Source organism: Streptomyces glaucus, from assembly GCF_039533365.1.
In the GTDB taxonomy this organism is placed as follows: Bacteria; Actinomycetota; Actinomycetes; order Streptomycetales; family Streptomycetaceae; genus Streptomyces; species Streptomyces glaucus.
Map to the genome: position 1 here is coordinate 1 of NZ_BAAATK010000004.1, position 57,671 is coordinate 57,671.

The 57,671-nt window shown below is 73.8% G+C and carries 39 protein-coding genes and 2 pseudogenes (1 of these 41 running past the window's edge); 22 read left to right on the forward strand and 19 right to left on the reverse strand.

Going from position 1 to position 57,671, the window contains the following annotated elements:
- Window positions 1-344 precede the first annotated feature (344 nt).
- A complete protein-coding gene (locus ABD363_RS04060; protein WP_344599965.1) occupies window positions 345-3,356 on the forward strand; it encodes a 3-keto-alpha-glucoside-1,2-lyase-like domain-containing protein in 3,012 nt (1,003 codons plus the stop codon).
- A gap of 97 nt (window positions 3,357-3,453) precedes the next feature.
- Here the strand turns inward: ABD363_RS04060 and ABD363_RS04065 are convergent, their stop codons facing one another.
- The 6 genes from ABD363_RS04065 to ABD363_RS04090 all read right to left on the reverse strand — a co-directional run bounded on the left by ABD363_RS04065 (window position 3,454) and on the right by ABD363_RS04090 (window position 10,814).
- Entirely contained in the window at window positions 3,454-4,710 is a 1,257-nt protein-coding gene (locus tag ABD363_RS04065; RefSeq protein ID WP_344599966.1) for a glycoside hydrolase family 16 protein, read from the reverse strand.
- Window positions 4,711-5,131: 421 nt separating this feature from the next.
- Entirely contained in the window at window positions 5,132-6,037 is a 906-nt protein-coding gene (locus tag ABD363_RS04070; protein WP_344599967.1) for a LysR family transcriptional regulator, read from the reverse strand.
- 4 nt (window positions 6,038-6,041) lie between these two features.
- Window positions 6,042-7,787 (reverse strand): FUSC family protein, encoded by a 1,746-nt coding sequence (locus tag ABD363_RS04075; protein WP_344599968.1) that lies wholly within the window; start codon window positions 7,785-7,787, stop codon window positions 6,042-6,044.
- A gap of 264 nt (window positions 7,788-8,051) precedes the next feature.
- On the reverse strand, window positions 8,052-8,894 hold the full coding sequence (locus ABD363_RS04080) for a Cof-type HAD-IIB family hydrolase (protein ID WP_344599969.1): 843 nt from the start codon (window positions 8,892-8,894) through the stop codon (window positions 8,052-8,054).
- A 196-nt stretch (window positions 8,895-9,090) separates the two neighbouring features.
- Complete coding sequence (locus ABD363_RS04085) at window positions 9,091-9,606, reverse strand: winged helix-turn-helix transcriptional regulator (protein ID WP_344599970.1); 516 nt, start codon at window positions 9,604-9,606, stop codon at window positions 9,091-9,093.
- A gap of 377 nt (window positions 9,607-9,983) precedes the next feature.
- Complete coding sequence (locus ABD363_RS04090) at window positions 9,984-10,814, reverse strand: SAM-dependent methyltransferase (protein WP_344599971.1); 831 nt, start codon at window positions 10,812-10,814, stop codon at window positions 9,984-9,986.
- A gap of 515 nt (window positions 10,815-11,329) precedes the next feature.
- On the opposite strand from ABD363_RS04090, the gene ABD363_RS04095 reads away from it, so the two are divergent.
- The 6 genes from ABD363_RS04095 (at window position 11,330) to ABD363_RS04125 (ending at window position 17,961) form a co-directional block, all read left to right on the forward strand.
- On the forward strand, window positions 11,330-11,917 hold the full coding sequence (locus tag ABD363_RS04095) for an RNA polymerase sigma factor (protein ID WP_344599972.1): 588 nt from the start codon (window positions 11,330-11,332) through the stop codon (window positions 11,915-11,917).
- Complete coding sequence (locus tag ABD363_RS04100) at window positions 11,917-12,615, forward strand: glycoprotein (RefSeq protein WP_344599973.1); 699 nt, start codon at window positions 11,917-11,919, stop codon at window positions 12,613-12,615. The genes ABD363_RS04095 and ABD363_RS04100 overlap by 1 nt, the downstream gene beginning before the upstream one ends.
- 237 nt (window positions 12,616-12,852) lie before the next feature.
- Window positions 12,853-13,446, forward strand: coding sequence for an SMI1/KNR4 family protein (locus ABD363_RS04105; RefSeq protein WP_344599974.1), 594 nt, complete (start codon window positions 12,853-12,855; stop codon window positions 13,444-13,446).
- Window positions 13,447-13,738: 292 nt separating this feature from the next.
- Window positions 13,739-15,976 (forward strand): telomere-associated protein Tap, encoded by a 2,238-nt coding sequence (gene tap, locus ABD363_RS04110; protein WP_344599975.1) that lies wholly within the window; start codon window positions 13,739-13,741, stop codon window positions 15,974-15,976.
- A 6-nt stretch (window positions 15,977-15,982) separates the two neighbouring features.
- Complete coding sequence (tpg, locus tag ABD363_RS04115; RefSeq protein WP_344599976.1) at window positions 15,983-16,540, forward strand: telomere-protecting terminal protein Tpg; 558 nt, start codon at window positions 15,983-15,985, stop codon at window positions 16,538-16,540.
- Between the two features lie 575 nt (window positions 16,541-17,115).
- Window positions 17,116-17,961: an endo alpha-1,4 polygalactosaminidase gene (locus tag ABD363_RS04125; RefSeq protein ID WP_344599977.1), complete on the forward strand. Its 846-nt coding sequence runs from the start codon at window positions 17,116-17,118 to the stop codon at window positions 17,959-17,961.
- 220 nt (window positions 17,962-18,181) lie between these two features.
- Here the strand turns inward: ABD363_RS04125 and ABD363_RS04130 are convergent, their stop codons facing one another.
- Both ABD363_RS04130 and ABD363_RS04135 read right to left on the reverse strand, forming a co-directional pair.
- The gene (locus ABD363_RS04130) at window positions 18,182-19,225 is read right to left on the reverse strand and encodes a DMT family transporter (RefSeq protein ID WP_425577935.1); all 1,044 of its coding nucleotides are present in this window, start codon (window positions 19,223-19,225) and stop codon (window positions 18,182-18,184) included.
- Window positions 19,222-19,827, reverse strand: a complete 606-nt coding sequence (locus tag ABD363_RS04135; protein ID WP_344599978.1) for a TetR/AcrR family transcriptional regulator — start codon at window positions 19,825-19,827, stop codon at window positions 19,222-19,224. The genes ABD363_RS04130 and ABD363_RS04135 overlap by 4 nt, the downstream gene beginning before the upstream one ends.
- A gap of 1,149 nt (window positions 19,828-20,976) precedes the next feature.
- Here ABD363_RS04135 and ABD363_RS04140 point away from each other — a divergent pair.
- From ABD363_RS04140 to ABD363_RS04150, 3 genes are read left to right on the forward strand one after another with little or no spacing between them, the layout of a single operon-like run.
- Window positions 20,977-28,350, forward strand: a complete 7,374-nt coding sequence (locus tag ABD363_RS04140) for an amino acid adenylation domain-containing protein (RefSeq protein WP_344599979.1) — start codon at window positions 20,977-20,979, stop codon at window positions 28,348-28,350.
- Between the two features lies 1 nt (window position 28,351).
- Window positions 28,352-29,536, forward strand: a complete 1,185-nt coding sequence (locus tag ABD363_RS04145) for an FAD-dependent monooxygenase (RefSeq protein WP_344599980.1) — start codon at window positions 28,352-28,354, stop codon at window positions 29,534-29,536.
- The gene (locus tag ABD363_RS04150) at window positions 29,533-29,952 is read left to right on the forward strand and encodes a nuclear transport factor 2 family protein (RefSeq protein WP_344599981.1); all 420 of its coding nucleotides are present in this window, start codon (window positions 29,533-29,535) and stop codon (window positions 29,950-29,952) included. The genes ABD363_RS04145 and ABD363_RS04150 overlap by 4 nt, the downstream gene beginning before the upstream one ends.
- 113 nt (window positions 29,953-30,065) lie before the next feature.
- On the opposite strand, the gene secD is transcribed toward ABD363_RS04150, so the two are convergent.
- The 4 genes from secD to ABD363_RS04170 all read right to left on the reverse strand — a co-directional run bounded on the left by secD (window position 30,066) and on the right by ABD363_RS04170 (window position 34,819).
- On the reverse strand, window positions 30,066-32,414 hold the full coding sequence (secD, locus tag ABD363_RS04155) for a protein translocase subunit SecD (protein WP_344599982.1): 2,349 nt from the start codon (window positions 32,412-32,414) through the stop codon (window positions 30,066-30,068).
- Window positions 32,415-32,478: 64 nt separating this feature from the next.
- Window positions 32,479-33,018, reverse strand: coding sequence for a hypothetical protein (locus ABD363_RS04160; protein ID WP_344599983.1), 540 nt, complete (start codon window positions 33,016-33,018; stop codon window positions 32,479-32,481).
- A gap of 179 nt (window positions 33,019-33,197) precedes the next feature.
- Complete coding sequence (locus ABD363_RS04165) at window positions 33,198-33,869, reverse strand: response regulator (protein WP_344599984.1); 672 nt, start codon at window positions 33,867-33,869, stop codon at window positions 33,198-33,200.
- Window positions 33,866-34,819: a HAMP domain-containing sensor histidine kinase gene (locus tag ABD363_RS04170; RefSeq protein WP_344600148.1), complete on the reverse strand. Its 954-nt coding sequence runs from the start codon at window positions 34,817-34,819 to the stop codon at window positions 33,866-33,868. The genes ABD363_RS04165 and ABD363_RS04170 overlap by 4 nt, the downstream gene beginning before the upstream one ends.
- Window positions 34,820-35,099: 280 nt before the next feature.
- Between ABD363_RS04170 and ABD363_RS04175 the strand changes: the two genes are divergently transcribed.
- The 3 genes from ABD363_RS04175 to ABD363_RS04185 all read left to right on the forward strand — a co-directional run bounded on the left by ABD363_RS04175 (window position 35,100) and on the right by ABD363_RS04185 (window position 37,565).
- Window positions 35,100-35,426, forward strand: a complete 327-nt coding sequence (locus tag ABD363_RS04175; RefSeq protein WP_344599985.1) for a TraR/DksA family transcriptional regulator — start codon at window positions 35,100-35,102, stop codon at window positions 35,424-35,426.
- 45 nt (window positions 35,427-35,471) lie between these two features.
- Window positions 35,472-35,849 (forward strand): TraR/DksA family transcriptional regulator, encoded by a 378-nt coding sequence (locus ABD363_RS04180; protein ID WP_425577936.1) that lies wholly within the window; start codon window positions 35,472-35,474, stop codon window positions 35,847-35,849.
- 720 nt (window positions 35,850-36,569) lie between these two features.
- Entirely contained in the window at window positions 36,570-37,565 is a 996-nt protein-coding gene (locus ABD363_RS04185; protein WP_344599987.1) for a hypothetical protein, read from the forward strand.
- Between the two features lie 12 nt (window positions 37,566-37,577).
- On the opposite strand, the gene istB is transcribed toward ABD363_RS04185, so the two are convergent.
- A complete protein-coding gene (gene istB, locus ABD363_RS04190; protein ID WP_344599988.1) occupies window positions 37,578-38,378 on the reverse strand; it encodes an IS21-like element helper ATPase IstB in 801 nt (266 codons plus the stop codon).
- Window positions 38,375-40,018 (reverse strand): annotated as a pseudogene (gene istA / locus ABD363_RS04195) (IS21 family transposase). Before istA ends, istB begins: the two are co-directional and overlap by 4 nt.
- A 379-nt stretch (window positions 40,019-40,397) precedes the next feature.
- On the opposite strand from istA, the gene ABD363_RS04200 reads away from it, so the two are divergent.
- The gene (locus ABD363_RS04200; RefSeq protein WP_344599989.1) at window positions 40,398-41,057 is read left to right on the forward strand and encodes a DUF4232 domain-containing protein; all 660 of its coding nucleotides are present in this window, start codon (window positions 40,398-40,400) and stop codon (window positions 41,055-41,057) included.
- 97 nt (window positions 41,058-41,154) lie between these two features.
- Here the strand turns inward: ABD363_RS04200 and ABD363_RS04205 are convergent, their stop codons facing one another.
- The 3 genes from ABD363_RS04205 to ABD363_RS04215 all read right to left on the reverse strand — a co-directional run bounded on the left by ABD363_RS04205 (window position 41,155) and on the right by ABD363_RS04215 (window position 43,685).
- Window positions 41,155-41,595, reverse strand: coding sequence for a VOC family protein (locus ABD363_RS04205; protein WP_344599990.1), 441 nt, complete (start codon window positions 41,593-41,595; stop codon window positions 41,155-41,157).
- A gap of 606 nt (window positions 41,596-42,201) precedes the next feature.
- Window positions 42,202-42,615, reverse strand: coding sequence for an SRPBCC family protein (locus ABD363_RS04210; protein WP_344600149.1), 414 nt, complete (start codon window positions 42,613-42,615; stop codon window positions 42,202-42,204).
- A 59-nt stretch (window positions 42,616-42,674) separates the two neighbouring features.
- Complete coding sequence (locus tag ABD363_RS04215; protein ID WP_344599991.1) at window positions 42,675-43,685, reverse strand: aldo/keto reductase; 1,011 nt, start codon at window positions 43,683-43,685, stop codon at window positions 42,675-42,677.
- Between the two features lie 148 nt (window positions 43,686-43,833).
- On the opposite strand from ABD363_RS04215, the gene ABD363_RS04220 reads away from it, so the two are divergent.
- The gene (locus tag ABD363_RS04220) at window positions 43,834-44,787 is read left to right on the forward strand and encodes a LysR substrate-binding domain-containing protein (RefSeq protein ID WP_344599992.1); all 954 of its coding nucleotides are present in this window, start codon (window positions 43,834-43,836) and stop codon (window positions 44,785-44,787) included.
- Window positions 44,788-45,008: 221 nt separating this feature from the next.
- Here the strand turns inward: ABD363_RS04220 and ABD363_RS04225 are convergent, their stop codons facing one another.
- On the reverse strand, window positions 45,009-47,402 hold the full coding sequence (locus tag ABD363_RS04225; protein WP_344599993.1) for an Orn/Lys/Arg family decarboxylase: 2,394 nt from the start codon (window positions 47,400-47,402) through the stop codon (window positions 45,009-45,011).
- 382 nt (window positions 47,403-47,784) lie between these two features.
- On the opposite strand from ABD363_RS04225, the gene ABD363_RS04230 reads away from it, so the two are divergent.
- The gene (locus ABD363_RS04230) at window positions 47,785-48,312 is read left to right on the forward strand and encodes a DUF6584 family protein (RefSeq protein WP_344599994.1); all 528 of its coding nucleotides are present in this window, start codon (window positions 47,785-47,787) and stop codon (window positions 48,310-48,312) included.
- 282 nt (window positions 48,313-48,594) lie between these two features.
- Here ABD363_RS04230 and ABD363_RS04235 read toward each other — a convergent pair whose 3' ends face one another.
- Window positions 48,595-49,848 (reverse strand): GNAT family N-acetyltransferase, encoded by a 1,254-nt coding sequence (locus ABD363_RS04235; RefSeq protein WP_344599995.1) that lies wholly within the window; start codon window positions 49,846-49,848, stop codon window positions 48,595-48,597.
- 612 nt (window positions 49,849-50,460) lie between these two features.
- Here ABD363_RS04235 and ABD363_RS04240 point away from each other — a divergent pair.
- From ABD363_RS04240 to ABD363_RS04265, 6 genes and pseudogenes are all read left to right on the forward strand, one after another.
- Entirely contained in the window at window positions 50,461-52,548 is a 2,088-nt protein-coding gene (locus tag ABD363_RS04240; RefSeq protein ID WP_344599996.1) for a sensor histidine kinase, read from the forward strand.
- Entirely contained in the window at window positions 52,496-53,206 is a 711-nt protein-coding gene (locus ABD363_RS04245) for a response regulator (protein WP_344599997.1), read from the forward strand. The genes ABD363_RS04240 and ABD363_RS04245 overlap by 53 nt, the downstream gene beginning before the upstream one ends.
- Window positions 53,207-53,428: 222 nt before the next feature.
- Window positions 53,429-53,977: a hypothetical protein gene (locus tag ABD363_RS04250; protein ID WP_344599998.1), complete on the forward strand. Its 549-nt coding sequence runs from the start codon at window positions 53,429-53,431 to the stop codon at window positions 53,975-53,977.
- Between the two features lie 638 nt (window positions 53,978-54,615).
- Window positions 54,616-55,869 carry an MFS transporter gene (locus tag ABD363_RS04255; RefSeq protein WP_344600150.1) on the forward strand — a complete coding sequence of 418 codons (1,254 nt, stop codon included), beginning with the start codon at window positions 54,616-54,618 and terminating at the stop codon, window positions 55,867-55,869.
- A 340-nt stretch (window positions 55,870-56,209) separates the two neighbouring features.
- Window positions 56,210-56,470 (forward strand): annotated as a pseudogene (locus ABD363_RS04260) (aldo/keto reductase); the annotation flags it as partial.
- Between the two features lie 207 nt (window positions 56,471-56,677).
- On the forward strand, window positions 56,678-57,671 hold the 5' portion of the coding sequence (locus ABD363_RS04265; RefSeq protein ID WP_344600151.1) for an aldo/keto reductase family protein. It continues 5 nt past the right edge of the window; only the first 994 of its 999 coding nucleotides appear in the window; its start codon is at window positions 56,678-56,680; the stop codon falls past the right edge of the window.

A 57,671-nucleotide genomic window follows, 5' to 3' on the forward strand; every position in this document is an offset into this window, starting at 1 on the left:
CCGCGCGGCCGCCGCCGCGGCCGGGCCGGTGGCTACGCGCCCGGCGCCCGGCGCGCCACGCCGGACGACGGTCCAGGGCAGCCGCGCCCGGCATACCCGCGGCCTCCCACGGCCGCAGCGGGCGGGCCGGGCGACTCCCCGCCGGCGGGCGGCCCTCCGGCCGCCCGCCCCCTCAGCCCGGCACGTCCGTGCGGAAGTTCTCCCTCCAGGACTTTGAACTCATCGATGACAAAGTATGGACGCGCTGAGCAGAAGTCTCCTAGCGTGTCGGCCGCAACCGTTGGCGTTTCGCGTATTCGGCACCGGAGTTGATCCGGCCCTCCGGTCGACCCACAGGAGGAAGCATGAACCGACGGCTGTCCCACCGCTTCCGAAGATGTCTGACAGGGCTGCTCGTCGGCGCCTTCGCCGCGGGTGGACTCTGGGGATCCCCGCCGGCCTCGGCACAGCCGGGCTCCGCGCCGCGGGCCGACGTACCGCCACAGGAGCCCGGAGTCACCCTGCGGGTCTTCGACGTCCAGGTCCCGCTCAGCCAGATCTGCACCCTCAAGCCAGGACAGACCCCCAACGTCGACAGGCTGATGCCGACCGTCGACTGGACGTCGGCCGACGACTTCGGCGGATTCAGCGACAATTTCGTCACCCAGGTCACCGGCAACGTCCACGTGCCGGCCGACGGTTCGTACACCTTCCGGCTGACCAGCGACGACGGTTCGCGGCTGCTGATCGACGACCAGCCGGTCATCGACCACGACGGCCTGCACGGCGCGGAACCCAAGGACGGCACCGTCCAGCTCACCGAAGGCATGCACGCGCTGCGCATCGACCATTTCGAGCGCGGCGGCGGCCAGCAGCTCACCCTGGCCTGGCAGCCGCCGGGCGCCACCGGCTTCGAGACCGTGCCGCGCACGGCGCTGAGCACCGACGCCGGCGTGGTCCGGGTGACCGCCCCGGGCCGCAAGGAGTGCGAGGGGATCACGGATTCGCCGGGCGACGGCCTCCCCCTCACCGCGGTGCGTCCCGACCACACCCTCACCGACCTCCGCCCCGAAGGCTTCGAACCGCAGGTCACCGGCATGGACTGGCTGCCGGACGGCCGTCTGGTGGTGACCACCTGGGGCGGCACCGACCACACGGCCGGCGAGGTCTACGCCATCGAGCACGTCACGGGCGCCACGGGCCCGGACAAGGTGAAGGCCACGAGGATCGCCGAGGGCCTCAAGGAGCCGATGGGCCTCAAGGTCGTCGACGGCACCATCTTCGTCTCCCAGAAGCACGAACTGACGGAACTGGGCGACCGCGACGGCGACGGCGTCATGGACCGGTTCAAGACGATCGCCACCTGGCCGTACGGCGGCAACTTCCACGAGTTCGCCTTCGGACTCCTGTACCGCAAGGGCTACTTCTACCTGAACCTGTCCGTCGCCATCGACTACGGCGGCGCCACCACGAACCCGCAGCCCGCACCCGGCCGCGGCACCACCGTCAAGGTGAACCGGAAGACCGGCGAGGTCAGTTACCTCGCCGGAGGACTCCGCACCCCCAACGGCATCGGCTGGGGGCCCGGCGGCGACCTCTTCGCCACCGACAACCAGGGCGGCTGGCTCCCCGCGTCGAAACTGGTCCACATCGAGCAGGATCGTTTCTTCAACCACTACACGAACCCCGCGGGCCCCTTCGACTCCGAGCCGGTCACCCGGCCGGTGCTCTGGCTCCCGCAGAACGAGATCGCCAACTCCCCCAGCACCCCGCTCTACTTGACCAAGGGCAGGTTCGCGGGCCAGATGCTGTTCGGCGACGTCACGTACGGCGGTATCCAGCGCGCCTACCTGGAGAAGGTCAAGGGCCAGTACCAGGGCGCCGTCTTCCGCTTCACCCAGGGGCTCGAAGCCGGCGTGAACCGGATCAGCATGGGCCCCGACGGCGCGATCTACGTGGGCGGCCTGGGAGCGGACGGCAACTGGGGCCAGGAGGGCAAGCTCAAGTACGGCCTCCAGAAACTGTCGCCCAACGGGGGCAACACCTTCGACATCCAGGCCATGCGGGTGAAGAAGGGAGGCTTCGAGCTGGAGTACACCCAGCCCCTGTCGCAGGAGACCGCGGAGAATCTGGCCGGCCGCTACCAGGCGCGGCAGTGGCGCTACACCCCGACGAGCGACTACGGCGGCCCGAAGATCGCCGAGGAGACCCTGAAGGTGAGCTCGGCGAAGCTGTCGGCCGACCGCAAGAAGGTGACCCTCGCGCTCGAGGGCCTCGAGCCGGGCCGCGTCGTGCACGTCCGCTCCCCCCGCCCGTTCAGCTCCGCGTCGGGCGAGAGCCTGTGGAGCACGGAGGCCTGGTACACGCTCAACGCCCTGCCGGGCAGGCAGCCTTCACCGCCGTCGCTGTACGAGGCCGAGGAGGCGACCCTCACCGGGGCGGCCGGCATCAACACGGACCACAGGGGCTACTCCGGCAGCGGCTTCGTCGACCGGTACGGCACCGAGGGGGTCACGACCACCTTCGACGTCGAGGTCCCCAGGAAGGGAAGGTACGACGTGGGCCTGCGCTACTCCAACGGCCCGAACCCCTTCCAGGGCACCAAGTCCCTCTCCCTGTACGTCAACGGGACCAAGGTGAAACAGACGGAGCTCCGCAGCACCGGCGACTGGGACACCTGGTCGACGCAGCGGGAGACCCTGCCCCTGCGGGCCGGGCACAACACCGTCGCCTACCGGTACGACAAGGGCGACACCGGCCACGTCAACCTCGACCTGATCACCGTCGACCCGCACGGCGCCCCGGTCGCGCTGTTCGACGGCGACGGTCTCGACCGGTGGCAGCACACCGACGGGCGCCCAGTGCAGTGGCCCGTCGCCGACGGCGCGATGGAGGTCTGCTGCGGGGACATCCGCACCAAGGACAGCTTCGACGACTTCGCCCTGCACGTCGAGTTCCGGCTTCCCGAGCTTCCCCCGGACGTGACGGGCCAGGACCGCGCCAACAGCGGTGTGTATCTCCAGGACCGCTACGAGATCCAGATCCTGGACTCCTTCGGCGACACCACGCTCGACGACAACGAGGCGGGGGCGATCTACCTGAAGAAGGCCCCCGACGTGAACGCCGCCACCGCACCGGAGACATGGCAGTCGTACGACATCGTCTTCCGCGCGGCGCGCTACGACGCCGAGGGCAGGAAGACGGCCGATGCGCGGGTCACCGTGGTGTGGAACGGCAAGAAGATCCACGACGACGTCGCGATCGACGGCCCCACGGGAGGCGGCGCCCCCGAGGGGCCCGCTGCCGGACCCGTCCGGCTGCAGGACCACGGGAACACGGTCCGCTACCGCAACATCCGTGTCGAACCCCTGAAGTAGGGACGGGCGGCCGGGCCGGCGCGACCGTGCCCGGCCGCCCGACGAGCCGGCGCCCGGGCGGGCGGGACCGCGGGGGCCCCGTCGCCCGGAAGGGGCGTCACCTGCTCCACACCCTGACGTAGTCGATCTGGAGGTCGGCCGGGGCGAGCGTCGGGCCGCCGTAGGACCCCTGGGTGTTCTGCATGATCAGGTAGTGCGGGGAACCGACGACGCCCGACGTCTGCGTGTGCACCGGCCGGCCGTCGTAGAACCAGGTGATGCGGCCGGGTTCCCACTGGTGCCCGAAGGTGTGCCAGCCGGTGAGGCCGTCCTTCGGGCAGTGGCCCCGGTCCGTGCCGCTGCTGTGCCAGTACGAGCAGACCGACCCGGACAGGCCCTCCATGGTGTCGGTCTCGCCGTCCTCGGGCCAGTCACGGCCGTTGTCCCACAGCGCCGGCCAGTTCGCGACCTCGCCGTCCTTCACCGGCACCTTGGCGCGGTACTCGACCGCCCCGTAGCTGAAGGAGAACGTGTCCATCGTGTTGACGTGGGCCCCGGTGTACGGCTGCGACCGGCCCTGGCAGGAGGACGGCTCACCGGTCAGCCGCAGGTGCAGCGCGCCGTCGGACACGCTGACGTTCCGCGCGTCGTAGCAGGCGCTCTCCGCGCTGTTCACGGGGCCGGTGACACCGCTGCCGAACCAGCCGGCGGTCCACTTCGCGGTGTCCAGCGCGGTTCCCTCGAATTCGTCGGCGAAGACGGTCCTCCACCCTCCGGAGGGGTCCCACGACGGGCCGTCGGCGCCTTCCTGCGTGCTCGTCGGCGCCGGCTCGGAGGGCGCCGTCGGCGTCGGGCCGGAGGACGTCGTCGCCGTGGGAGCCGGCCCGCGCGTCGCCGTCGGCTCAGCGGTCGGGGCGGGAGCCGGCCGCGGGGCGCCGCCCGCCGCGACCGTCAGCGTGGTCGACGGCAGGGGATGCCACGTGCCGCCGGTGTCCCGCCACGAGCCGAACATCGTGTACGTGCCCGCGGCGAAGCTCCGGGCGCCGGAGGTGAAGGTGTACCCCGACGGGCAGATCCGCACGTCGGACGCCGCGCCCGGGAAGTCGAGGTTGCGGCCGGAGCCGTCGCGCACGGCGACCGTGAGCCGGGACGCCGTGACGCACCGTCCCTTCCCCGCGGCGACCTCCAGCCGCGCCGTCGCGCTGCGCCCCTCGGCGAGGTACGCCGGCTCGAGGCCGAGCTGCGTCACCTCGGACGCGGAGTCGTCGTCGGTCGCCGCGGAGGCCAGCGAGAGGGCCGTCGTCGTCACGGCCGCCGTGGCGACGAGGACGCCGAGGCGTACGGCGCGCGGCTTGGGCCTGGCATGTTTCGGCATGGTGTTCTTCCTTGGTCCGGAAGCTGTTCGACGAGGGCGCCCACGGCCCGCCGGCAGCGTGCGCGCGGGGCGTGTACCGATCCGTACGAACCATCGCGACACCGGCCCGGCGCAGGCCGGACTGCGCGCACGGGCAGGCGCGGCACGGAGCGTGACCCGGGATCGCAGCGGTCTCCCCCTTTCCGCGTGGCCGTGCGCCGGCCCGCTTCCGGCCCGGCGGGTGAGGCGATCGACGGCTGCGGCAACGCTAACCGGCTTCGGGCCGCGCGGCGGCCGCCTCGGCAGGAAAATCCGGCCTTCTCCGGCCGGCCCGGAGCCGTCCCCCGCGCAGCCGGCGCGGCGGTGCCCGCGAAGGCGCTCGCCCCGGACGCCCGGACACGCCCGCGGCGGTCCCGCGGGCGGCGGCGGTGAGGGTCCTGGCTCACCACCTGCCGTCGGCCGCCCCGGCCGTCACCCGGAGCGCATGGTCGATGAAGCGCCGCGAGGCCGGTGGCAGGGTGCGTCCGGACAGCCACGCGATGCCGATGTCCCGGGCACCGTGCACGTCGGTGATCTCCAGGTACCGGATGGGGAAGTCCGGGGTCGCCGCCGCGTCCGGCGACGACGGGATCAGGGACACGCCCAGACCGGCGGCGACCAGACCGCGCAGGGTGTGCACCTCCTCGCCCTCGAAGCCGACGAGCGGGGTGAAACCCGCCCGACGGCACAGCGTCTCGGTGACGCTGCGCAGTCCGTAGCCGGGTTTGAGCAGGATGAAGGGCTCCTCGGCGACCTCGGCCAGCCGGACCCGGCGGCGTTCGGCCAGGCGGTGCCCGGTGGGCACGGCGAGCCAGAGGGGTTCGACCAGCAGCCGCCGCCAGGTGATCAGCGGATGGCCGGGGTCGCCACTGGTGATCACCAGATCCGCGGTGGCGTCCAGGAGGTGCTGGACCAGGCCGTTCTCCACGTGCTGGTGCAGTTCGAAGCGGACCCGCGGGAACTCTTCGCGGAACCCGGTGACGAGCCGGGGAACCAGCCAGGTGCCCAGGGTGTGCAGAAAGGCCAGCGACACCGTCCCCGTGTCCGGGTCGACGGCCTCGGCCACCGCCCGCCGCCCCTGGTCGTAGCTGTCCAGGGCGGCGTCGACGTACTCCTTGAACACCCGCCCGGCCGGCGTGAGGCGCAGCACGCGGCCGACGCGCTGGAGGAGTTCCGCGCCCACCTCCTCCTCCAGCCTGCGCAGCGCTCGCGACAGGGCCGGCTGGGTGATGTGGGCCTCGGCCGCGGCCTCGGTCACCGTCATGCCCCGGGCCACCGCCTGGAAGGAACGCAGCACCTGCAGGTCCATCGGCTCACCCGCCCACCGGGCCGGCCGCCGCACGCCGGGGAACCGGGCGCGGGAAGGGCACCGGGCCGGCGCCGAGGGTGCGCGCGCTGACGGCGTCGCACATCCGCTCCGCCGAGGCGATGGCGTCCTCCCGGTCCGCCAGCTCCCGGTCGGGCCGGCCCGGCTCGCCGCGGGCGTGGGCGACGGCCCGCCGGGCCTCGGCCAGCCGGTGGTAGGCGGCCCGGCGCAGCGCGTGCCGCTGTACCGCTGCGGCCCCGGGAGCCAGGTCGCGGTACCGCCGGGCGGCGGCCAGGGCGGCCTCGGTCTGCGCCGCGGCCCGCTCCGCCGCGGAGCGGGGCCACAGCGCGAAGTGCGCGACCAGCACGATCGCGGCGGCCAGCGCGGTGTCGAGGATGCGCGCCCCGTACAGCGCGCGGTGGTCACCGAGCATGTAGACGAGGACGAGCACGATCGCCGTCAGACCCGTCGTGGCGAGCGCGTAGTGGTGGCGCACCCCGACGGCCATCAGCGCGCCGAAGGCCGCCACCGCGCCGATCAGGACGTAGGCGTCCGTCGTCAGCAGGGTCACCGCGCCGATGGCGGCCACCCCGACGACCGTACCGGCGCAGCGGTGCAGGGCCCGGCGGAAGACGGGCCCGAAGTCGGGCTTGTAGACGAAGGCCACCGTCATGGGGAGCCAGTACCCGCGCGGACCGTGCAGCAGTTCCGCGCAGAGCTGGGCGACCAGCACACAGACCGCCAGCAGCACGGTGTAGCGCACCTGGGCCGCCCGCCCGTGCCACGGGTACGCCGGGAGGCGGACCGGCGCCTCGTCGGGGCGCGCCCGGCCGGCCTCGGCGGACAGCCCGGCGAGCGCGCGCAGACCCGGCGAGTCCAGATCGGTGCGGAACACGGCCCGGCCGGGCGCGTGGTCCACCGGGTCCGGGCCGGCGGACCCGGCCGCCCCGCCCGGCCGCGGCAGCAGGCGCGCGGCCATCAGCAGCGGCACCTCCGTCACGTGCCGGGGGAGCGGACGGCCCTCCCACACCAGTGCCGACGTCACCTCGCCCAGCCGCACCGCCGTGTGGAAGGCGCCGCGCAGCGCGTCCAGTTCCCCCCGCACCCGGGCGCGGGGCGCGAGGTGGCGGCCCATCACCTGGTGGGCGTGGTCGAGGGCCGCGGTCAGCCGCCGCCGCGCGTCCTCCGCCGCCGGCGTGCCGGCCGCCGACAGGGCCTGGGAGGCCGCCCGGTACACGGCGAGGACGGCGGACCGTTCGATGGCGTGCCGGCGCCACAGCCACGGCGCCCCGGACAGCACGATGACGAGGCCCACCCCGGCGAGCAGCGCGAGCGGGGCATGCCACCACGGCCCCGGCAGCGGGATGCCGCCGCCGATGGTGGCGCCGAGCAGGAGGTGCATGCCGGACACGGAGGCCAGCCGGCCGCGCAGGCTGATCGCGCCGGCGAGCAGGGCGACGGCGACCAGGCAGACGGTCACCGCCGCCGGGTGCCCGCTGCGCAGCGCGAGCTCACCGGCGAGCAGGCCGAGGGCGGCCCACAGCCCCATGCAGCCCAGGCGCCGCACCCGCAGCCGGTAGGGGTCGGGGCCGTCCTGGCTCACCCCCCACAGGGCGCCGATTCCCGCGATCACGGCGGGGACCGGCGTCGCGGTCCACACGCCGACGAGGAGCGGCACGGCCAGTGCGACGGCACCCCGCGCGGCGGCCGCGAGGGGCACCGGGGCCGGTGGGAAGCCGCGCAGTGCCTTCATGAAGTGATCGTCTCCTCGGGAGGGGTCGGGGACCCTTTCAAGGATCGATCGGAAGCACGTATGAGTCCAATGCCGGACAAGAGGGAGAACCATGCCCACAGTGCATGGAACGCCGACATCCGCGCGGCGGCCGGCGCGGCCCGGCGTCGCACCCGGGGACGGACGACGGAGCGGGGCCTTCCCGGCGGCCCCGGCCCGGACGGCGGCGAGGACTCCGCGGCGCCCGCCGGGCGCGTCGCGCCGCGGACGGCCGGGACGGCGGGGTCAGAGGCCGAGGAGGGTCCTGATGGTGCGGACGACGCCGTCGTCGCTGTGCGCGGGGGCGAGATGACGTGCGCGGCGGATGACGTCCGGATGGGCGTTGGCCATGGCGTACGACCAGTCGGCGGCGTCGAGCATGCCGAGGTCGTTGAGGTAGTCCCCGAACACCATGGTCTGGGCCGGCCCGATGCCCAGGTGCCGCTGGAGCCGGCGGACGGCGGCCCCCTTGTCGGCGGTGGGACTCATGAGGTCGATCCAGTGCTCGCTGGAGACGACCACCTGGTGGGTGTCGGCGAAGGGCGCCAGGGCCGGCGCCGCGCCGCGCTCGACCGGGCCGAAGTCGAAGACGGCGACCTTGACGATCTCGTCGTCGACCGCGGTGGCGTCGTCGACGAGGCGGTGCGCGCGGTAGTACCTGCCCACTTCGGCGAGGAAGGCGGGATCGGCGCGCTCGGTGTACGCCGAACGCTTGCCGCAGACGACGACGCCCGCGTCCACGCCCTCGTCCACCAGCTGCCGGACGGACTTGACGACGCGGGCGGACACCGCGGGGTCGAGCGGGTCCGAGGAGAGCTCGACGCCGTCACGGACGACGAAGGCGCCGTTCTCGGCGATGTGGACCATGCCGTCGTCCACGCCGGCGAACAGGTGGGCCAGCGTGGCGTACTGGCGGCCGCTGGCCGGACTGAAGACGACGCCCCGGCGGCGCAGCTCGTCCAGCAGCGGCCACAGACCCCGCGGAACGCGTCCGTCGGCGTCCAGCAGCGTGCCGTCCAGGTCGGTGACGATGAGCCGGATGTCGGGGCGTGCGGGGGCCGCGGGACGCGGGGCGTTCGTCGTGCTCATGGCAGTCCTGTCGAGTCGGGGGAGGGGACCGAAAGCGGTCGATGGTGCGTCGCGGAGCGCGCGGACCGGACGAGGGGGGAGCGGAGCTCACCGGCCGCGCGGGCGCGCGCCCCGGCCGGCTCGGGCAGGGGCGGGGCGGCCGCGCCGACGGGGACGGGACGCGGCGTGCGCCGGAAGTGCTCCTCGATGGCGTCGATCATGCGGGGGCGGGAGCCCCACGCCCCGCCGACGACGACGGTCCGCGGGTCCGCCGGGGAGCCGACGGCCGACAGCACGGCGCCGGCAGACGCATCGGCGCGTCGGTCCGGTCTCCCGGCCGCGCGGCCCTCGCGGCGAGCGTCCCGGCGGCCGCCTCCCGTCCCGCGTCGGCTTCCCGGGCCGCGCGGACCTGCCCGCCGGTGCTGCCGAGGACGTCGACGGCGGCGGCGGTGACGCCGTACGGGGCGATGCCCGCCACCGGGGCGGTTCCCCGCCGCGGGGCGAGCGGGTAGGCGGAGCCGGCCCGGCCGCGCCCGGTGGTGCGCTCGCCGGTGTAGACCACCGGTCCGGCCCGCTCCGGACGCTGGACGCGGTCGGAGACGGTGGGCTCGGAGGCGCCGGCCACGGTGGCGATCTCCGCCCGGGTGAGGCGGCCATGGGCCATGAGGGCGCGCAGCACGTTCTCGTCCGTCAGGTCCCGCAGCAGCTCCGGTGACGGCTTCGGCGGGCTCATGGACACCATTCTAATAAGGGCTCCCTCCCAAAATTTTCCGGGGCGCCCACCGCCGCACCGAGGGGGAGGGACGGTCGCACGGGGCCGAGCCCGGGACCTGCCTCGCCCCGGGACGCGCGTCCCGCCGGGCGCGGACGGGCCGCCCCGGTGGCCGGCGGACCGGCAGCCGGCGTCCACGGCACGAGGCACCGGAGCCCGGCACGGGAGGCCGCCCGGGACGGCTCCGCCGCCGTGGTCGCACCGGCCGCACCGGGACCGTCCCGCCGCGGCCGGCAGCCACGGGACAGCCCTCGTCCCGCCCGGCCGGGACCGGGCAGTGGTGCCGGCCCGCCCTCGAGGCGTGGGGACCGAGTCCTCGAGACGACGTGGGAGCCCCGTCAGGGCTTGCGGGCGACGCCGGCGTAGCAGGCGGCTTCGGCGTCGGTGAAGGTCAGGTGCGCCTCCTCCGGGTCGGGACGCCACCGCAGGATGGGCCGAAGACCCGGGTCGAGGAGTTCCCAGCCGGTGAAGAACCGGGCGATCTCCTCGCGGGTGCGGGCCTGCACGGGAGTTCCGGCCGCCCGGTAGATGGCGGTGACGCGGGCGATGGCCTCGGGGTCGAAGTCGGGTGTGGCGTGGCTGACGACCAGGGCGCTGCCGGAGGGCAGCGCGGCCTTGAGCGACTCGACGATGCCGTGCGCGTCGTGGTGCTCGTCGGTGACGAAGTGCAGCAGGGCGTTGAGACTGAGCGCGATGGGCCGGTGGAAGTCCAGGGTGCCGCGCAGGACGTGGTGGGCCAGCAGACCGGCGGGGTCGGTGACGTCGGCGTGCATGTAGGCGGTGGCCCCCTCGGGGCGGCTGCGCAGGAGGGCCCGGGCGTGGGTCAGGACGATCGGGTCGTTGTCGGTGTAGACGACGCGGGCCCGCGGGACGACGCTCTGGGCGACCTCGTGGAGGTTGGGGGAGGTCGGGATGCCGGTGCCGATGTCCAGGAACTGCTCGATGCCCAGCTGGGCGAGACAGCGGGTGGAACGGCGCATGAAGGCGCGGTTGCTGCGGGCGGCGATCAGGGTGGAGGGGAAAGCGGCGATGGCCCGGGCGGCGGCCTCCCGGTCCGCGGGGAAGTTGGTGACCCCGCCGAGGAAGTAGTCGTACATACGGGCCGAGTGCGGCCGGTCCAGCTCCAGGTCGATCACATCGTGCTGCTCCCGCGCGGTGCTGTCGTCCACGCTCGCCCCCCATGTCCGAGTCGGATGGTCTCCGGCCGCGGTACGCCAGACTGCGCCACCCCGCCGCCACCCCGAGCTTTCCCTTTCCCCCGCCGTGCGGGCAACCGGGGGACCGGCCAAGCCCGCGCACCGCCGCACCGTACGGGCGACGGGGGCACCATCCGTTCGGGAAACCCCGCGCCGTACGGATGGGTGACCACGTCGTCGCATTCCGTTCGGAAAATTCGGGGAAATCCCGCACGGGACGGCCCTAGCTCCGGTTGGCTGATGAGGGGGAGAACAGTCCTCCCGCGCCGACGCCGCCTCATCGTGGAGCGGCGCGGTGCCCAGCCGACAAGGACGCCCGTGGACAACGATCTGGTCACCCCGGTGGTCCGGGGAACCGCTGCCCGGATCTCCGCACCCGGCTCACGCCGGGCCGACCGACCGCTGCTCGCCGCCGCGGTGCGCGCCGGAGCGCACCACCTTCACCGGCGGAGCACCTCTGCCGCGTCCACCCGTGAGGGTGAGGCGTTATGAACGCCCCCCTGGACGGCTCCCGCGGCCACCACACCGAACCGCCGCCCCCTCCCGGACGGCTGGCGTTGACCTTCGACGCCTTCCACGCCCACCACCGCAAGCTCTGGATGCGTTTCGCCCACACCCAGGTCGGCAGCCGCTCCGCCGCCGAAACGGTGGTGGACGCCGCCTGCGTCCGGCTGCGGAACGCATGGCCCCATGTGCTGGCCCAGGAGTCGGTCCCGCGGTACGCCTGGACGGTCCTGCGGGAAGAGGTGCATCGCTGGCTCGCCGACCGCGGCCTGCGACCGCAGGTCGGCGACGCCGCCTACCTGACCGCGGTCCGGAAACTGCTGCTGCACGAGATGCGTGACGAACTGCGCGTCATCACGCGGGAGATCGGCCTGTACACCGCCATCTCCGCCCTCCCGGAGCGGCAGTACGACGTCGTCATGCTGCGCTTCCTGCTCGGCATGGAGGAGGCGGCGGTGGCCGAGTACCTCGGGATCGACGCCGCCGCCGTCCGCTCCCACATCCGGCACGCCCGGCGCTCCCTCGCCAGACGACTGCACATCCCCCACCAGGAGAAGGAGACGGAGAACTAGTGGCCCGCACCGACCGCGAACGCGCCGCCGACATCGACACCGTTCTCGAAGCCGCCGAAGCCCTCACCGACACCTACCAGGACTACGACGTCGACGCCGCCCTCGAACGCGTCACCGCTCTCGCCGAGGCGGGCACCGGACGGGCCGCCCCCGCCCCCTGTCCCTACCCCACTGTCCACGAGCAGGCCGCCCACGACCTCGACCTGGCCGCCAGTCTCATCGTGGACGCTCCTCAGGCCCGGCCCAGCCTCACCCGTCTGCTCGACTCCGATCCCATCGAACCCGAAGGCGCTCTCGTCTTCGCCGCCCTGCTGCACCTGGCCGGACACCGCGATCCCGCCCAGTTCTGGTTCGAGTTCGCCGCCGGCGCCGGCAACCGCACCGCCGCCTTCTGCCTCTTCCTCCTCCACCAGCAGCGCTCCGAACACCGCACCGCCGCCTACTGGCGCACCCAGATGTGCGCCCCCGCGCAGGCCCGGGCCCGGTCGGCGACCGCCGCACCCCAGCACCCCCCCCTGCTGCCCGACGGCGTGCGCCGCGATCTGATCAGCCGGTGCTGGGAAGGCCGCCGGCCGTCCCTGCCGCCCCGGCTCGAAGCCGTCATCCACAGCCTCCCCGTCGAACTCCACGACGATTTCGGTGAGATCCCCCGCCCCGACCACACCCTCACCCAGCTCCCCGCGCGCGCGGCCACCTGATCGGCGCCGGCCCTACGGCCCGCCCACCGGGCCCAGGGCCGCGGGAAACCGGGAGAGCGGCCCACGGCCTCACCGCCGCCCTGCCCGACCGGCGCCGGCGCCGGGGACCGGTGCTCCGGCGTCGCGGACGTGCCCACCCCGACGAGCGGATGTTCCGGGCGGAGCCGATGCGGATGGCCCGCTCGCCCCGGCGGCCCCGTCCGCCCGGGCCGACCGGCCTCCAGTAGCGTCCGCTCCGTGACCGCTTTCAACGATCTGGTGCGCCTGTGCCCGCCGCCCGCCGGCCCGCCGCCCGCGGTGGACTGGGCGACGGCCGAGCGCGCCCTCGGCTCCGCTCTGCCCGCCGATTACAAACAGCTCGTCGAGACGTACGGCGACGGAATCTTCGACGAGACGATCTGGCTGCTCGTCCCCGGCTCCGCGTACGACGACTGCGACCTGCACGCGCGGGCCGCGGAACGGGAGGAGATCCTGGCCGGGTTGTGGGACGCGGGCGAGGAGAAGCCCGCCGGCCTCCTGGAGCCGGGGACGCGCGTCCTGCCCTGGGCGTTCGAGGAGGGCACGGGGGCGTTCCTGTACTGGCTGGTGCGGCCGGGGCAGCATCCCGACGAGTGGACGGTGCTCTACAACGAGGGGCGCGGACCGCTGTGGGAGCACCACGACATGGGATGCCTCGCCTTCCTGCTGGCGGTGTTGACGGGAACGGCGCGGACGGAGTACTTCGGCCACCTCTATGAAGTGCTGAAGCCGGCGGAGCACCGCTTCGCGACGGCCGGCGACACGCTCGGAGCGTTTCGGCGGCGACCACGCCGACCGTTCCCGACGACCTGATGCGCCCGCCGCCCGCCGCCGGTCACGGACCGGGAGGCGGCAGAGGCCGCGCTCGGCCTCCGGCCGCCCGGCGGCCGCGCCCGCCGGGCCGCCGCCCCGCGCCTCCTGCGGACCCGCCGTTCCCGGGCGGGCCCTCCCGGCCCGCCCGGTTCGGCGGAGCTCCCGCTCGCCGGGATCCGGTCCGCCCCTCAGGATTCCTCGGCGCGTGAACGGTTTTCATACGCGAAAAGCACGTGATTCGTACGCGATCCGCACGGTTCGTGGGGTAGGGTCCTCGGCAGGAGGTGCTTTCGTGTCCGAGTTGTTCGACGCGGTGGACGCGCTGGTGGCGTCCCGCGCCACCCTGCCGCCGCCGGCCGAGCGCAGGCGGCTGCGCAAGGCGCACGGCTTGACGGTCGAGGAAGTGGCCGCGGCGCTGAAGGTGCGCCGGGCGACGGTGAGCGGCTGGGAAGCGGGCAGGACGGAGCCGCGGCCGCCCGAGCGCGACGCCTACGCACGGCTGTTGAACAAGCTCGCGGAGCTCTACCCCGCCCCTGCGGGCGAGACCGCGCCCGTCCGGGAGCCGGCCGCGCCCGAGGCGCCCACCGGCACGCCCGCCCCGGCGCCGGAACCGCGGCTTCTGCCCGCGGGCCCGGCCTCCGGAACCGCGGCCGCGGCCCCTTCCGGGAACCCCGCCCGCCCCGCCGGCACTGCCGTGCCGGCCGCCGCGTCGCCTCCGGCGCGCACCGCCGCGCCGGCGTCGGCCCCGCGCCGTCCGGATCCGAGGAGGGCCGCCCCGGCTCCCGCCCCCACGAGGACCGATCCACGCTTCGTCAACGGCCCGCTGGCGGTCGTCGACGTGGACGCCGACGGGCGGGTGGTGGCGTACTGCGTCAACGGCCTGATTCTGGACGTGCCCGCGAAATCCCTTCCGGCCCTGGTCGAGTGGACGCTGAAGGAGGCCGGGCTGGGGCAGCCGAGACTGTCGGGGCCGGGCAAGGACGCCGATCCGCTGCTGGTGCTCACCGCGGCCGCGTTGGAGCACTACGGCCTGCCCGCCGCCCTCGGCGAGCAGGAGCGGTCGGCGGGGCGGCTGCCGGAGAGCCACCGGATCGTCAAGCAGCTGGCCCGGGCGGAGTGGAAGCTGACCAAGCGCGGGTTCGGGCCGTGGGCGCGGATCTACCGCCCCGCGCAGGGCGCGGAGCGCAACTGCGTACAGCTGTGCATCCCGTCCTGGCACGCGCTGGACACCCGCCACTGGGGCGACGCGGCCCAGCTGCCGCCGGCCGACCTCGCCCGGCTGCTGGGCACCTACGCGGAGCGGGTGATGACGCCGCGCGGATCGACCGCGGTGACCGGCCTGGAGCTGATGACCGCGCTGCACCCGCCGACCCGCGCCTCCGAACCGGACGCCGACGGTGTCCGGCACAGCGTGCACAACCCCGGCAGCCTGGGCAAGGACCCGGTCGACCCGGCGCCCTGCGAGGTGCCCGACGGGCATCCGCTCCTGAAGGACCTGCCGCGCTTCCACCGCCGCACCCCGGCCGAGATGCTGATGGAGGAGGCCTACGACTGGGCGCGGCCGCTCACCGACGACGAGTGCACCAAGCGGTTCCTGGTCGGCATCGACGTCAACATGGCCTTCGCCGCCGGCGCCAACGGCCTGGTCGTCGGCCTCGGCGGGCCGACCCGCGTCGAGCGGCCGGTGTTCGACGCGAAACTGCCCGGTTCCTGGCTGGTCGACCTCTCCCACGTCGACCTGTCGCGGGTGAAGGCCGGCAAGGAGTGGGTGCGGCTGGACGCCGACCTGCTGCCCAGCCCGTTCACGCCGTCCGGCGACCGCCCCGAGGGCCCGGCCTGGTACGCCACCCCGACCGTCGCCTACGCCGTCGAGCTCGGCTACGACGTACGCCCGATCGAGGCCTGGGTCCGCTACGAGAACGGCCGCTACCTGGACGCCTGGTACACCCGGCTGCGCGACGCCTACGTCGCCACCATGGCCGACCTCGGCGTGAGCGCCGACCTGGACCCGGCCGGCTTCCTCGCGGCCATGAAGGGCTACCAGGAACGCGACCCCGAGCTGGCGATCGTGGTGTCCGCGATCAAAGCGACCGTCAAGGGCGGCATCGGCAAGCTGCGCGAGCGGCCGCGCGGCGAGGGCTGGAAACCCGGTCGGCCCTGGCGGGCCCTGGACCGCCCCACCTGGCGGCCCGACATCCGCGCCGCGGTCATCTCCCGCACCCGCATCAACATGCACCGCAAGATCGTCAAGCACGCGGCGTTCACCGGTCAGTACCCGGTCGCGATCCTCTCCGACTGTGCCGTGTACGCCGCCGACGGCCCCTCCCCGCTGGATTTCCTGCCCTACCGGGAGGGCAAGCCGCTGCCGGGCGGCTGGCGGCTCGGCGTCTCGCCGGGGATGGTCAAGCACGAGGGCACCCAGACCGTGCTGTGGGGTGAGGGCGTGCGCGAGAGGTTCGACGCGCCGGAGCTCAACCTCGCCCGCTACATCAGGACCGGCGAGGTCACCACCAAGGACGACGGGGAGTAACAGCCGATGAGCGTGTTCGGGGAAGGGCTGGACCAGGCGGTGCAGAAGGCGTTCACGCGCCCGATCCCCAAGAGCGCGGGCGCGCAGATGCGGTACCTGGTCAAGCAGCTCAAGGGCACCCGGGCCGTCGCGCAGATGCTGCGGATCTCCCAGCGCACCGTGGAGCGGTATGTGAGGAACCAGATCAAGAAGCCCCGCCCGGACCTCGCCTCCCGCCTGGAAGCCGAAGTCACCAGGCGGTGGCAGCCGCAGGTCCGCGCCCGCGCCAAGCGGCGGGCGGCGACCACCGACGGCATCATCATCGACACCCGCGCCCGCATCGGCTACACCGCCCCCGTCGGCACCACCGACGACGCCCGCCTGCGGCACCTCACCGTCGCCCTGCCGCCGCAGTACGCCGCCCGCCTCTTCCACGCCCGGGACCAGGGCGCGCCCGACCGGCAACTGCAGCAGATCGCCGCCGAAGCCCTCAAGGACGTGTACTTCCAGGACGGCGGCCGCCGCGCCGGCAGCCTGGAGGAGATCCACTTCACCGACATCGAGCACGTGGAGTTCGATCTGTAGCGGCCCGGGACGACGTGCGCGACCACGTCACCGGACGGCTCGACCCGGGCAGGGTCCTGATCGCCGACGACTCCGGGTGCGTCAAGCGGAGCGCCCCCTCGGCCGTGGGCCCGGGCAGGCGGGACCGCGTCCGGCAAGGGCGGGAGCCGGGTGACGTCGCGCCGGCCGCCCCCGGTGAGCGGGACGGGGAGCGGGATTCCGTGGCGGTCGGCGACCGGGCGCCGTTGCCGCCTCGGGCATCGCAGCCCCGTCGCCGACGAGCGGGCACTCCGCACGGCACCGGCCATGCCGGCCGAAGCCGCACCGTCCGTGTCCGGGATCGGGTGCCAGGGCCCGCGCGCCGTCGGGAACTTTGCGACGGGTACGGCCCGGCCCCGGTGGCCGCCGGGATCCAGCCATCCGGCTGGACGCGTGACTTCTTGATCGTCTAGCTTTCCGAGTGGCTGTCGGCGAGCCTCCGGCCCCCGGACATGCCCAGCCGGTGGAGCTGCTCCACCGCCGCAAGCCCGCACCGAGTCGCCGTTCCGCCGCTACGTCCGGGGCGGAAGCGTTCCCTTCCACGGAGTCCGTCAGCCATGCGCACCAGCCGGTCCCTCGCCCGCCGCTTCCCGGCACTGCTCGCGGTGTCGGCCGCTCTTCCGTCCCTCCTGGTCACGGCGTGCACGGCCGGCGCCCCCGGCGACGGCCAAGGCGCGGGCAAGCCCGCCCTGCCGCCCGTGCACGCCGGATTCGACTACCAGCTCGGCGGCGCCTACGCACCACCGGACGGGGTGGACATCGTCACCCGCGACCACACGGCGTCCCCTGCGCCCGGCGTCTACAACGTCTGCTACGTCAACGCCTTCCAGGCCCAGCCCGAGAAGGAGGAGGACTGGGACCCCGATCTTCTGCTGCGCGACGGCGCCGACGAAGTGGTCATGGACGAGGACTGGGGCGAGGCGGTGCTCGACATCAGCACCGCCGCCAAGCGTGAACGGATCGCCGAGAAGGTGAACGGCTGGATCGACGAGTGCGCGTCCAAGGGGTTCCAGGCCGTCGAACCCGACAACTACGACAGCTACACGCGGGCCCCCGGCAACCTGCTGAGCGCGGACGACGCGAAGGCCTTCCTCACGCTGCTCGCCTCGCACGCGCATGAGAAAGGCCTGGTCATCGGCCAGAAGAACACCGCCGAACTGGCCTCGGCGCGCAAGGAGGTGGGCCTCGACTTCGCCGTGGTGGAGGAGTGCGGGATGTACGAGGAATGCGATGACTACGTCGACGCGTTCGGCCCCCACGTCATGGTCGTCGAGTACAGCGAGCGGGGGCTGCGAACGGCCTGCGACGGCTGGGGCGACGCCATCAGCGTCGTCCGCCGTGACGTGGACCTCGTGGCGAAGGGAGACCCGGGCTACGTACGGAAGACCTGCGAGGACGGATGAGGGGTGCCGAGCGCGGGAGCCCGGGAGTCTCGATCCCCGCCCGCGGCCGGCACCGCGTCCCCGTGGTGCGGGGCGCGGGCGGCGAAGCCGCGAACGCCGTCGCGTACCGCGCCGGCCTCCCGCACGGCCCTCGGCCCGGGGGCCGAGCCGGCCGAAGCCGGCCCTCACCCGGAACGACCTCGCCGGTCCCGGCGCCCTCCGAGGCATGACGCCTTCGGGCTCACTTTCGGCGGCCGACTCCGAGCAACTCGTCAGCAGCCTCGACGGACCCGGGCGTGCCGTTCGCCGGCCGGGCTCCGTCGTCACCGGCTGCTCGAACCGTGGCCGGGTGCCCCGGGGGCTGCCGTCGACGGCGGACCGCAGGTGCGGGGGCGGTGAGGACGACGAGACACGCGATGACGAACACGATGCCGATCCAGCCGCTGACGGAGAGGCGCTCGTCGACGACTTGGACCGCGAGGACAGCCGCTACCGCCGGCTCCAGGAGCGACAGCATGGTCGCCATGCTCGCGCGCACATGAGCCAGTGCCCAGCCGAACAGCAGGTAGCCGGTGAACATCGGCACCAGGGCCATGTAGATGCCGACGGCCGCATTCGACCAGGAGTCGACGAGCGGGGCCCCGGTGAGGGCCAGAACCGGCAGGAGCAGAAGACCGCCGAGCCCGAAGACGGCGCCCATCGCCGCCCGGGAGGGAACCTCGTGGGTGATGAGCCGGTGCGCGGCCCAGGCGTAGACGGCGTACGTGGCCGCCGCCACCAGGCCGAGGCCCACGCCGAGCAGCGTGGTGACCGTGGCTGCCGCTTCGGCGCTCCCGCCGGTGCCGGCGGCTTCGGCGGCGCACAGCAGCGTGGTGCCCAGCAGGCCCAGGAAAGCTGCGGTCATCCAGCGCCGGGTGAGCCGACGGCCGTCCACCGCGCGTTCGATCAGGGCGGAGACCAGCGGCGCGGTGCCGATCGACACCACCGTGCCGACGGCCACTCCTGCCAGGTGCATGGAACTGTAGAACGCCAGGGGATAGACCGCCACGGACACGGCGCCGAGCGCGACCGTGCCGCGCCGGTCGCGGAGCAGCGGTGCGGCACGGCGGAGTTGCGGCGCGGCGAACAACGCCTGCAGCAATCCGCCTACGCCCATGGCCACGGCGCCGATGGCGAGCGGACCGACATCGGGGGCGAACGTGGCCGCGGTGCCCGTCGTGCCCCACAGGACGGAGGCGGCCAGCACGCACAGCGCTCCCATGCCGACGCCGGCGGGCCGCCTCACAGTCGGTCCAGGAGGGTCTCGGCGATGGACCGGGCGTGCCGGAGGCGGCTGTCGTCACCTTCGAGGCCGGCCCGGGCCATCGCGCCTTCCAGCAGGAAGGCCAGGTGCTCGGCCAGGACCCGGGCCTCCTCCGGGCGTCCCGGCAGGAGCTGCTCGAGGTGACCGGCGATCAGGCGCTCGACCTCCTCCTTGTGGGCGCGTACCACGGCCCTGCCCTCGTGCCCGGCGGGCAGTTCCGCCGCGGCGTTGAGCAGGCCGCACCCGCGGAAGCCGTACGCGTAGGCGAACGCCGCATGATCCGCATAGGCGTCGAAGACCGCCAGCACGCCCGCGCGCGGGCCCCGGGCCTGCCGGAGACGCGCCCGGTACAGGCCGAGCCACGTCTCGTGCCGTGCGTCGAGGTAGGCCCTGACCAGGTCGGCTTTGGAAGAGAAGTTGTTGTACAGGCTCATCTTCGCCACGCCGGCCGCAGCGGTGATGGTGTCGATACCGGTCGCCGTCACGCCCTCGGCGTAGAAGCAGCGCTCCGCCGCCTCCAGCAGTCGTTCCCTCGCCGAGCGCCGTCGCGGCCTCTCCGGCGTCTTCGCGGTGGCCTCGCTCATCGTCACCTCTATTGGGTAGACCGGTCTGTCTAGCGTGATGCAGGGTAGCAGAACGGTCATGTCCAGCCGCGAGCGGCCCGGTGGCTCGGGCCGGAGCCGGACCCCTGCTGCCCGGCGGCGGAAGGGCGGCGGGCCGACGGCTGCGCCGGCGGGGAACCGCTGACATGCGAGCCGGGCGTCCTGATCCGGCGGCCCGGGGGTACGGCGCGGGACTGGAGCGGTGGGGCCGCCGTCGAGGACGCCGCCGGCGCCCCGCCGGTGGCGACCCGGTCCGGAGCCGGTGACGAGGTCGTCCGCGCGAGACCGTGCCGTACCGGCTCGGCAGCGCCCGTCTCCCCGCTCTCCCTCGCGTCGTCCTCGGCACCGTCCGCGTCGGAGCCGTGGGGAGGGCCACCCCGATCGGCGGCCCGCGCGGCCGGACGCTGATGAAAGGGTGCTCACCCCGGATCCTCACCGGTCGGCCGTGTCCGGCCCGGCGGCGTGTCCGCCGCACCCGGCAGTCCGGCGCTCCCCGTCCCCCCGGCGTGCTCTGGGGGATTCCCTAGTGACTCGGCGCTCGCGTCCAGGCATGGTGTGGATCGTCGTCGTCAGCCGCACGAAGGTGCGCGCGCACCCCGCGCGCACCTTCCCGAGGCCACGCCTGCGGCGTTCCTCGACGCGGCTCTCGACTGTTGTGCCGGCCCGGAAGGTCCGTGCCCGATCCCGGCCGGGCCCCCGCCCTGTCCGTCGAGCCCCCTCCTGGACGAGAGCACTTCATGGACAGCACATCCCCCGCATCCGGGTTACCCGGCGCCCGGGAGACCCCGCCGGCGCCGGCCCGGTGCGACCGGCCCCGCGCCGAACGGGCCGCGTCGCCTGCCGGCGCCCGGCGCCCGGTCGTACCGTGCGGCTTCGGGGAGGCGCGGGGCGGGGGCGTCCCGGCTCTCGGCCGGTACGGCCGGCGGGCCGGGGGCACGGACCTGGAACCGCGCCGACGGGACCGGCCCGAAGCCGCTGCGGGCCGCGGCCGCCCGCAGCGACGCCCTGTACCGCCACCGGAACGCACCACCGCCCACGGCCGGAGTGCCGCGGCCGCGGATTCCCGCGCCCACGCGCACCGGCGTCGTGCGGGCGCTCCACGCCGTTCGACCGGAAGGAAACAGACGAACCATGCACGTACGCGACCGCGCCCGGGCGGATGCGACGGGCACCGGCCCGGAAACCGACGCCGTGCGCCATCCGCTGACGCCGTATCAGAAGGACATCTGGGCCGCCGAGGCACAGGCGCCGGGCAGCGCGCAGTTCGTCACGGTCATGTGCCAGAGACTGAACGGCCCGGTGGACTCCGGCCTCCTGCGCGAGTGCTTCGAGCACGTGCTGGCCCGCCACGACACGTTCCGCCTGCGCTTCGGGGAGCGGGACGGCGTTCCCTTCCAATGGCTCGCCGACGGCCTCGGGACGGAACGAGGCGACGACGCGGTGGAGCTGGTCGATCTCACCCACGAGCCCGATCCGCGGGCCGCCCGCCGGGCTCGGATCGAGGACGCCAAGACCGTCCCGTTCGAGGTGTCCGGGCGGTCCCTGTTCCGGGCGGCGGTCCTCGTCGAGCGCGAGGACGTCCACCACCTCCTGCTCAAGAGCCACCACCTGCTCATCGACGGCTGGGCCGTCGACCGCCTGCGCAACCAGGTGCTGGAGGAGTACGCCGCCCGGTCACGGGGCGCGGAGCGTGCGCCGGCCGGTCCCGAACCGTCCCCCCTGACGGTGGCGGAGGAACGCGCTCCCTACTTCGCCTCCGCCGAGTACCGGGAAGACCTGTCCTTCCACCGGAACGCGCTCGCCGGCACGGAGCCGACCTTCTTCCCACGCCGCTCGCCCGGCGCCGGGGAGCACCGCGGCGCACCGCGGGCGGCCGGCAGGCACTCGTTCACCCTCCCCGCCCGCCTCGTGCAGCGGATGCGACAGGACGGCGGCTCGCCCTCCGCGTACCTGCTGGCCGCCCTCGGCGTCTACCTGGCGCGAGTGCACCGGACCGACCACGTCGTGGTCGGGGTGCCGTTGCTGAACCGCGTCACCGAGGCGGAGACGGCCGTCGTCACCACGTACGCCAACACCCTCCCCCTGCGCATCGACGTGCCCGGGGACCGGACGCTCGCCGACATCGCCCGCGACGTGCGGCGGTCGCTCAACGCCTTGCGCGAGCACCAGCGCGTGCCGGCCGGAGACGTCGTCAGGGACTTCGCGGCCGGCGGCTCCCGCGACCGGCGCCTGTACGACGTCACGTTCTCCTATCTGCGGCTGGAAAAGCGGGTGCCGCTCGAAGGGATCGACGCCGAACCGCCCCTGCACTTCGCGCCGCCGCACGACCGGGAGGCGCTCGCCGTTCACGTCACCGTCTTCCCCGGCCAGGAGGACCTGACCGTCGATCTGTGCTACTCGGCCGACGTGTTCGACGAGGACCTGCCCGCCGAAGCGGTGGCCGGGCACCTCACCGAACTCGTCACCCAGGGCCTGGGCGCGCCGCGACAGCCGGCCCGCGCGCTGACGATGCTCGGGCGGAGCGAGCAGGAGACGCTGCGGCGCCTGGGCCGGGGACCGCGCGTGCCGTACGCGGCGGACAGGACGCTGCACAGCCTTTTCGAGGAGCAGGCCCGGCGCACCCCGGACCGGCCCGCGGTCCGGGCCGCCGACGGCACCGTCCTCACCTACGCCCGGCTCGACGCCCGCGCCAATCAGGTCGCCCGTGCGCTCAGGCGGCGCGGCATCGGCCCGCAGGACCGGGTGGCCCTGCTGATGGAGCGGGGCCCGCAGCTGCTCACCGGCCTGCTGGGCGTGTTGAAGGCCGGCGGCGCGTACGTGCCGGTCGATCCCGCCTACCCGGAGCGGCGCATCGCCCATGTGCTCGCCGACAGCGGCGCCAAGGCCGTGCTGAGCGAGGCGGCCCGGCACGTCCCGGCGGAGGTCCCCGTCCTGCCGGTTCAGGACCTCCTGGAGGGCCCGTCCGGACCGGTGGAGCCCGTCGGGACGTCGCGCGGTCTCGCGTACGTGATCTACACCTCCGGTTCCACGGGGCAGCCCAAGGGCGTGATGGTCGAGCACCACTCGGTGGTCAACCGCCTCGCCTGGATGCAGCGGGCCCACCCCATCGGAGCCGGCGACGTCGTCCTGCAGAAGACCCCCGCCACGTTCGACGTGTCGGTGTGGGAACTGCTGTGGTGGGGCCTGGTGGGCGCCTCGGCCGCTCTGCTGGAGCCGGGGGGCGAGAAGGATCCCTTGTCGATCCTGCGGTGCGTCGCCGAGCGCGGGGTGACCGTCCTGCACTTCGTGCCGTCCATGCTGGGGCCCTTCCTCGACACCCTGGAGGAGCGTCCGGAACTGCGTGCCCGCACGCGGACGCTTCGCTACGTCTTCTGCAGCGGCGAGGCGCTGCCGCCCGCCCGCGTCGAGCAGTTCCACCGGGTCTTCGAAGCCGGCGCGGCGGCCGGCGGACCACCCGTGCTCGTCAACCTCTACGGGCCGACGGAGGCCACCGTCGACGTCTCGGCCCACCGGTGCCCGGCCCCGGCGGGGCCCGTCACCAGGGTTCCGATCGGACGGCCCATCGACAACATCGACCTGTACGTCATGGACACGGCCGGTCAGCCGCAGCCCGTCGGAGTGCCGGGGGAGCTGTGGATCGGCGGCGTGGGAGTGGCCCGCGGATACCTGAACCGGCCGGAACTGACCCGGGAGAAGTTCCTCGCCGATCCGTCCGTTCCCGGCGGCCGGCTGTACCGCACCGGCGATCTCGTGCGGTGGCTCTCCGACGGAAACCTCGAGTACCTGGGCCGGCTGGACGGGCAGGTGAAGATCCGGGGCAACCGCGTCGAGCTGGGCGAGGTCGAGGACGCGCTGCGGCGGCTGCCCGGCGTCCGGGACGCCGTCGCCGCCAAGCGCGACCGCCGGGACGGGGAGAGCCACCTCGTGGGGTACTACGTGCCGGACGAGGAGGGCGCCGGCGACCCGCAGACCATGCGCGAGCGCCTGACCGCGCTGCTTCCCGGGTTCATGATCCCGGCACGGCTCGTGGCGGTGGACCGGATACCGCTCGGCGCGACCGGCAAGGCCGACCGGAAGGCGCTCCCCGATCCCGAGGAGACCGGCGGCCCGGCGGCCCGTGACCGGACGCCGCCCCGGACACCGACCGAGGAGGCGCTCGCCGGGATCTGGGCCGAGGTGCTCGGCACCGGTCCCGTCTTCCGGCACGACGACTACTACGCGCTCGGCGGCGACTCGCTCCAGATGCTGCGCATCCGCTCACTGGCGGAGCAGCGCGGCATCCGCATCGACCTGGGTGACCTGGTCCGGCACCCGACCCTGGCGGCGCTCGCGGCCCGCGCCACGCCCTGCGCGGCGGCCACCGGGACCGCCGAAGCGGATCCGGCGCCGTTCGCCCTGGTGTCCGCGGTGGACCGGGCGCGGCTGGGCGACGCCGTCGACGCCTTCCCCCTGACCCGGCTGCAGCTCGGCCTGATCTACCACAGCCGCCGCCACGAGCGGTCCGCCGTCTACCACGACGTGTTCCGCTACCGGCTGGCCATGGAGTGGGACGAGGGCCGCTTCCGCCGGGCCTTCGACCGGCTCGTCGCCCGTCATCCCGCACTGCGCTCCTCCTTCGGCCTCGGCGGCTTCACGGAGCCGCTGCAGATCGTCCGCCCGGGGATCGCCGGGGGACTGGAGACGGTCGACCTGCGGGGGACGGCCGAGGACGAGGCGGAGGCGCTGATCGGCGCCCATGTCGAGGAGCGCCGGTTCCACCGGTACCGGTTCGAGGAAGCGCCCCTGTACCTGTTCCGCGCCCATGTCCGCGAGCACGCCGTCGACCTGGTGCTCAGCTTCCACCACGCCCTGCTGGACGGCGGCAGTGTCGCCGTGCTCCTGCGCGAACTCCTTCAGGACTACCTGCACTTCACGGACCGGAGCCTTCCGGCCGTGCCGGACGGCCCGCTGCCCGGCGCGGCCCAGTACGTGCGGCAGGAGCGCGAGGCCCTGGCCGACCCGGCCGCACGGGAGCACTGGAACCGCGTGCTGTCCGGCACCCGGGCGCTGCGGCTCGACGGCTTCGCGTCGGCCGAGCCCCCGCGCGAGAACCGCGCATCCGTGCACCACGGCCGCGTGCCCGACGAACTGGCCGACGCGGTACGCGACTTCGCGCGACGGCACGCCGTCCCCGTCAAGTCGGTGCTCTTCGCCGCGCACTGCCAGACGCTGCGGACGTACACGTCCCTCGACGGCGACCTCACCGTCGGCCTGATCACCCACGGGCGGCCGGAGAGGACGGGCGCGGACCGCATGACCGGCCTGTTCCTGAACACGATCCCCGTACGGCTGCCCGGCCCGGGCGGCGGCCCCGCCGACCGGATCGGCGCCGTCCGTGACCTGTTCCACCAGGAACGGTCCGGCCGGCCCCACCAGCGCTACCCGCTGAGCGCGATGCAGGAGGAACGCGGCGGCACACCCGTGCTGCACACCGCCTTCAACTACGTCCACTTCCACGTCCTGTCCGAGGTGCTGCGCTCGCCCGCCGTCCGGCTCGAGTCCTTCCTGACCTGGGAGGAGACCGACTTCCAGCTTCTGGTCAACGTCTTCGTCGACCCCGTCGACGGCACCATGCGCCTGCGGATCGACGGTGACGGCCGCACCATCACCCCCCGCCAGACGGAACTGCTGGCCGACACCTTCCTGAAGGTCCTCCGGCGCACCGTCACGCATCCCGGGGAGCGGCCGGACACCGCCTTCCTCCCGCCCGCGCTGCCCCGCGCCGCGACGGACGCGGCCTGGACGGACGACGTCGTGACGCTCTTCGACCGGCAGGCCGCCGGGACGCCGGACGCCGTCGCCGTCCTGACCGGCGGCGGCACACCCCGGAAGTGGACGTACCGGCAGCTGGCCCGGGCGTCGGAGCACGTGGCGGCGCGGCTGCTGGAGCAGGGCGTCGGGCCCGGCGACCGGGTCGGGATCGCCATGGACCGCGAACCCGAGACGATCGCCGCCGTGCTCGGCACGGCCATGTCCGGCGCGGCCTGCGTCCCGCTGGACACCGGCTATCCCGCGGCGCGGATCGCCGCCATGGTGGACCAGGCCCGGCCCGCCAAGGTCATCGCGCACCGGGCGCACGCACACCTGGTCCCCGACCCGGACCTGATCATCGAGGCCGAGCCGCTCTTCGACGCCGTCCGCCGCCGGACGGACAGCGGCAGCGCGCCGAGGTGTCCCGCCGCCGACCTCGAAAGCACCGCGTACGTCCTGTTCACCTCCGGCTCGACGGGACGGCCCAAGGGCGTCGCCATGCCCCACCGGTCCCTGGCGAACCTGGTCGGCTGGCAGACGAGGCAGCCCAGCGGGGCCGCCGGCGGCACCACGGCGCTGTATGCGCCGCTCAGCTTCGACGTCTCCTTCCAGGAGATCTACTCCACGCTCTGCTCCGGCGGCACCCTGCGGCTGGTCTCCGCGGCCGAACGCCGGGACATGACCGCCCTGCTGCGGCTGCTCGACGAGGACGGGGTGGAGCGGATCTTCCTGCCGTACGTGGCCCTCCAGCGGCTCGCCGAGGCGTACGTCACCCGCGGCACGGCCCCGCGACGCCTGCGCGTGGTGATCTCCTCCGGGGAGCAACTGCGGGTGACCGACGAGATCCGCCGCTTCGTGGCGGCGCTGCCCGGGGCGATCCTGCAGAATCAGTACGGTCCCACCGAGTCGCACGTGGTGACCAGCCACACCCTGACCGGCGACCCCGCCGCGTTTCCGTCGATCGCCCCGATCGGCACCCCGATCGACGGCGTCGAGGTCCATGTGCTCGACCCGCACGGACGCCCGGTCCCGGCCGGTGTGCGGGGGGAACTGCACCTGTCGGGAGCGGCCCTCGCGGACGGCTACCTCGACGCCCCCGGACCGACCGCCGAACGCTTCGTCGCCCTCGACCTGCCCACCGGCACCGGCGGCGTCCGGCGGCGCACCGCCTACCGCACCGGCGACGTGGGACTGGTCCTCCCCGACGGGACCCTGGTGTACGGGGGGCGCCGCGACGAACAGGTGAAGGTCGGCGGCCACCGCGTCGAACCCGCCGAGGTGGAACTCGCCATCGGCCGGATCGCGGCGGACGACCCGGACACCGGCATCACCGAGGCGGCCGTGGTGGCCAGGGAACGCGCGCACGGGGAGACGGTCCTCGTCGCGTTCCTGGTGGGGGACCCCGCACGGACGCGGGTGAGCAGGCTCCGGGAGCGGCTGCACGAGGCACTCCCGTCGTACATGGTGCCGGCGCACTTCGAGTGGCTCGACCGCCTGCCGCTGACGCCCAGCGGCAAACGCGACGACCGGGCCCTGCGCGACCTGCCCCTGACCCACCGCCCGGCGGGGCCGCGGTCCGCTCCGCGCGATGCCCTGGAGCGCCGGCTCGCCGACATGGCGGCCGAACTGCTCGGCCTCGACGGCATCGGGACGACCGAGTCGTTCTTCGACCTGGGCGCCACCTCCCTCACCGCGATGCGCCTCGTCGCCCGGATCGAGCAGCGGTACGGGGTGAGCGTCCCGATGTCGGCCTTCATCTCCGCGCCCACCGTGGCGGACCTCGCCGGGCTGCTGCGGTCCAGGGGGGCCGTCGCACGGTTCGACCCCCTCGTGCCGATCCGTACCACCGGCACCGGACGGCCCCTGTTCCTCGTTCACCCGATGGGCGGCAACGTCCTGTGCTACCTGCCCCTGGCCCGGCACCTGCCCGAGGACCAGCCCCTGTACGCGCTCCAGGCCGCCGGGGGCGACGCGGGCACCGTGCCCCTGGAGTCCGTGCCGGAGCTGGCCGCCTCCTACCTGCGGGCCCTGCGCCGTGCGCAGCCGGACGGACCGTACGCCCTGGGCGGCTGGTCCTTCGGCGGCTTCGTGGCCTTCGAGATGGCCCGGCAGCTGCGGGCGGCCGGCGAGCGGGCGGACCGGGTGCTGCTGCTGGACACGGTCGCGCTCGGTCCGGACGCCCGGCGCGACGCGTACACCGACGAGGCGCTCGTCGGCTGGTTCTTCCGGGAACTGCTCCTGACGGGCCGCGGCAGCGACGCCGGCGAGGTGCAGCTCCCGCGCGAACCGGCCACCCTCGACGAGAAATTCGCCTTCGTCGCCAGGACCGCCGCCGACCTGGGCGTCCTGCCCCCGGACGGCGGCATCGCACTGGTGCGCCGGCTGTTCCACATGTACGCCGCGCACTGGCGGGCCACGATCGCCTACCAGCCGAAGGACACCGACGTCGACATCACACTGCTGCGGGCGACCGAGCCCCTTCCGCGGGTGCTGGTGCCGATGCACAGCGCGGGAAACACCCTGCACCAGGATCCGGCCAACGGCTGGCGGTCGATGACGAGCGGCACCGTCGACGTGGTCCCGGTACCGGGCGACCACCTCACCCTGATGGAGGAGCCGCACGTGCGCGACGTCGCCCGGACCGTGGCCCGCCTGGTGCGGACCGACCGCCCGCACCCCGGACCGTCCCGTCCCCGTGCACAGGAAGGACTGTGACATGCCACAGCCGGCATCCTCGCCCAGAGTCGTCGTCGTCGGAGCGGGAATCGGCGGCCTCGCGGCGGCCGTCGCCCTGCAGCGCGTCGGCATCCGGGCCGAGGTGTACGAACGCGCCGAGGCCCTGCGCCCGGCCGGCTCCGGCCTGTCCGTGATGGCGAACGCCGTACTGGCGCTGCGGGCCCTGGACATCGACCTCGGCCTGGAGAAGCGGGGCCGGACGATCGAGCGCAGCGACCTGCTGGACGCACGCGGCCGCCTCCTGCGCTCGATGCCCTTCCGGGAAGCCGGCGAGCGGCTCGGAGCCTCCAGCGTCCTCGTGTGCCGCGGCGACCTCCAGGCCGCCCTCCTGGACGCGCTGGGAGAAGGCAGGGTGACCCTGGGCGCCGCCGCCACGGGGTACGAGGTGACCGGCACCGGCGTCCGCGTCCGCTTCGAGGACGGGCGGGAAGCCGTCGGCGACGTCCTCGTCGGAGCCGACGGCATCAACTCGGTGATCCGCGCGCAGCGGACCGGAGCCGCCGAGCCCCGGGGGGCCGGCTACATCTGCTGGCTCGCCGTGACGCCGTTCGAGCATCCGCGCTTCACCGAGGGCTTCAACGCCCACTACTGGGGGCGCGGACGCCGCTTCGGCCTGCACGACGTGGGCCACGGGCGGGCGTACTGGTGGGGGACGCGGAACATGCCCGCGGAGTCGGCCCGCACCTGGAACGGGGACAAGGAACAGATCCTCGGGGCCTTCGCCGGCTGGGCGGACGAAGTGCAGGAGGCGATCCGGGTGACGCCCGCCGACGCCGTCCTGGGCGTACCCGCCCAGGACCGCCCCTTCCTCGACCAGTGGGGTGACGGACCGGTGACCCTGCTGGGCGACGCCGCGCACCCCATGCTGCCCAGCCTCGCGCAGGGCGGCAGCAGCGCCATCGAGGACGCGGTCGTCCTGGCGCAGTGCCTGCGCGCCCACCCGGAACCGGTCGCCGCCCTGAGGGCCTACGAGGAGCGGCGGCGGGAGCGCACCCGCGAAATGGTCGAGGTCTCCCGCCGGTTCAGCGATCTGGAGCAGCTCGACAACCCCGCGCTGTGCGTCCTGCGCGACCTGTACCTGCGGCTCGCTCCGCGATCGGCCCTCTTCCGGCCGTTCGAACGCGCCCTCACCCCGCACCTGCTTCAGGAAGGAGCTCGGTCATGACCCGCCCGCCCCCCTCCGAGGCCGAGAAAGTGGTCCTGCGCTACCTCGAGGCGCTGAACGACCGCGACGCCGACACGCTCACGGCCATGATCGCCCCCGATGCCGTCTTCACCGTCCCCGGCGACCACCCCCTGGCCGGCACCTGGCGCGGGCTGCCCGAGATCGTCGAGAAGTTCATGCTGCCGATGGGCGCCTTGTTCGCCCCCGACGCCGGCTACGTCACGGAAGTCACGGGGACCGTGGCGGAAGGGGACCGGGTCGTGGTTCTGTGCACCTCCCGTTCGAGGACCCGGCGCGGGGAGCCCTACGAAATGGACGCCAGCGTCCTGTTCACGGTCCGGGAGGGGAAGGTCTGCGGCATGCGCGAGTTCTTCGACACGCAGTACTTCACCCGCATGCTGTTCCCGGACACCTGACGGGGTCGCGGGCCGCCGGCCCGGCGGAGGGCGGCCCGGCGTCCGCAGCCGCCCGTCGCGACGGCCCGAGGGCCGCCGTCGCCGGCCGTCGCCGGACGCGATCCGTCGCCCGGTCACGGGCGGGATCCCGGGCGGGCGCCGCCCGTGGGCCTCCCGGCCGGGGCCGGGCCCGCGCCTTCCTCCGCCGGCTCGTGCCGTGACCCGCGACGATCCCGCGAAGCCGCGGCAGGCGGGGCGGCCGGCTTCGTGCCGCGCGGGGCGGCGCCGCGGCCGTCGAGCTCGATGGCCAGCGGGGCGGCGGTGAAGACCGACGAGTACGTGCCCACCGCGAGCCCGATCAGCAGGGCGAGGGCGAAGTCGGTGAGGGAGCTCCCGCCCAGTACGGCCAGCGCGGTGAGGACGAACGCCGCCCCGATGCCGGTGTTGACGGTGCGCGGGAACGTCTGGAGGATCGCCCGGTTGGCGACCTGGGCCGGCGGAGCCCCGCGGTGCCGGGACCGCAGCTCGCGGATGCGGTCGAAGACCACGACCGAGTCGTTCACGGAGTAGCCGATCACGGTGAGCAGCGCCGCCAGGAACACCCCGTCGACCGGCTTGCCCAGCCAGGCGAAGATCCCGATCAGGATCACCACGTCGTGCGCCAGGGCGCCCACCGCCGCCGTGCCGAACGTCCAGCGGAACCGGACGGCGAGATACAGCAGTTGCGCCCCCAGGGCCAGGCCGAGCGCGATCAGGGCGTTGCGGCGCAGCTCGTCGCCGAGGCTCGGGCCGATCAGCTCGTCGCGGACCTTCTCCGCCCCGCCGCCGAGCCCGCCGACGACTTCGGCGACCTCGGCCGCCTCGGCGTTGCCCAGCTTCTCGGTGCGCACCGTCAGCCCGTCGTCCCCGGAGGACTGGACGACGGCCTGGGGGAAGCCCGCGTCGGCCAGGGCGGCGCGCGCCCGGTCGGGATCGACGGGCCGGGCCGTGGAGTACTCGATCAGCCGGCCCCCGGTGAACTCCACGCCGAAGTCCAGGCCGCGCACCGCGACGCCCGAGGCCGTGAGGACGAGCACGCCCGCGGAGACCGCGAGCCAGCGGCGCGGGCGGCGCATCAACTGAGGGTCGCGCCGGGTGAGGAGGTCACGGACCCGGCCGGTGGAGGCGATGCCGGTGGAGCGGGGCCGGCGGTGCACCCAGCGGCGGGCCACGGCGTACTCGGCGAGCACGCGGGTGATGAGCAGCGTGCTGATCATGGAGGCGAGGACGCCGATGCCCAGGGTCACGCCGAAGCCGCGCACCGGCCCGGAGGCGAACAGGAAGAGCAGCACCGCCGCGATCAGCGTGGTGATGTTGGAGTCGGCGATGGCGCTGAACGCGCCCTTGAATCCGGCGGTCAGAGCGGAGCGGCCGCTGGGCCGCCTGCGGGCGGCGTACTCCTCGCGGGCGCGCTCGAAGACCAGGACGTTGGCGTCCACCGCCATGCCGATCGTCAGCACGAAACCGGCCAGGCCCGGCAGGGTGAGCGTGGCGCCGAGGGCGGCCAGGGCGGCGTAGGAGATCAAGCCGTAGCAGGCCAGGGCGAGGACGGCCAGGATGCCCATGAGCCGGTAGACGACGACGATGAACACCGCGGTCAGGGCCGTGCCGACGACGGCCGCCCAGGTGCTCGCGGCGACGGCCTCGGCGCCCAGGGTCGGGCCGACGGTCCGCTGCTCCACCGTCTCGACCGGCACGGGCAGGGCGCCGCCGTGGATCAGCAGGGCGAGTTCGCGGGCCTCGTCGCTGCTGAAGGACCCGGTGATCTGGGTGGAGCCGCCGGTGATGCCGGCGCCGCAGGAGACGGACGGATCGACCTGCGGGGAGGAGATGATCTTGTCGTCCAGCACGATCGCCACCCGGCGCTGCGGGTCGCCCGCCGGGTGGCAGGCGGCCTCGCCGGTCAGCCGGGCCCAGCCCTCGTCGTCCTCGAAGTCGACGGTGACGTGCCAGCCGGCGCCGCTCTGCGGGTCGAAGCGCGCCTCGGCGCCCTCGACGTCCCGGCCGGTGAGGGACGCGGCGCCCAGGCGGAGCCGCTCACCGGACTCGTCGGGGAGCAGGCGCTCGTCCTTGCCCTTCGGCCGGCCGGAGCCGGGGCCGAGGACCGGGTGGACGGAGAGCTGCGCGGTGCGGCCGAGGACGTCGGCGGCCTTGCGCGGGTCCTGGACGCCGGGCAGCTCGACGATGATCCGGTTGTCCCCGGAGGGGACGATGGTGGGTTCGGAGACGCCGAGCGCGTCGATACGGCCGCGCAGGACCTCCAGGGTGCGGCCGGTGGCCTCCTTGTCGGCCTCGGCGGTGGGGGTGGAACGGGTCTCCAGCACGATCTGGGTGCCGCCGCGCAGGTCCAGTCCCAGACGGACGGGGACGGTGGCGGCGATGTACAGCGACAGGGCGATCACGGCGAGCGCGAACAGCGCCCTGACGCGGGCGGGACGTTTCACGAATGCCTCCGGCGGGCACGCCGCGGCCGGCAGGCGCGCGGCGGGGAAGAGGTGGGGACGGGGCTCAGGTGCCGGAGGCCGAGGGAGGAGCCCGTCCGAGATCGGACGGCGTGTGCGCCGCGTCGGGCTGCGCATGCCCGGCCACGGGGGCGGGCCGCGTCGGCCGGGGCGGAACGCGCGGGGCGCACGCGGAGGCGAGAAGCAGGTGATCGCCGGGCGCCGGGCGCTCACCACCGTCCCGCTGCGGCCGGACGAGGAGGGTGCGCGCGCCGACGCGGGCGTCGTCGGTACGGGGGTGGGTGCCGGCGGAGTGGAAGACGGGGGGCGGGTCCGTGCCGGGAACGGGCGCGAGGGCGTACGGGCCCGGGAGAGAGGAGGACGGGGGGACGGGTGCGGCCCGGGACGGGATCGTGGCGGCGGCCGGGATCCGGGCCGCCGGGACGGTCCGGCCCGAACCCGCGGTGAGGGCCGAGGCGGGACCCGGCCACGGCGGTGAGGACGTCGCGGAGCCGGACGCCCGGCCGGCCGGGCCGACGCCCCCGTCGCCGGTGGAGCCGAGGCCGAGGACCAGCAGGACGGCGGCCAGGGCGGCGACGGCCGCCACGGCGCGCAGCGCGAGCGGAGCGGCAAGGCCCGGCCGTTCACGGCCGGGGACCCGGCGGAACCGGCACCGAGGACGTGCGGCCCGCCCCGGCGGGCGGGAACCGGCCTCGTTCCGAGCCTCGCGCGTGCGCGGGCGAGTCGTGTGCGGGGGGCGGGCCCCGTGGCCGTGCCGGCCGGTCGTCAAGGCTCCACCAGACCCGCGCGGATGGCGTACCGGGTCAGGTCCAGGCGATCGCGCAGACCGAGTTTGTGCAGGAGGTTCTCGCGGTGGCGCTGCACCGTCTTGACGCTGATGACCAGCAGCTCGGCGATCTCCTTCGAGGAGTGCCCCTCGGCGACCAGCTTCAGCACCTCCTCCTCGCGTGGCGTCAGCAGCTGCTCGGGCGCCTCCTCGCCGTGCCGCACCCGCTCCAGATAGGTGCGGATCAGCGCGGTCACCGCCCCCGGGTACAGGAACGGCTCGTCCCGCATCGCGGCCCGGCACGCCGCGACCAGATCGCGGTCGGCGACGGACTTCAGGACGTAGCCGCTCGCCCCGGCCTTGAGCGCCTGGAACAGGTACTGCTCGTTGTCGTGCATCGTCAGCATCAGGATGCGCGGAGCCGGCCGCAGCCCGGCCAGTTCGCGCGCGGCCTGGAGACCGGTCATGCGCGGCATGGCGATGTCCAGCACCGCCAGGTCGACCTCGTGGGTGCGCGCCAGGGCGATCGCCTCCGCGCCGTCGCCGGCCTCGGCGACCACCTCCAGATCCGGCTCCCTGTCGAGGATCAGCCGCACCCCGCGCCGTACCAGCGCGTGGTCGTCGGCGAGCAGGATCCGGATCGTGGCCGGGTGGGGGGCGTCGTGGTTCATGGCTGCTTCCTGAGGGCGGGCACGGTCAGCCGGATGCGGGTACCGGCGGACGTCGCGGGCGAGATGTCCAGGGCGGCCCCGATGAGCAGGGCGCGTTCGCGCATGCCGCGGATCCCGGCGCCCTCACGGGCGGCCCCGATGCCGCGGCCGTCGTCGCTCACCTCGAGGACGACGGAGCCGTCGCCGCGCCGCAGGCTCACCTCGACGCACCGCGCCTCGGCGTGCCGGGCGGCGTTGGTCAGCCCCTCCTGCGCCACCCGGTAGATCACGAGTTCGGCCTCGTGGTCCAGCGGGGGCAGGTCGGCGTCGAAGCGGCGCACCACCCGCAGCCCGGTGTGCGTGGCGAACTCCGTGGCGAGCGAGGTGACCGCGCTGACCAGGCCGAGATCGTCCAGCACGCCCGGACGCAGGCGGCGCACCAGCCGGCGGACCTCGTCCAGGCTCTCCCGGGTGATCTCCTGCGCCTGCTGGAGCTCACCGCGCAGCAGACCGGACGCCTCGTCCGAGGCCCGCTTCAGCGCCAGCAGGATCGCGGTCATGCTCTGCCCGACCTCGTCGTGCAGCTCCTGCGCGATGCGGCGGCGCTCCGCCTCCTGCGCGAGCAGGGCGCGGGCACTGCTCACGGCACGCTCCTTCTCCAGCCGCTCCAGCATGGCGTTGAACGTACTGACCAGCTCGGCGACTTCACCGCCCCCGCGCACCGGGAGCCGCTGCCCCGGGCGCAGCAGGTCGACGGTGGTCATCAGCCGGGTCACCCGGTCCAGCGGGGCGAGGCCGATCCGCAGCAGAGCCGCGTTGGCGACCAGCATCACGCCCAGGCCGACCACCAGGATGATCGCCTCGGTCAGCAGCACGGGGACGGACACGGTCACCGGAGCCCACAGCAGCAGCGCGGTGGCCGTACCCAGCACCACCGCGTTGAGCCCGAAGATCCGCCAGTACAGGGACACGGAGGTCACGCCTTCCTCTCACTCGTCTGCCTCTACTGTCGGTCACCGCAGCGTCCGGTGCGGCCGGCGGCCCCCTGGTCCCGGCGGACAGCGGCCAGCATGCACGGCGTCCGGCCCCCGCGTCGATGGGCCCTGACCCCCATTTCCGGCGGTCCGCCGACCCATGCCGTACGGACTGGGCCGGCGGACCCGGCGCAGATGGGTACCGCGCCCGATGGGCCCCGGGCGGGGGAGCGGCGAGAGTGGGAGCACCACCCGTCCAGCACCCCAGGAGGATCCGGTGTCGCCCGACGCCCCCCGCACCGCCCCGCGCCCCGCCCACCCGGCCGCCGACGAGGTCCGCCGGCGCCTCGAACACGCCCGCACGACCCGGCTGGCACAGCTCAAGGCGCTCGACGAGACCGGGAGCAGTTCCGGCGACCACCTCCTGTCCCACCAGAAGGACGCCATCAAGCGCATCCTCGCGGAGATCGACGCGGCCTTCGCGCGCGTCCACGACGGCACCTACGGCATCTGCCTGGGCTGCTCCAAGCCCGTCCCGCCGGAGCGGCTGGAGATCCTCCCGCACACCCGGCACTGCGTCGCCTGCCAGCACCGCGCGGCCTGAGCCCGCCCCGTCCCGTACTCCTCCCGCTCTGCCCAAGGGGTGAAGGTGGTGACCCACCGGACCGTCACCGGTGAGCCCGGCGCGGCCCTCCGGCCCGAGGACCTCATCGCGCTGCGCGAGAACCTGCACGAACAGCGGCTGTTCCGCGAAGAGCAACTGCGGCAGATCGCCGCCGACTCCCCGTACCGTCCCGGCGATCCGCACGAGCCGCAGGCCGCCGCCCGGATCGAGGTCGGGGTGAAACTCGCCGCGTCCGCCCGCATGGTGCTCGCCGACGTCGAGGCGGCGCTCGCCCGCATGGACGAGGGTTCCTACGGCAGCTGCCATCTGTGCCGGCGTCCCGTCGAACGCGAGCGCCTGCTGGTCGTCCCGCAGGCCCGCTACTGCGGCCGCTGCCAGCAGGTCAGGGAGGCTGGCCGATGACCGCGACGGCGCCCGTGCCGCGCGGGTGCACGGCACCCCCTGGCCGCTGTGCCGGCGGTCCTGCCGCAGCCGCGGGGAACAGGAACGACGCCACCGAAGCCGGCGAGGCGGCCGGGGGCGCCGAGAGGGCGCGTACCGCCGCCGGCCGCGGCCGGGACGCCGGCACGGGGGATCACGCCCGGGCCGGGCATGGCCGGTGATCGCTCCGGGGTCCCGGTGTGCGCGGAACCGGGCCTCGACCGCCTTGTCGGGCACCGTGCTCACTCCGGCCCGGCGGACGGGGCGTCCGTCGCGGTCCGACGGCGGTGCCGCCGTCCTGCCCCGGCACCTCGCCGGTGACGCCCCGGCCGTGGGGGCCGGGAAGCGCATGTCACCGGCCGAGGTCAAGACCCGCCGGGTCAGGAGTCCGTCCCGACGGACGGCGGCCGCGAACAGCCGCGGAACGGTGCGGGAACCGCGGTCCCGGCCGGGCCGGCGGCGTGCCCGGCGCGGGGTGGCGCACCGCGCCCGGACCTCGTCTGGCTTCGTTCACATGAAGTAGCAGCGTTTGATCAGCAGTTTGGGCAGCAGTTGGCGATCTTGAGTGCTGCAGATGCTCACGAGAAATGACGTCGCCGTGGTGGGATGCCACCGGAGTGCGGCAGAAGCGGTCCGTCTCTTGATCACCGGTCGTTAGACTCCCGGCGTTCGGATGCTGTCGATGGACTGGAAGGTCGCGCCATGGACGACGACCGTTGGGACGACTGGCCGGAACGGTGGGTCGGCACGGACTGCGACGTGCGGGTGGCCGTCAGCGCGATCCCGCGGGAGGTCAAGGACGGGTTCAGGTACGACGAGGTCCCCTGGCAGCGGTTCCGGCACTTCTACGGCCCGGGCGAGGAGATTCCCGGCCTGCTCGCCACGCTCGCGTCCGGGGACGCCGAAGCTGCCGACGAGGCCTTGCGGCAGCTCTGGACGAGTCTTCACCACCAGGGCGGCACGATCGCAGTGGGGGCACTGGTGGTGCCGTTCCTGCTCCGGATCGCGGCGACCGCGCGCCCCGAACTCCGTGCCCAAACCCTTCGCCTGGTCGCCGAGATCGGCCGGTGTCAGCACATGGGGGACGGATCGCGGGAAGGCCTGCTCCAGGTCGCCGAGGAGCCGTTGATGATCGAGGGCAGCACGATGTGCCCGGTGGACTGGACGATCCAGGCCGCCCGTCAGGCCGTCACGGACGACCTGCACCTTCTGCTCCCGCTTCTCTCCGACCCCGACCCCGAGGTCCGCTCCGTGACCGCCTACGTTCTGGCGGCGGCGACCGGCGAGCTTTCACACGTCTCCTCTGCTCTGCAGTCCAGGCTGGCGAAGGAAGACGAGGCGGTAGTCCGGGTGAGCTTGATCCTGGCGATCGCCCAACTCGCCCGCGAACACCAGGATGAACACGCTCCCAAGTGGGCCCGGGGCCTGTGGTCGGATCCCGGACGACCGCCCGAGGTCCGCATCGGCGCCGGCCTGGCCTGGCTCTGCCTGGTCACCGACCCCGCCCCCGACGAGCTCCGCGCCCTCCTCACCGACCCCGGCACCCGTCAATACGACGACCTGCTCCGGCCGGTGCCATGGCTCACCTGGATCGACCCCACCGGCGTCGGGCTGCGCAGCTGCATCGACGAAATGCTCACGGCGAACGTCCCCGAAACAGTGCTCGACGATCCTTGGGGTGGAGGACCATCAAGCTGAACCATGCAGCGGTCAGCCGGCTTTGGCGGGCGCTTCGCTCCGCGCCCGGGTCGAGGCGAGCCGGTAGGAGTCGGTGCCGGTCTCGATGATGGTGCCGTTGAAGGTCAGGCGGTCGACGATGGCCGCGCAGAGGCGGGGGTCGGTGAAGGTCTTGGTCCAGCCGCCGAAGGACTCGTTGGAGGCGATGGCGACGCTGTTCTTCTCCTCGCGTTCGGTGAGGACCTGGAAGAGGAGTTCGGCGCCGTGGCGGTCGAGTTCCATGTAGCCGAGCTCGTCGATGCAGAGCAGGTCGACCCGGCCGTAGCGGGCGATGGTCTTGTTCAGCTGCTTCTCGTCGGCGGCTTCCACCAGCTCGTTCACCAGCTTGGTGGCGAGCGTGTAGCGGACGCGGTAGCCCTGCATGGCGGCCTCGGTGCCCAGGGCGATGAGCATGTGGGACTTGCCGGTGCCGGAGTCGCCGATCAGGCAGAGCGGCTGGCTCTTCTTGATCCACTCGCAGCTGGCGAGGGTGTTGACCACAGCCGGGTCGATGTTGGGATTGGCGTCGAAGTCGAAGGTCCGCAGCGACTTGTCCCGGGGGAACCCGGCGGCCTTGATCCGGCGCTCCGAGCGGCGTCGGGCCCGGTCGTCGCATTCCGTCATCAGCAGCTCGGCGAGGAAGCCCCGGTAGGTCATTTGGTCCTTCGCGGCCCGGTCGGCGATCTCGGCGAACTCGTTGCGGATCGACGGCAGCCGCAGCAGCCGGCAGGCGGTGTCGATGGCCGTGGTCGCGGCCTGCTCGGTCAGGTTCCGCTGGCGGGGCAGGGTGGTCATGGAGCTTCTCCCTCTCGCAGGTCACCGCCGCCGGCGCGGCGGTGTCGGAGCAACTGGTCGTAGTGGGTCACCGAGGGCAGCGGCCTGGTGTCCGGCGGAAGATGGTTCAGCTTCCACTCGTGCAGGAAGGTCACGCTCGCCCCTCCCGGCCCGGCAGTCGGCCGCGGCGTCTGGACCTCGGCGGCAGCGGGTTCGTCCTCGGCCTGAGCGGCTTTGCGGGCCTCCAGCGCGTCTGCGTCCGCGGTCAGAGCCCCGGCCCGAAGGGCGGTGGCCAGGCCGGCGACGATGTGCTCATGCGCGAGGTGGCGACCCAGCAGCAGCACCTCGATCAGAGCCCGAGTGCCCTCGGTGTCGCCGTGGGCCCGGACCGCCGCGGCCCACCAGGCGTCGTGGACCGGGGTGAACTTTCCAGCGGAGCGGGCCTGGTCGAGCGCGGTAGCGCCGGGAAAGGCGCCCGGCTTGCGGATCAGGGCCTCCAGGTAGTGGTCCAGCTCCAGCCGACAACTGCCTTTGGCAATCAACCGCTCATGCCGGGCCACCTCCACGTTCCTGTCGTAGACCACCAGGTGAGAGGCGTGCAGCAGCACCCGGACCCGCTTGCCGATCAGGCGGACTGGCACCGAGTAGCGGTTGGTGCGGACCGCGATCTGGCCGTAGCGGTCGACCCGCGGAGTGAACACCCGCCCTGTCTCGAACGGATCCTCCGGCAGCGGCAGCAGCCGCGGGCGCTCGTCCTCGAAGTACTCGTCAATCGTCCGGGTCCTAGACCCGACCCGGCGCCGCCCGTCGTGCCGGTCCCACTGCTCGACCAGCTCGTTCAGCTCCGTCAGCGACTCGACCTCCGGAACCGGCACGAAGTGGTTGCGGCGGAAGTAGCCGATCTGGCCCTCGACGCCGCCCTTCTCGTGGGCGCCCTCGATGCCGGGCCGGCAGTAGAAGCTCTCGATCCCGAAGTGCGACTTGAAGGCGATCCATCGGTCAGCCTCCACCCGGGCCCGGCTCAGCCCCAGCACCCGGGCGACGGCCGCCTTCAGGTTGTCGTAGCGGACCTTGCTCCGCGGAACCCCGCCCAGCGTCCGCAGCGCGTGGACGTGGCCCTCGAAGAACGCCTCCTGCCCGCAGGAGGCGAAGACGCGGTGGACGGCCTTACCCGAGTAGGACAGGCGGAAGGAGAACAGATAGCAGGTCACCACCTCGCCGGCGAGCTTCACCGTCACGTCGCCGAAGTCGACCTCGGCCTCCATAGCGGGCTGGTGCGTCTGCGGGACGAACGCCTCGATTGGAGCCTTGCCCGACTCCACGAGGATCTGCGGCTTGCGGTCGGCGACGTAGCGGCGGACCTGCTGGTAGGAGACCTCGGCGCCGTGCTCTTCGACCAGGCGGTGAAAGATCCGAGTGACCGTGTGCCGCTGTTTGCGCGGCGCGTCCAGGTCGGCCCGCAGGATCCCGTCGACCGTCGCCTTGTACGGGTCCAGCGCGGTCGCCCGGGGCGGGAGCTTCTTTCTCGGCTCCGGCCAGACCGAGTCCACGGCCTTCCTGATCGTCCGCTACGACACGTTGTACTTGCGCGAGATCTCCCGCATCGTCATGCCGCCTCGGTGGTCGTGCCGGATCGCGGCGTACAGCTCGACCTTCGACATCTGCGGCATGACCAGGGCCCTTCACCAGGAGCACCCCGATGCTGGCCTGGCAAGTACCCCGGTGACGTCGAAACTCGTGAACATCACCCTTCCGTGGTTCCGGGTGTCTCCCAAACTCGTGAACAACTGACGTCACGACTCGTGATTAAAGCCACCTCGTCTCTCCTGCCGGACCACGTCAGGGAGCACCGGAGGGGCGGTGCGGTGCGGACGGGGTGCGCCCGGCGACGATGCGCGCCGTGCCCGTCTCCGCCTGTAACAGGGACGTACCAGCGGGCAGTCGGGTGAAACGGCGAACCGGGCCGGGCGCCTCCTGGTACTCGGAGAAGCTCGCCCGCACCGACGGGCCGGCGCCCCGACCGATACCGAGGATGACACCATGCGCGTCAACAGGATCACCATCGCATCCCTGGCCGCTGTCGCGGGCCTCTCGCTCACCGCCTGCCAGAGCGACGACGTCACGAGCCGGAGCGACTCGTCCGCCGCGCCCGCGTCGTCCTCCCCGAACGGCGGTCCGGCATCGGGGGATCCGGCTCGGACCGCCGCGAAGAACCCCGCAGGGAAGAGCTCGGGCGAGGAGCAGGGCACGACCGCCGGAACCGGCTCCGGCAAGAACGGCGAGACCGACAGGTGCCGCACCGACCAACTGGAGGTCACGGCGATGGACAGCACCATCGAGGGCGACCCGGACGGCACCGTCGCGGTGGAGTTCACGAACGGCGGCCGGGACTGCACGATCTCGGGTTACGCGGGTGTCGACCTGAAGACCGGCGCGGGGACGCTGTCCGCGCAGCGCACCGGTGAGCAGACGGGCCCGACCGTCCTCGAGGCCGGTGAGTCGGTGGCCTTCGGCATCACCTACCCGGTCAACGACTCGGGCGGCTCCGGCGTCCGCATCACGGGGCTGGTGGTGACCCCGCCGGACGAGACGAAGTCGGTCTCCCTCGACTGGCTGGGCGCCGCCACGCTGCCCGTCACGGACGGCTCCGGCTCCCCGGTGAAGGCCGGCCCGATCGGAAGCGCCGGCCAGGGCGGCTGACCCGCGCCGTCCGGGCCGGTGTCCGCCGACGCCGTGCCCCGTGGTCGTCCGCCCGGCGCATCGTTCCGGTTGCCCGCGGGCCGGACGCGAGGGGCCGTCAACCGATCCGCTCGGCCAGGGCGAGGACGATGCCTGAGGGGCCGCGGAGGTAGCAGAGGCGGTAGACGTCCTCGTACTGCGCCACCTCGCCGATCAGTTCGGCGTCGTGGGAGCGCAGGCGGGCGATGGTGTCGTCGATGTCGTCGACGGCGAACATGACCCGGTGCAGGCCCAGCGTGTTCGGCGGCGGCTGGTGCGATCCGTCACCGATCGCCGCGGGGGTGTGATACTGCACGAGCTCCAGCTTGCCGTGGCCGTCCGGGGTCCGCATCAGCGCGATGTCGCTGCGGACCCCGTCGAGTCCGACGGCCTGGTCCGCGAAGAGACCTTCGATCCGCGCCCTGCCTTCGACCTCCAGGCCCAGTTCGGTGAAGAAGGCGACGGCGGCGTCCAGGTCTTCGACGACGATGCCGACGTTGTCCATCCGCTGAAGCGTCATGACGGTTCTCCCTCTGCGGTGCGCTGCCCTTCGAGACCACCGGTATACCGAGGACGGAGCCGGCGGCCCGTTCCCGACACCCGTGCACGGGCCGGATTCCGGAGGCCCGCTTCCGGCCCCGCCCGGGGGTGCCCCGTCGACGAGCGGGAACCCGCCCGTACAGGACACGGACAGTCGAGGAAGCGTTCCGCCGGACACCCGCCCGGATGAGACACCCGGAACGTCCGGGGAACCGTCCCGCCGGGGCTCGGCCGCCCAGTCCGGCCGCAGGTCCGGCGTGGGCAGGGGAGTGCCCGGTGTCGGCTCCGGCGGCGCCCACGGCGCAGGGGATCCCTTTCACCGGGTGCTGCCCCGCCTCCTGCGGCCGGCCCTCGGCCGGTCGGCGGCGTTCTTGATCCACCGCAGGTCCGTACGACTCCGGTCCGCCGTCCGGGGCCCGCGCTGCCGTACCGGTCCTCCGTGCCGGCCCGGATGCCGGCGACGGAGGTGTGCCGGCCCTTCGCCGCGGTCAGCCCGGTCGTCGTCGTCGGGGGAGTGGGCGCGCCGCGGGGGCGGGTGGCGCCGCCGGGCGAAGGGGCGGCGCCACCGGGCGTCCCGTGCCCGGGTTCACCCCTCGAGGGTCTTCCTCAGCGCGGCCAGCCCTTCGGTGTAGATGCCGTGGAACAGGGCGACCGCGTCCTCGTCGCTCGTCCCTGCCGGCGTGAAGGTGCCGGACCACTCCACACGGCTGCGCCCACCGGGCACCTCGTGCACGCTCAGGGTGGAGCGGTAGCCGGTGACCGGGAACGGCGCCTGGAGAATGGAGTAGCTGTACGTGCGCGCCTGGTTGTCGAACGCTTCGAGGCGTTCGACGATGACCCCGCCCTCCTCGTTGGTGAGGCTGCGGACGCGGCCGCCCTCGCTGAGGGCGCTGTGGGGGATGTAGGGCAGCCAGTCGGGCAGGGAGCCGAAGCCGCCGATGAGCTGCCAGACGCGCTCGGCGGGCTGGGGGAGGTCGATGGTCGCGGCCGTGGTCGCCATGGTCGTCGTCTCCTGAAGGGATGGCATGGTCGTCGTTTCCCGGACGGATGAGGCGGGGGTCAGGCGCTGGGTACGGGGGCGTCCTGAGCGATCAGCCCTTCCGTACGCAGATCCGTCCAGAAGGCTGCCGGGACCGTCTCGCCGAGTGCGGCGACGTCCTCCGCGATGCGGCCCGGCCGGGAGGCGCCGGGAATGGCCGCGGCGACCGCGGGGTGGGCGAGGGAGAACTGCAGCGCCGCCGCCTTGATGCCGACGCCGTGCCGCTCCGCGAGTGCCTTGATGCGCTCGACCTTGGCGACGACCGGTGCGGGGGCCTGCTGGTACTCGAAGTGCTGCCCGCCCGCCAGGACACCGGAGCTGTAGGGCCCGCCGACGACGATGTCGACGTTCCGGGCCTTCGCGGCCGGCAGCAGCCGCTGCAGCGCGCGCTCGTGGTCCAGCAGCGTGTAGCGGCCGGCGAGGAGGAACGCATCGGGCTGCGGCTCCTCGAGGTCCAGCGTCAGCTCCAAGGGCTCGACCCGGTTGACCCCGAGCCCCCAGGCCCGGACGACGCCTTCGTCGCGCAGCCTCTGCAGCACCCGGAACGCGCCGGTGCGTGCGCTCTCGTAGGCGGCGAGCCACTCGTCGCCGTAGAAGTCCTGTGCGACGTCGTGCACCCACACGATGTCGAGACGGTCCGTCCTCAGCCGCTTGAGGCTGTCCTCGATGGAGCGCAGCGTGGCGTCGGCCGAGTAGTCGTTGACGATCTTGTTGGGGCGTCCGTGCTCGAAGAGTCCGCCCTTCTCGCCCAGGTCGCGGGCGGAGGGGTCCTCGATCTCGTCGAGGATGACGCGGCCGATCTTCGTGCTCAGGACGAACTCGTCGCGGGGGCGGCCGGCCAGTGCCTCGCCCAGCCGGATCTCGGCCAGACCCGCACCGTAGAAGGGCGCGGTGTCGAAGTAGCGGATGCCGTTGTCCCAGGCGGCGTCCACGGTGGCCGCGGCCTCCTCGTCGGGGATGGCCCGGAACATGTTGCCCAGCGGAGCGGTGCCGAGGCCCAGGCGGCCGGGCAGGAGGGATGTGATGGACATGGTGCAGATCCTTGCTGTACGAGCTGCGACGGATGGGGGTTCCCACGCTCTGCGCGCGGTCCGTCGGTCCGACGTGTTCGAGGCTAGGAACTAGACTTGAGACTGTCCAAGACTTACTCGGACATACTTGAGTCCTCTGAGGTCTTACATGCTTGACCTGCGGCAACTCCGCTACTTCGTCGTCGTCGCCGAGACCGAACACGTCGGCCGGGCCGCCGAACGGCTGCACATCTCCCAGTCACCGCTCAGCCGGCAGATCGCTCAGCTCGAACAGAACCTGGGCCTCACCCTGTTCGAACGCGGCCAGCAGAGAATCCGGCTCACCCGGGACGGCCACGTCTTCCTGGCCGAGGCCCGCGCGCTGCTGAGGCACGCGGACCGTCTGGAGAACCTGGGCCGCCGGCTGGGCCGCGGGGAAGAGGGCGGCCTGTGCATCGGCTACGTCGCGGACGCCATGCACACCGGCGTCCTGCCCGGCGCGCTGCGCACCCTGCACGGCGAACGCCCCGGCGTCCACATCGCCCTGTACAACCTCCCGCCCGCCGAGCAGTTCGAAGGCCTGCGGCAGCGCAGCCTCGACATCGCGCTCGTCCAGGAACCTCCGAGCCCGGACGACCCCGACCTGCTGGCCGCACCCCTGCTCGAGGACCCGCTGCTCCTCGCCCTGCCCGCCGGACACCCGCTCGCCGGCCAGGAGGAAGTGACCCCCGGTGACCTCGACGGCCAGCCGTGGATCGCCGTCGAGAACCCCCAGGACCCCGCCTGGCGGGACACGTTCGTCGCCGCCTGCGCGGCGGCCGGCTTCACGCCCGACATCCGCCTCGACGCCGCCGAGCCGCTGACCGCGCTCGGCCTGGTCGCCTCCGGGCTCGGACTCGCCCTCGTGCAGAAGAGCATGACCCGCGCCACCACCGAGGACGTCGCGGTACGCGAACTCCCCTGGCACGACACGTGCGTCCAGTTGTGGGCCGCATGGCACCGAGTCGACCTACGGCCCCTGGTCGCGGAGTTCCGCGCGACCGTCCTGGGCACGAGCAGCGCCGCCCGAGATGTCCCGCAACCGCTGGTCGAGGATGAGACGGTCCTGCCGTGGCCGGTGTGATCACGGCGTCGGAACCGCCCCGACCGGCCCTTACAGGTCAGGGGCCGGCCTTGGGGGTCACCGCTGGGCGATCAGTGCGTACCGCCCGCAGCAGCCCGGACCGCACCCCGGCCGGCCCCCGGTCGCGGCGTCGGAGCCGTCAAGGACCTGCCGCTGCCGGTAGCCGCCGGGTGGACGGGGGAGGGGCGCGAGGCGGCGGTGCGCCCTCGCGCCCCGGTGTGTCAGGGCTGCCGGGTGTCCGCCGGCTGCGGGGCGTGACGCTGGGCCGGGGGCGCGGCGCGGTGCCCGCCCTGGTCCGGGCGAAGGCACTCGATCCGGTAGTCGCCGGTGTCCGCGTCGACCGTCACTCCGTGCGTCTCGCTGCGGAAGCCGGGGAAGCGGCGGTCGAAGGACTCCAACGCGGTGAGGTAGCGCAGGAGCGGTCCGTCGGGGGCGCCGACGCTCTCACCCGGCATCAGCACCGGAATGCCCGGCGGCGTGACGGTGACCATCGCCGCCGCGATCCGGCCGGCCGCCTCCGCGATGCGCACCTGCTCGGTGCCGCCCCTCACCAGACGCTGGTAGCAGTGCTGCGGCGGGTAGACCGGTTCCGGCAGCTGCTGGAACGCGGTGTCCAGCAGCTCCACCAGCCGTACCGAGCGCAACTGGTCGTGCATCTGCCGGCACAGCTCGCGCAGGGTCAGCCCCCCGTACCGCTTCGGGTGGGCGGCGACGGCCTGCGGCAGCACCCGCTCCAGTGGCGCGTCGCCGTCGTACAGGGCCTTGAAGTCCATCAGGGCGTCCAGCAGCGTGCCCCATTTGCCCTTGGTGATGCCCAGGGAGAACAGGACCAGCGTGGTGTAGCTGTCGGTCTTCTCCACCACGATGTTCCGGGTCGCCAGGTATGCCGTCAGCACGCGCGCCGGGATGCCCTCCTGCGCCATCTCCCCGGTGGAGGTGATGCCGGGGCAGGTCAGAGTGACCTTCACCGGGTCCAGCATGCAGTGGCCGTCGGTCAGCCCCGGAAAGCCGTGCCAGTCGGCGCCCGGGTCGAGCGTCCAGCAGGACGGCTCGGTGCGCAGCAGTTCCGGCGGGGCCTCGTCGAAGGGGAGCTCCGCGCCGGTCGCCGGGTCGGTGACCGTCTCCGGCTGCCACACGCCGAAGAACCAGGGCGGACGGTCCCCGGCGGCCCTGATGCGGCGCTGCAGCCGGACCATCTCCTGACGGAACCGGACCGCCTCGGTCACCGCCTCGTCGACCAGCCACTCGCCCTGCGGCCCGTCCATCATCGCGGTCGCCACGTCCAGGGACGCGATCATCGGGTAGAGCGGCGAGGTGGTGCCATGCATCATCAGCGCCTCGTTGAACCGCTCGTGTTCCACCGGCGCCCGCGGCGCGGGCCGTACGTGCACCATCGCCGACTGCGACAGCGCGGCGAGCAGCTTGTGCGTCGACTGGGTCGCGAACACGGTCGGCCGGTCGGGGCCGGGGAACGACGACTCGTGCACCGCCATGCCGTAGCGGCCCGCGTACAGCGGGTGGAAGCGGGCGTACGCGAACCACGCCTCGTCGAAGTGCACCCGCGGGGTGCTCGCCGCGAGCGCACGCGCCGTCGGGACCGCGTCGTAGCACAGGCCGTCGTACGTCGAATTGGTGAACACCGCGTACTGGGGGTTCGTCGAGAGCGCCCCCTCGGCCAGCGGGTGCGCGGCGATCCGGGCCGCGATCGCCTCCGGCGCCAGCTCGGCCGGTGGCAGCGGTCCGGCCAGACCGTAGCCGTTGCGGGTCGGAACCAGATAGACCGGGCGGGCCCCGGACATCACCAGACCGTGCAGCACCGACTTGTGGCAGTTGCGGTCCACCAGCGCCAGCTCGTCCCGCGTGACGCTGAAGTGGCCCACCAGGCGGTTGCAGGTGGAGTCCCCGTGCAGCACGAAGTACGTCAGGGCGGCGCCGAAGACGCGGGCCGCGTTGCGTTCCGCCGCCCCGATCGGGCCGGTGTGCTCGAACAGCGAGCCCAGCTCCTCCACCGAGATCGACAGGTCGCTGCGCAGCAGCCGCTCGCCGAAGTAGTCGTGGAAGGCGCGGCCCGCCGGTGATTTCAGGAACGCCACGCCGCCCGCGTGCGCCGGGGTGTGCCAGGAGTACTCATGGGCGTCGTCGAAGCGGCGCAGTGCCCGGAAGAACGGCGGCAGCACCGCCTCCCGGTAGGCGCGGGCCGCCGTGGCGATCCGGCCGGCGATGAAGCCCGGGGTGTCCTCCAGCGGCCAGACGTAGCCGACGACCGTCTCCGACACCCACAGCGGCAGGTCCCGCACACCCTCGTCCGCCATCACCAGGAACGCCGGGAGGTCCTGGAAGCGCCGGCCGATGTTCCGCAGCACTGAGGCCCCGCCGCTCCGGTCCCCGTCCGACGGGCCCGCGGCCCCGTGATCCGGCAGGTCCCAGGCGACCAGGGCCGCCGCCAGTCCGGCCTCCGTGCGCAGTACCGCTTGCGCGTCCTGGGCGGTCACGGCCCAGCGGACCTCGAAACCCTCCGCCTCGAGCGCCGTACGGATCGCGCGCAGCTGTTCGGCCGCGGCCCCCTCCGTGCGGGAGTGCTCCCGCACCGCGATCAGAATCCTGCCGTCGGGCATGCGGCCCCCTTCCGGCGGCCCGGTGCCGCCCCGGTCAGTGTCCGAGGCGGCCCACGGCGGACACCGGCGCCGTGAACGGCAAACCACCTGGACGACGGAAACGCGGGGTCACCGCGTTGACCGGCGGCCCCGGCGGCCTCCGCAGCCGGCCACTGATGCCGGGGGAGACGGTAGTCGGCGCACTCGGCGGCGGCTGACCTGGTGTGTCGTGGGTTCGTCAAGAAGCGGGCTCGAGGGGGAGGCCCGGCGTACGAGCCGAGGGCTGTCCCGTGACCGGAGTGTCCCGTCCCGGTGGGGTTCAGCCGATGCCGTCGGGAGCGAGCGAGCGCTGAGCGGCGAAACCGGGTCGACGCAGCTCGGTGCGGCACCCGATCATGCGTTCATGCCCCTGAGCGAGACCCTTGCCCGAGTCGATGCAGACCTGGCCGCTGGCCGGGTTCCCGTCGCCCGCCAGCGCCTGCGCGGTCTCATCTCGTCCTTCCCGCACGACCTGACGCTCCGCCGCCGTCTGGCGGAGGTGTACCGGCTCTACGGCGACGCCGCCGAGGCAGGACGCTGGATGTACCTCGAAGAGGACCGGAACGACGACGAGACCGCTGCCTTCGAGGCTCGGTACGGGTCTCCCGGGCGGCGGATGAAGGCCCTCGCCTGGCAGGGTCCCGAAGCGGAGGCCGCCACCGCTTTCGCGAAGGAGCAGCTGGTCGCGGTACGGACCGCCTGCGCGGAGGAGTTGGGGCACCCCGTCGACTGGGACGACCCCGCCTCCTACCGGGACGGCCTGGAAGGGGAGTACGAGGCGCCCTTCGAGCCGTGGACGGTCGGCGGTGTGCTGGCGGGCGCCGGCTGCCTGGGGGCAGTCCTCGTGTTCTTCGCTGTCTGGGTGAACGGACTCGTTGCCCTCTTCGACTGACTCGGGTCACCGGGGCTTGTGAGGAGCGCCGCTCAGGGTTCCCGGACCGGCAGGGACGGCCGACGACGAGCGACCAGGCACGGCCTTCCGCTGCGGTGATCCGGGGCTCGGCACCTCCTGATCACCCGAAGGCCGTGCCCGCCTCCGTTCCGGCCCGATCCGCGGATGCTGCGACCGGCTCGACTGCATGGATCACCATCAAGCGGAGCGGACCGGCAGAACGACGCCGCCCTGCGACGACACGGCCGTGGTCGTCCGCAGCGGCGGTGTGCGCAGGACGGTTCAGTACAGCGGGAAGGCCCAGCCGCCGGGGTACCAGGGTTCGCGTTCGCCGCGGAAAGCCGCCGAGGCGCGGGCGAGCGCACCGCGCCGCAGTTCCTCGACGAGTCCGGCAGCCGCGAGGGCGGCCAGCGAGGTGCCGCCGAGGAAGGCCGCACCCAGTTCCGCCGCCGTCAGCCGCAGGTCGGCCGGGCCGGTCGTGGGCTCGCAGACCGCGCTCTCCCCCTCCGCCTGCAGCCGGTGGCGCCCGCTGTTCCACGGGCAGAAGTCGTCCCGCACTTCGAGGACGAGATCCAGCGGAAGGCTGTAACTCCGCCCCGCCAGGGCCCTGCCGACGTCGACCGTCCGCAGCCACAGACGGTCCACCGGCGCGGACCGAACCGCTCGCGGCTCGGTCAGCAGATGCGGCAGGGGCTCGTCCGCGGCACCCTCGTAGTCGATCCAGGTCACCAGGTCGATTCCGGCGAGGAAGCGCCACAGCGCCGCGTACGACTGGCGCGAACACGCCGCCAGCTCCACCACCTGCACCACCCCGGCACTGCCGCCGAGCCCGTCCGGCGCTTCGCCGTGCCGGTAGAGCGCGTAGCCGGTGGCGCGTCCGTCGCGCTCGTGGTGCACGGCGAACCGCAGCGAGGTCGCGCCGCCTCGCCGGTGCGGATGGTCGGCGAGGCGTACCGTCCAGTGGGCCGCCTGTCGGTCGGGCCAGCCGATCGTGGCGGCCCGGACCTGGTCGTAGATCCCCTCCAGGAGAGGACGGACCTGGTCGGCGTGGTGCAGTCGGACGGTCCCGTCCCCGAAGTCGGTGCCGGGGCGGAAGGACATGGCACGCCGCTCGCAGCGCATCCGGTTGCCGATCGTCGCGGGACCGTAGCCGTACCGTCCGTAGATGCCGGCCTCGGAGGGGCGGAGCGCGGCGACCGGCTCGCGCTGCTGCTCGTGCAGGTCGGTCAGCTGAGCGCGCATCATCGAGGTGAGGATGCCGCGGCGGCGATGCGTCGGGGCGACCCCGACGGACGCTATTCCCGCCACGGGCAGGCTGCCTCCGGGCACGGTCAGCGTCCGGCTGTAGACAGAGGCTCCGGCGACCGGCTCGCCCTCGTCGAAGACCGCCAGGGTGCGGTCGAGATCCGTCGCAGCTCGCTGGTCGGCCAGTTCCCTTTCCGACCGGTCCATGCCGTAGGTGTCGGCGATCATGCGCGCCCAGGGCACGAACTCCTGCTCGGTGACGCGGCGAAGCTCGAACTGAGAAGACTTCATCGAACATGTGTATAGCAGCCGGCGTCGATCTCGGTATGGCCGACGGCCGGGCGGCGAGCGGGCGGCCGGCGCACTTCGTCCTGTTCGATCCCCCGGGGCGGCCGGGGACGGGCACGGCCGGATGGCCGCACCGGTGGCGCCTGCGACGCCCCTCACCCGCGGAAGCGGCTCCGCGGCGGACGCGTCGCCCGCGAGGCGTCGAGCCCGGCGAACGGCTGGACGGCCGCCGGCAGGCGATCGAGCGGACCCTCCCCGACGGACCGGCTGTCGCCGCCTCGGCACCCGCTGTGGACACATTTTCTCCACAACCGCCAGGCCTTTCCCGGCCAGGCCGTCGGTCCCTGCCGCCGAGGACGGCTCGCCCGACTTGCCGTACATGACGCGGTAAGCCGGTTCGGCGCCGGTGCTCCGGTGCTCCGGCGCGCGGAGAATCCCCCGTGATCTTCCGTGGTCGTCTTCGCGGAACGTCGGGCCACCTGCCTCGCTTCGACCGGGTGCGGTCGGGCGGTGGGCCGCTCCCTTCTCCCTGCCGTCCGTCCGGGATGGCCGGTCCGTCCGGGGATGGCCGGTCCGTCCGGTGACATCGGCCGGGCCTCCTGGGACTCTGGGTCCGTGGGGGGAACGACGGGGGAGCAGGGGCGGCGCGGGGTCGCGGCCGCGGTGGTGGTCACGGCCTGGGGGCTGGCCGCCGCGGCGGGCGTGCTGACCGGTGTGGCCGGGGGGCCGTGGACCACGGATCGTTGGTATCTCGTCGTGGACGTCGCCGACGCGGTGGTGTACGGGCTGGTGGCGGGCGTGGTGCTGAGCCGGCGCTCCCACCCCGTGGCGTGGTTGGTGGCGCTGACGGCGGTCGGGGGCGGGGTGGCCGCGGTCGCGGCGCCGCTCGGGGAGCTGGCGACGCCGGACGGAGCGCGGGTGGCACCGTCCTGGGCCGTGCTCCAGAACGTCGCGTGGGTGCCGGGAACGCTGGCGCTGGTGCTCGTGGTGCCGTACCTGGTGTCGGCGGAACGGCCCGGCAGGGCGGCGCGGACGGCGGTCCTCGCCGGGGTCGGGGTCACCGCGGCCGTGGTGGCGGTCCGTCTGACGGACCCGTGGCCGTGGCCGGACGGCGGGGAGCCGTTCGCGCCGCTCGCGGTACGGCACGAGGCGTGGGTCCGGCTCGCCGATCCGACGCTGCGGTGGCTGTTCGCGGCCGTGGCGGTGCTCGGGTTGCTGGCCGCGGGACACGCCGCCCTCCGGCGCCGCCGGAACCCGGCCGCGCGCGGGCTGGGCTGGCTGGCGATCGGTACCGCACTGATCGCCGTAACGTTTCTTCCGCTGGCGGTGCGGCCGGACGGCACGGAGCGGGCCGTCGTGCTGTTCACGCCGCTCGCTCACCTCGCGTCCCAGGCGTTCTTCCCGGCGGCCGTCCTCGTCGCCGTGCTGCGGCAGCGGTTGTGGGGCATCGACCTCGCGGTCAGCCGCACCCTGGTCTGGTCGCTGCTGACCGGGATGCTGGTGGGCGGGTACGTCCTGGTCGTCGCGGTGCTGGGGCTGGCGCTGCCCGAGGACGGCACGGCGGTCCGGGTGGTGGCGACGGCCGCCCTGGCGGCCGGGACGCAGCCGGCGCGCGGCTGGCTGCAACGCCGCGTGGACCGGCTCGTGCACGGCGAGGGGACGGCGCCCACCCTGAGCCGTGTCGGGCGCCACCTGGGCAGCGCGGCCAATGACGAGGAGGCGTTGACCGGCATGGCCGCGAGCCTCGCCGGCTCCTTGAACCTCGGCTCCGTGCGGGTGCTGGACGTCCGCGGCGAGCCGCTGGCCGCCGTCGCGGATCCGTCCGGTCACGGTACGGACGGCATCGAGATGCCGCTGATGGTGCGCGGACGGCTCGTCGGCACTCTGAGCGTGACCGCCCGCCCCGGTGAACGCTTCGACCGGCGGGCCCGGACCTCCCTGGAGGAGGTGGCCCAGGTCGTCGCGACCGCCGTGCACCTGGCCGCCGTCACCCGGGCGCTGCGCGAATCCCGGGACCGTCTCGCGGCCGCCCGCGACGACGAACGGCGCGCCCTGCGCCGCGAGCTGCACGACCGGATCGGCCCGGCGCTGGCCGGGATCGGACTCGGTCTCGCGGCGGCCCGCAACCTGCTCCCGGACGGGTCGGACGCGGCAGGCGCCCTGTTGGTCCGGCTGCGCGCGGAGGCGGAGGCGTGCGCGGAGGACGTCCGGGTGCTGGCGCGCGACCTGGTCCCGCCCGTGCTGGCCGAGCTGGGCCTCGCGGGGGCCGTGAAGGAACTCGTCATGCGGTACGAGGCGGACGGGCTCGCCGTGACGGTGCGCGACGACGGTGTCGGGGACGTGCCGCCGCGGGTCGCGGGAGCGGCGTACGCGATCGTCGCGGAGGCCGTCCGCAACGTCGCCCGGCACGCCGGAGCCCGTACCTGCGCGGTGGAACTGGCCGGCGGCCGGATGCTGACGGCGGTGGTGGAGGACGACGGCTGCGGCATGGGCGGGGAGCTGCGCCCCGGCGTCGGCACTTCCTCGGCCCGCGAGCGCGCCGAGGAAGTGGGCGGAACGGTGGAGTGGGGCCCGGGGGCGGGCGGCCGGGGCACGCGTGTCGTGCTCCGCGTTCCCCTGCGGGCGGCGACGAAGGAACGGGGGAACTGCCATGGACACAGGCACGGGCACGGGCACGGACACGGAAGCGGCGCGGGGCGGTGAGGACGCGGCGCGGGTCCTGGTCGTGGACGACCACCCGGTCTTCCGGATGGGGATGGCCGCGCTGCTCGGTTCCCTCCCCGGGATCGCGGTGGCGGGCGAGGCGGACACCGCCGACGGCGCGGTCGCGGCGGTCGCGGCGCACCGGCCCGACGTCGTCGTGATGGATCTGCATCTGGGCGAGCCGGCCGCGTCCGGCGTCGAGGCCACCCGGGAGATCCTGCGGCTGCGGCCCGGCACAGCCGTCCTGGTGGTGACGATGCTGGACGACGACGCGTCGGTGTTCGCCGCCATGCGGGCCGGCGCCCGCGGATACCTGCTGAAGGGGGCGGGCCCCGCCGAGGTCGAGCGCGCGGTGCGGGCGGTCGCCAACGGCGAGGTGATCCTGGGCCCCGCGGTGGCCGGCCGGGCCGTGGCCCACCTGACCGCCACGGCGGCCGGGACGTCCGCTCCGGACGCGCTCGGCGGGCTGACCGCCCGGGAACGGGAGGTCCTGGACCTGGTGGCCAGGGGTCTGGACAACCGGGCGATCTCCCGGCGCCTGGCCCTCAGCCAGAAGACGGTGCGCAACCACCTGTCCAACATCCTCACCAAGCTCCAGGCCGCGAGCCGCGGCGAGGCGATCGTCCGGGCCCGGCGGGCGGGCCTGGGCGGGCCCTGAGCGCGGCGGGCGCGGCGCGCCCCGGGCCCGGCCGGGACGGATGTCCCGCACGGCCCGGGACGCCTGCCTCATGAGAGCGGGACGCGCCCGGTGCGACAGTGGTCCTGCCGGTCGGCGGTCCGCGGTCTACGCGCGATGAGGGCCCTTCGTGTCCGTGGCCCGCCGCGTCCGGCACGGCAGCGCGTCCCAGGACGCACCACCGAATCAGGGGGGATCACCCATATGCGAAGCAAGAACGAGAACAGGAACAGAGACCGGCTCGGCCGGCCGGCCCGTGTCCTCGCCGTGACGGCAGCGGCCCTCGGGCTCGCGGCAGCGCCCACCGTCACCGCGTCCGCCGCCCCGGCCGACGGGACCGCCCTCGCGGACACCCTGCGCAAGGCAGTGATCAGCGGGTCGTTCGTCATCCGCGACGACGAGGGCTGGTCGGCGGGCACGTACTGCCGCGGCGACATCAACGCCGTCCGCTGGACGGACGGCGTGTACGGGCCCAACGAGTGGTGGCGGACCTACTGCGGCGGCGAGATCCGCGTGGAACTGCACGCCTTCGCGCAGGTCGTGGACGACAAGGGCACGCTGCTGTTCGGGGCGGACGCGCTCTTCTACGAGGGCACGAACGACACCAACACCGACCTGGACGCCCAAGTCAGGGACCTGCGGATCCAGGTGGCCGCCGGGGAGACCGTGTCGCACACGGTCTACCTGAAGAGCGGGGAGAACGGCGGCAAGGACTACGCGACGCTGGAGCTGACCTTCGGCAACGCGAGCTGACCGGGACCGGAACCGTGCCGCGGCGCCCCACGGGCGCCGCGGCCTCGACGGCCCGGCGCCGCGACGCTCGCGGAACCGCCGCCGTTCGGCGGTCGGTCCGCCCCCTCGTGGACACCGCACGCCGCCGGCGGTACCGCACCCGAGGAGCAGTCGTCAGCCCGTACGACACCACGAGCTCGACCCCGGTAGCCGGTCCGGCGGGCCCTTGCCGGTCCTGCCCGGCCGAGGTGGGACGCTCTTCGGTTCGATCATGGCCAAGGGGGGCGTCCGCGGGGAACGCGTTGCCGTCGTACAGGGAGCACCGGTGCCCGGACGAGGTGATCTCCCACCGCGGGCGGTTGTGCTTCCGGTTCCCGCTCGGCTTCCGCGGGGCTTGAGGAGCCGATGCCCCGGCGGGGCGCGATTTCCCCGTGGGAGACGGCGCGGTGGTGGGACGTACGGCAGGCCCACGCGAACGGACGCGCCCCGCCCACCTCCACCGCGGCTTCTGCCTCGCCGGCCGGGCCCGCGTGACGAACCCGGTGGACCGGTGCCGCTCCGGTCACTCGCACGACGCCTCGACCGCGCCCCAGGCCACCAGCCACCGCCGCGGGTGCAACCCGCTGGACAACGACTCCGCCCTGGAAGAGTCTTCCGGGGTGATCGATTCCGCCGTGCGCCGACGCCGCAGAGCCCTCTTCGTCTTCTTCCTGATACCCGGACTGTCGATGTCCTCGTGGGTCACCCGTACCCCGGACGTGCGGGACCGGCTCGGCGCCTCCACCGGCGAGATGGGCCTGATCCTCTTCGGGCTGTCCGTCGGCTCCATGCTCGGCATTCTCAGCTCCGGCCCCTTGGTCTCCCGCTTCGGACCGCGGTCCGTCATCGGCGCCGGCACCACCCTGATCGTGCTGAGCATGCTCCTGATCGGCACCGGCACCGCCGCCTCCTCGGCCCCCGCCGTCACCGCCGGGCTGCTCCTCCTCGGCGCCGGCATAGGCGGCGGCGAAGTCGCCCTCAACGTCGAGGGCGCCGAGGTCGAGCGCCTCACCCGGCGCACCGTGCTGCCCGCACTGCACGGCTTCTTCAGCCTCGGCACCGTCATCGGCGCCTGCGCGGGCATCGTATGCACCGCCGTCGCCGTCCCCGTGCCCTGGCACCTCGCCGCCGTCGCGCTCACATCGGCGGCCCTCTTCGCCCACGCCCACCGGGCCATCCCCACCGGGAACGGCGGCACCCGGGGCACCGCGGAACACACCGGGGACGGGGCGAAGCGGCCACGGCCGGCGGTCTGGAAGGACCGGCGCCTGCTGCTGATCGGCGGCATCGTCCTGACCATGGCCCTGGCCGAGGGAGCCGCCAACGACTGGCTGCCGCTGCTCATGGTCGACGGACACGACATGGACCCCGCCCTGGGATCCGCCGTCTACGCGGGCTTCGCCGCCGCCATGGCGACCGGCCGCTTCGGCGGCGGATACTTCATCGACCGCTTCGGCCGCGCCCTGGTCGTCCGCGCCAGCGCCCTGTCCGCCGCCCTCGGACTCGCCGCCGTCGTCTTCGTCGACACGCCTGTCCTCGCCGGAGCGGCCGTGCTCCTCTGGGGGCTGGGCGCCTCGCTCGGATTCCCCCTCGCCCTCTCCGCAGCCGGCGACTCCGGACCCCACTCGGCCGCCCGCGTCGGTCTGGTGGCGACCATCGGCTACGTCGCGTTCCTCGTGGGACCACCCGGCCTCGGCTTCCTCGGCGACCACTACGGCCTGCGCACCGCGATGACCGTCGTCCTCGTCCTCGTCGTCGCGGCGGTCTTCCTCGCCCCCGCAGCCGGTCCCCGACGGCCGGCGCCGACCCGTCCCCTCCCGCAGCAGCCGCCGGCACCACCGTCGGAAGAACCCCGCCGCCACCCGTATCGCTGACCGCGTCGCCGTACGCCCACCGCGCGGACCGGGCCACCCCCGAGTCCGTGGACCTGCCGAGCGCCGGCCGGGAACCGGCCACATCGATCCCTACCGGGTGCGCCGGCCCGCTCCCGACACCGACGTCGAGGAGATCAAGGCGCGCTGACGGACCTGGTGCGTCGGGGCAGGGGCCGCCACATCGGCTTCTCCGCCTTCCCCGGCAGCCGGATCGTCGAGTCCTGGCGGGCCGCCCACGACCGGCGTCCGAACGGTCGGTGTGCGGGCAGGCGCCGTACTCCGTGCTCGTGCGCGGCATCGCGGCCGATGTGCTGCCGACCGCGGCCGGTCACGGCACGGGGTGATCACCTACGGCCCGTTCACGGGAGGGCGGCTGCCGGGCCGCCGGCGCCGGGACGCCGAGCCGCCCGCCCGCTCGGCAGCGGCCGGCCGCCTCGACATGTCCCCGCCGGTCGACCAGCGCAAGCTGGAGGTGACCGAAGCCCTCGCCCACCCGGCGGAGGACACCGGGATGACGCTGATCGAAACGGCCATCGCGTTCGCGCTCGGCCACCCCGCGGCCGTCTCGGCCCTCCTCGGTCCGCGCGTCCCGGACCACCTTCATACGCGGCCGCCCGCGGCCGACACGGTCCTGGACCCGGCGGTCCTGGACCGCATGGACCCGGCGGTCCTGGACCGCACCGTACGGGAGCGTCGCCCCCGGCACGGCCGTCGACCCGGCCGACACCGGCTTCGTCGATCCCGCCCCGGAACCGGCGGCTCGCCGATGCCGGCTCCACATCCGTCACACCCAAGCAAGGGAGCAACCATGCGGTACCGCACACTCGGCAGCTCGGACCTTCAGGTCTCGGAAATCTCACTCGGATCCTGGCTCACCTACTCCGGCGGCATCGAGGCCGACAAGACCCGGGCCTGCACCGAAGCGGCGTTCGACGCGGGCATCAACTTCTTCGACACCGCCAACGTCTACGGCCGGGGCGCCGCGGAGACGGCCTGGGGCGAGATCCTCTCCTCCCGCCCCCGCGACTCCTACATCCTGGCCACCAAGGTCTACTTCCCGATGTCGGACGACCCGGCCGACCAGGGCCTGTCCCCGGCGCAGATCGGCAAGCAGATCGACGCCTCCCTCACCCGCCTGAAGACCGACCACGTCGACCTGTACCAGGCGCACCGCTTCGACCCCACGGTGCCGATCGAGGACACCGTCGAGGCGTTCCAGAAGGTCGTCGAGCAGGGCAAGGCCCGCCACATCGGCTTCAGCGAGTGGACTCCCGAGCAGATCCAGGCCGCGATCGATGTCGCCGGCCCCGGCCTGTTCGTCTCCTCCCAGCCGCAGTACTCCATGCTGTGGCAGGCCCCCGAGGCCGAGGTCTTCGGCCTGTGCGCCGCCAACGGCATCTCCCAGATCGTGTGGTCCCCGCTCGCCCAGGGCGTGCTGACCGGCAAGTACAAGCCCGGGCAGCCCGTGCCGGAGGGCAGCCGGTTCGCCTCCGCGGACATGGCGGTGTCGAAGGACCTCGTCTACAGCGACGCCACCCTGGAAGCGGTCCAGCGCCTCGTACCGATCGCCGAGGAGGCGGGGATGAGCATGCCCACCCTGGCGCTCGCCTGGGTCCTGCGCCGCACCGAGGTCGCCTCCGCGATCACCGGCGCCTCCCGCCCCGAGCAGGTCCACGCCAACGCCGCCGCCTCCGGAGTGCGCCTGTCGGACGACCTGCTGGCCGCCGTCGACCAGGCACTCGGTGACGCCCCCGTCACCGAACCCACCCTCGCCCCCGCCGCCCGGAGCGGCGTCAAGCACC

Coding starts and splice junctions, on each gene's coding strand:
- ABD363_RS04060 (WP_344599965.1), top strand. CDS start 345: ATGAACCGACGGCTGTCCCACCGCTTCCGAAGATGTCTGACAGGGCTG.
- ABD363_RS04065 (WP_344599966.1), bottom strand. CDS start 4,710: ATGCCGAAACATGCCAGGCCCAAGCCGCGCGCCGTACGCCTCGGCGTC.
- ABD363_RS04070 (WP_344599967.1), bottom strand. CDS start 6,037: ATGGACCTGCAGGTGCTGCGTTCCTTCCAGGCGGTGGCCCGGGGCATG.
- ABD363_RS04075 (WP_344599968.1), bottom strand. CDS start 7,787: ATGAAGGCACTGCGCGGCTTCCCACCGGCCCCGGTGCCCCTCGCGGCC.
- ABD363_RS04080 (WP_344599969.1), bottom strand. CDS start 8,894: ATGAGCACGACGAACGCCCCGCGTCCCGCGGCCCCCGCACGCCCCGAC.
- ABD363_RS04085 (WP_344599970.1), bottom strand. CDS start 9,606: ATGAGCCCGCCGAAGCCGTCACCGGAGCTGCTGCGGGACCTGACGGAC.
- ABD363_RS04095 (WP_344599972.1), top strand. CDS start 11,330: ATGAACGCCCCCCTGGACGGCTCCCGCGGCCACCACACCGAACCGCCG.
- tpg (WP_344599976.1), top strand. CDS start 15,983: ATGAGCGTGTTCGGGGAAGGGCTGGACCAGGCGGTGCAGAAGGCGTTC.
- ABD363_RS04125 (WP_344599977.1), top strand. CDS start 17,116: ATGCGCACCAGCCGGTCCCTCGCCCGCCGCTTCCCGGCACTGCTCGCG.
- ABD363_RS04135 (WP_344599978.1), bottom strand. CDS start 19,827: ATGAGCGAGGCCACCGCGAAGACGCCGGAGAGGCCGCGACGGCGCTCG.
- ABD363_RS04140 (WP_344599979.1), top strand. CDS start 20,977: ATGCACGTACGCGACCGCGCCCGGGCGGATGCGACGGGCACCGGCCCG.
- ABD363_RS04145 (WP_344599980.1), top strand. CDS start 28,352: ATGCCACAGCCGGCATCCTCGCCCAGAGTCGTCGTCGTCGGAGCGGGA.
- ABD363_RS04150 (WP_344599981.1), top strand. CDS start 29,533: ATGACCCGCCCGCCCCCCTCCGAGGCCGAGAAAGTGGTCCTGCGCTAC.
- ABD363_RS04165 (WP_344599984.1), bottom strand. CDS start 33,869: ATGAACCACGACGCCCCCCACCCGGCCACGATCCGGATCCTGCTCGCC.
- ABD363_RS04185 (WP_344599987.1), top strand. CDS start 36,570: ATGGACGACGACCGTTGGGACGACTGGCCGGAACGGTGGGTCGGCACG.
- istB (WP_344599988.1), bottom strand. CDS start 38,378: ATGACCACCCTGCCCCGCCAGCGGAACCTGACCGAGCAGGCCGCGACC.
- ABD363_RS04200 (WP_344599989.1), top strand. CDS start 40,398: ATGCGCGTCAACAGGATCACCATCGCATCCCTGGCCGCTGTCGCGGGC.
- ABD363_RS04205 (WP_344599990.1), bottom strand. CDS start 41,595: ATGACGCTTCAGCGGATGGACAACGTCGGCATCGTCGTCGAAGACCTG.
- ABD363_RS04210 (WP_344600149.1), bottom strand. CDS start 42,615: ATGGCGACCACGGCCGCGACCATCGACCTCCCCCAGCCCGCCGAGCGC.
- ABD363_RS04215 (WP_344599991.1), bottom strand. CDS start 43,685: ATGTCCATCACATCCCTCCTGCCCGGCCGCCTGGGCCTCGGCACCGCT.
- ABD363_RS04220 (WP_344599992.1), top strand. CDS start 43,834: ATGCTTGACCTGCGGCAACTCCGCTACTTCGTCGTCGTCGCCGAGACC.
- ABD363_RS04225 (WP_344599993.1), bottom strand. CDS start 47,402: ATGCCCGACGGCAGGATTCTGATCGCGGTGCGGGAGCACTCCCGCACG.
- ABD363_RS04230 (WP_344599994.1), top strand. CDS start 47,785: ATGCCCCTGAGCGAGACCCTTGCCCGAGTCGATGCAGACCTGGCCGCT.
- ABD363_RS04235 (WP_344599995.1), bottom strand. CDS start 49,848: ATGAAGTCTTCTCAGTTCGAGCTTCGCCGCGTCACCGAGCAGGAGTTC.
- ABD363_RS04245 (WP_344599997.1), top strand. CDS start 52,496: ATGGACACAGGCACGGGCACGGGCACGGACACGGAAGCGGCGCGGGGC.
- ABD363_RS04250 (WP_344599998.1), top strand. CDS start 53,429: ATGCGAAGCAAGAACGAGAACAGGAACAGAGACCGGCTCGGCCGGCCG.